Origin of the sequence: Streptomyces flavusporus (genome assembly GCF_046267975.1) — a bacterium.
In the GTDB taxonomy this organism is placed as follows: Bacteria; Actinomycetota; Actinomycetes; order Streptomycetales; family Streptomycetaceae; genus Streptomyces; species Streptomyces flavusporus.
This window is the reverse complement of record NZ_CP176503.1, coordinates 56,204-111,659: the sequence shown is the minus strand read 5'-3', so window position 1 is coordinate 111,659 and position 55,456 is coordinate 56,204. Positions and strand designations below refer to the sequence as shown.

56 protein-coding genes and 5 pseudogenes (2 of these 61 cut by a window edge) are annotated in these 55,456 nt (G+C 69.6%); 30 read left to right on the top strand and 31 right to left on the bottom strand.

The annotated features are described in order from the left end of the window. Positions 1–1,189: the 5' portion of an exonuclease domain-containing protein gene (locus ACKTSN_RS00615; RefSeq protein WP_409467260.1), read on the bottom strand. It extends 443 nt beyond the left edge of the window; only the first 1,189 of its 1,632 coding nucleotides appear in the window; its start codon is at positions 1,187–1,189; the stop codon falls past the left edge of the window. A 364-nt stretch (positions 1,190–1,553) separates the two neighbouring features. Between ACKTSN_RS00615 and ACKTSN_RS00610 the strand changes: the two are divergent. Further along, positions 1,554–2,563: pseudogene (locus ACKTSN_RS00610) on the top strand (PHP domain-containing protein); the annotation flags it as partial. 170 nt (positions 2,564–2,733) lie between these two features. Here ACKTSN_RS00610 and ACKTSN_RS00605 read toward each other — a convergent pair. From ACKTSN_RS00605 to ACKTSN_RS00590, 4 genes are all read right to left on the bottom strand, one after another. Next, entirely contained in the window at positions 2,734–3,354 is a 621-nt protein-coding gene (locus ACKTSN_RS00605) for an Rv1733c family protein (RefSeq protein ID WP_409467259.1), read from the bottom strand. Between the two features lie 67 nt (positions 3,355–3,421). Next, complete coding sequence (locus ACKTSN_RS00600; RefSeq protein WP_409467258.1) at positions 3,422–4,243, bottom strand: rod shape-determining protein; 822 nt, start codon at positions 4,241–4,243, stop codon at positions 3,422–3,424. Next, positions 4,240–4,614, bottom strand: coding sequence for a TraR/DksA family transcriptional regulator (locus ACKTSN_RS00595; RefSeq protein WP_409467257.1), 375 nt, complete (start codon positions 4,612–4,614; stop codon positions 4,240–4,242). Before ACKTSN_RS00595 ends, ACKTSN_RS00600 begins: the two co-directional genes overlap by 4 nt. A gap of 46 nt (positions 4,615–4,660) precedes the next feature. Beyond that, positions 4,661–4,972 (bottom strand): TraR/DksA C4-type zinc finger protein, encoded by a 312-nt coding sequence (locus ACKTSN_RS00590; protein ID WP_409467256.1) that lies wholly within the window; start codon positions 4,970–4,972, stop codon positions 4,661–4,663. Positions 4,973–5,324: 352 nt separating this feature from the next. Here ACKTSN_RS00590 and ACKTSN_RS00585 point away from each other — a divergent pair, with 352 nt between their 5' ends. The 5 genes from ACKTSN_RS00585 (at position 5,325) to ACKTSN_RS00565 (ending at position 10,892) form a co-directional block, all read left to right on the top strand. Next, positions 5,325–6,278, top strand: a complete 954-nt coding sequence (locus ACKTSN_RS00585) for a sensor histidine kinase (RefSeq protein WP_409474695.1) — start codon at positions 5,325–5,327, stop codon at positions 6,276–6,278. A gap of 2 nt (positions 6,279–6,280) precedes the next feature. Continuing rightward, positions 6,281–6,964 (top strand): response regulator, encoded by a 684-nt coding sequence (locus ACKTSN_RS00580; protein ID WP_409467255.1) that lies wholly within the window; start codon positions 6,281–6,283, stop codon positions 6,962–6,964. 71 nt (positions 6,965–7,035) lie between these two features. Next, positions 7,036–7,446 (top strand): hypothetical protein, encoded by a 411-nt coding sequence (locus ACKTSN_RS00575; protein WP_409467254.1) that lies wholly within the window; start codon positions 7,036–7,038, stop codon positions 7,444–7,446. Between the two features lie 76 nt (positions 7,447–7,522). Then, positions 7,523–9,778, top strand: coding sequence for a protein translocase subunit SecD (gene secD / locus ACKTSN_RS00570; protein WP_409467253.1), 2,256 nt, complete (start codon positions 7,523–7,525; stop codon positions 9,776–9,778). 439 nt (positions 9,779–10,217) lie between these two features. Next, positions 10,218–10,892 (top strand): rod shape-determining protein, encoded by a 675-nt coding sequence (locus ACKTSN_RS00565; protein WP_409467252.1) that lies wholly within the window; start codon positions 10,218–10,220, stop codon positions 10,890–10,892. A 91-nt stretch (positions 10,893–10,983) separates the two neighbouring features. On the opposite strand, the gene ACKTSN_RS00560 is transcribed toward ACKTSN_RS00565, so the two are convergent. Continuing rightward, a complete protein-coding gene (locus ACKTSN_RS00560) occupies positions 10,984–11,505 on the bottom strand; it encodes a DUF421 domain-containing protein (protein ID WP_409467251.1) in 522 nt (173 codons plus the stop codon). Positions 11,506–11,747: 242 nt separating this feature from the next. On the opposite strand from ACKTSN_RS00560, the gene ACKTSN_RS00555 reads away from it, so the two are divergent. Then, a complete protein-coding gene (locus ACKTSN_RS00555; RefSeq protein ID WP_409467250.1) occupies positions 11,748–12,596 on the top strand; it encodes an IS5 family transposase in 849 nt (282 codons plus the stop codon). Here ACKTSN_RS00555 and ACKTSN_RS00550 read toward each other — a convergent pair. Then, positions 12,544–13,089 (bottom strand): hypothetical protein, encoded by a 546-nt coding sequence (locus ACKTSN_RS00550; protein ID WP_409467249.1) that lies wholly within the window; start codon positions 13,087–13,089, stop codon positions 12,544–12,546. The two genes, ACKTSN_RS00555 and ACKTSN_RS00550, sit on opposite strands and share 53 nt — an antisense overlap. A 217-nt stretch (positions 13,090–13,306) precedes the next feature. Between ACKTSN_RS00550 and ACKTSN_RS00545 the strand changes: the two genes are divergently transcribed. Continuing rightward, positions 13,307–13,864, top strand: a complete 558-nt coding sequence (locus ACKTSN_RS00545) for a hypothetical protein (protein ID WP_409467248.1) — start codon at positions 13,307–13,309, stop codon at positions 13,862–13,864. Here ACKTSN_RS00545 and ACKTSN_RS00540 read toward each other — a convergent pair. Next, complete coding sequence (locus ACKTSN_RS00540) at positions 13,791–14,612, bottom strand: IS5 family transposase (protein ID WP_409467177.1); 822 nt, start codon at positions 14,610–14,612, stop codon at positions 13,791–13,793. The two genes, ACKTSN_RS00545 and ACKTSN_RS00540, sit on opposite strands and share 74 nt — an antisense overlap. 434 nt (positions 14,613–15,046) lie before the next feature. On the opposite strand from ACKTSN_RS00540, the gene ACKTSN_RS00535 reads away from it, so the two are divergent. Continuing rightward, positions 15,047–16,309, top strand: coding sequence for an IS701 family transposase (locus tag ACKTSN_RS00535; RefSeq protein WP_409467247.1), 1,263 nt, complete (start codon positions 15,047–15,049; stop codon positions 16,307–16,309). Between the two features lie 231 nt (positions 16,310–16,540). Here the strand turns inward: ACKTSN_RS00535 and ACKTSN_RS00530 are convergent, their stop codons facing one another. Beyond that, positions 16,541–16,984 (bottom strand): hypothetical protein, encoded by a 444-nt coding sequence (locus ACKTSN_RS00530; protein WP_409467246.1) that lies wholly within the window; start codon positions 16,982–16,984, stop codon positions 16,541–16,543. A gap of 214 nt (positions 16,985–17,198) precedes the next feature. Here ACKTSN_RS00530 and ACKTSN_RS00525 point away from each other — a divergent pair, with 214 nt between their 5' ends. From ACKTSN_RS00525 to ACKTSN_RS00515, 3 genes are read left to right on the top strand one after another with little or no spacing between them, the layout of a single operon-like run. Then, positions 17,199–17,669 (top strand): cation:proton antiporter regulatory subunit, encoded by a 471-nt coding sequence (locus ACKTSN_RS00525; protein ID WP_409467245.1) that lies wholly within the window; start codon positions 17,199–17,201, stop codon positions 17,667–17,669. A 6-nt stretch (positions 17,670–17,675) separates the two neighbouring features. Next, entirely contained in the window at positions 17,676–18,935 is a 1,260-nt protein-coding gene (locus tag ACKTSN_RS00520; protein WP_409467244.1) for a cation:proton antiporter, read from the top strand. Beyond that, on the top strand, positions 18,932–19,195 hold the full coding sequence (locus tag ACKTSN_RS00515) for a hypothetical protein (RefSeq protein WP_409467243.1): 264 nt from the start codon (positions 18,932–18,934) through the stop codon (positions 19,193–19,195). Before ACKTSN_RS00520 ends, ACKTSN_RS00515 begins: the two co-directional genes overlap by 4 nt. 83 nt (positions 19,196–19,278) lie before the next feature. Here the strand turns inward: ACKTSN_RS00515 and ACKTSN_RS00510 are convergent, their stop codons facing one another. The 4 genes from ACKTSN_RS00510 to ACKTSN_RS00495 all read right to left on the bottom strand — a co-directional run bounded on the left by ACKTSN_RS00510 (position 19,279) and on the right by ACKTSN_RS00495 (position 22,617). Beyond that, positions 19,279–20,508, bottom strand: coding sequence for a cation:proton antiporter (locus ACKTSN_RS00510; RefSeq protein ID WP_409467242.1), 1,230 nt, complete (start codon positions 20,506–20,508; stop codon positions 19,279–19,281). A gap of 135 nt (positions 20,509–20,643) precedes the next feature. Further along, positions 20,644–20,916, bottom strand: a complete 273-nt coding sequence (locus ACKTSN_RS00505; protein ID WP_409467241.1) for a DUF3325 family protein — start codon at positions 20,914–20,916, stop codon at positions 20,644–20,646. Positions 20,917–21,169: 253 nt separating this feature from the next. Then, the gene (locus ACKTSN_RS00500; protein ID WP_409467240.1) at positions 21,170–21,592 is read right to left on the bottom strand and encodes a hypothetical protein; all 423 of its coding nucleotides are present in this window, start codon (positions 21,590–21,592) and stop codon (positions 21,170–21,172) included. Continuing rightward, positions 21,589–22,617: a hypothetical protein gene (locus ACKTSN_RS00495; RefSeq protein WP_409467239.1), complete on the bottom strand. Its 1,029-nt coding sequence runs from the start codon at positions 22,615–22,617 to the stop codon at positions 21,589–21,591. The genes ACKTSN_RS00500 and ACKTSN_RS00495 overlap by 4 nt, the downstream gene beginning before the upstream one ends. A gap of 236 nt (positions 22,618–22,853) precedes the next feature. Here ACKTSN_RS00495 and ACKTSN_RS00490 point away from each other — a divergent pair, with 236 nt between their 5' ends. Continuing rightward, positions 22,854–24,935 (top strand): hypothetical protein, encoded by a 2,082-nt coding sequence (locus ACKTSN_RS00490; protein WP_409467238.1) that lies wholly within the window; start codon positions 22,854–22,856, stop codon positions 24,933–24,935. Between the two features lie 210 nt (positions 24,936–25,145). Here the strand turns inward: ACKTSN_RS00490 and ACKTSN_RS00485 are convergent, their stop codons facing one another. Both ACKTSN_RS00485 and ACKTSN_RS00480 read right to left on the bottom strand, forming a co-directional pair. Beyond that, positions 25,146–27,506: an XRE family transcriptional regulator gene (locus tag ACKTSN_RS00485; RefSeq protein WP_409467237.1), complete on the bottom strand. Its 2,361-nt coding sequence runs from the start codon at positions 27,504–27,506 to the stop codon at positions 25,146–25,148. Then, complete coding sequence (locus ACKTSN_RS00480) at positions 27,503–27,805, bottom strand: helix-turn-helix domain-containing protein (RefSeq protein ID WP_409474694.1); 303 nt, start codon at positions 27,803–27,805, stop codon at positions 27,503–27,505. The genes ACKTSN_RS00485 and ACKTSN_RS00480 overlap by 4 nt, the downstream gene beginning before the upstream one ends. A 227-nt stretch (positions 27,806–28,032) precedes the next feature. Here ACKTSN_RS00480 and ACKTSN_RS00475 point away from each other — a divergent pair, with 227 nt between their 5' ends. Further along, positions 28,033–28,854 (top strand): IS5 family transposase, encoded by an 822-nt coding sequence (locus tag ACKTSN_RS00475; RefSeq protein WP_409467177.1) that lies wholly within the window; start codon positions 28,033–28,035, stop codon positions 28,852–28,854. On the opposite strand, the gene ACKTSN_RS00470 is transcribed toward ACKTSN_RS00475, so the two are convergent. Next, the gene (locus ACKTSN_RS00470; protein WP_409467176.1) at positions 28,781–29,338 is read right to left on the bottom strand and encodes a hypothetical protein; all 558 of its coding nucleotides are present in this window, start codon (positions 29,336–29,338) and stop codon (positions 28,781–28,783) included. The two genes, ACKTSN_RS00475 and ACKTSN_RS00470, sit on opposite strands and share 74 nt — an antisense overlap. Positions 29,339–29,619: 281 nt before the next feature. On the opposite strand from ACKTSN_RS00470, the gene ACKTSN_RS00465 reads away from it, so the two are divergent. After that, a complete protein-coding gene (locus ACKTSN_RS00465) occupies positions 29,620–30,171 on the top strand; it encodes a hypothetical protein (RefSeq protein ID WP_409467218.1) in 552 nt (183 codons plus the stop codon). Here ACKTSN_RS00465 and ACKTSN_RS00460 read toward each other — a convergent pair. Then, on the bottom strand, positions 30,119–31,075 hold the full coding sequence (locus ACKTSN_RS00460) for an IS5 family transposase (protein WP_409467219.1): 957 nt from the start codon (positions 31,073–31,075) through the stop codon (positions 30,119–30,121). The two genes, ACKTSN_RS00465 and ACKTSN_RS00460, sit on opposite strands and share 53 nt — an antisense overlap. Before the next feature lie 100 nt (positions 31,076–31,175). Between ACKTSN_RS00460 and ACKTSN_RS00455 the strand changes: the two are divergent. Next, positions 31,176–31,865: pseudogene (locus ACKTSN_RS00455) on the top strand (IS701 family transposase); the annotation flags it as partial. Positions 31,866–31,897: 32 nt separating this feature from the next. Here the strand turns inward: ACKTSN_RS00455 and ACKTSN_RS47505 are convergent. Both ACKTSN_RS47505 and ACKTSN_RS00440 read right to left on the bottom strand, forming a co-directional pair. Further along, a protein-coding gene (locus ACKTSN_RS47505; protein ID WP_431197139.1) for an IS630 family transposase occupies positions 31,898–32,976 on the bottom strand; the annotation gives its coding sequence in 2 pieces (ribosomal slippage) (positions 31,898–32,475 and positions 32,475–32,976; 1,080 coding nt in all). 33 nt (positions 32,977–33,009) lie between these two features. Further along, positions 33,010–33,852, bottom strand: a complete 843-nt coding sequence (locus ACKTSN_RS00440) for an IS5 family transposase (protein ID WP_409467235.1) — start codon at positions 33,850–33,852, stop codon at positions 33,010–33,012. 449 nt (positions 33,853–34,301) lie between these two features. Here ACKTSN_RS00440 and ACKTSN_RS00435 point away from each other — a divergent pair, with 449 nt between their 5' ends. Next, positions 34,302–35,141: an IS5 family transposase gene (locus tag ACKTSN_RS00435; protein WP_409467188.1), complete on the top strand. Its 840-nt coding sequence runs from the start codon at positions 34,302–34,304 to the stop codon at positions 35,139–35,141. 263 nt (positions 35,142–35,404) lie between these two features. Next, the gene (locus tag ACKTSN_RS00430; protein WP_409467188.1) at positions 35,405–36,244 is read left to right on the top strand and encodes an IS5 family transposase; all 840 of its coding nucleotides are present in this window, start codon (positions 35,405–35,407) and stop codon (positions 36,242–36,244) included. A gap of 67 nt (positions 36,245–36,311) precedes the next feature. Here the strand turns inward: ACKTSN_RS00430 and ACKTSN_RS00425 are convergent, their stop codons facing one another. Beyond that, on the bottom strand, positions 36,312–37,961 hold the full coding sequence (locus ACKTSN_RS00425) for an ISAzo13 family transposase (RefSeq protein WP_409467234.1): 1,650 nt from the start codon (positions 37,959–37,961) through the stop codon (positions 36,312–36,314). A gap of 195 nt (positions 37,962–38,156) precedes the next feature. Here ACKTSN_RS00425 and ACKTSN_RS00420 point away from each other — a divergent pair. After that, positions 38,157–38,995: pseudogene (locus ACKTSN_RS00420) on the top strand (IS5 family transposase). Positions 38,996–39,046: 51 nt separating this feature from the next. On the opposite strand, the gene ACKTSN_RS00415 reads toward ACKTSN_RS00420, so the two are convergent. Continuing rightward, positions 39,047–39,852, bottom strand: a protein-coding gene (locus ACKTSN_RS00415; protein ID WP_409474691.1) for an IS5 family transposase whose coding sequence is annotated in 2 segments (ribosomal slippage) — positions 39,047–39,531 and positions 39,531–39,852 — 807 coding nt in all. Because the reading frame shifts where the segments join, the coding sequence is not laid out codon by codon here. A gap of 166 nt (positions 39,853–40,018) precedes the next feature. Here ACKTSN_RS00415 and ACKTSN_RS00410 point away from each other — a divergent pair. From ACKTSN_RS00410 to ACKTSN_RS00385, 6 genes are all read left to right on the top strand, one after another. Next, positions 40,019–41,119: a type III polyketide synthase gene (locus ACKTSN_RS00410; RefSeq protein WP_409467233.1), complete on the top strand. Its 1,101-nt coding sequence runs from the start codon at positions 40,019–40,021 to the stop codon at positions 41,117–41,119. A gap of 173 nt (positions 41,120–41,292) precedes the next feature. After that, entirely contained in the window at positions 41,293–41,820 is a 528-nt protein-coding gene (locus ACKTSN_RS00405) for an isoprenylcysteine carboxyl methyltransferase family protein (RefSeq protein WP_224740431.1), read from the top strand. Further along, positions 41,817–42,887 (top strand): NAD(P)/FAD-dependent oxidoreductase, encoded by a 1,071-nt coding sequence (locus ACKTSN_RS00400; protein ID WP_409467232.1) that lies wholly within the window; start codon positions 41,817–41,819, stop codon positions 42,885–42,887. The genes ACKTSN_RS00405 and ACKTSN_RS00400 overlap by 4 nt, the downstream gene beginning before the upstream one ends. 71 nt (positions 42,888–42,958) lie before the next feature. After that, on the top strand, positions 42,959–43,753 hold the full coding sequence (locus tag ACKTSN_RS00395; protein WP_409467231.1) for a class I SAM-dependent methyltransferase: 795 nt from the start codon (positions 42,959–42,961) through the stop codon (positions 43,751–43,753). Between the two features lie 179 nt (positions 43,754–43,932). Continuing rightward, the gene (locus ACKTSN_RS00390; protein ID WP_409467230.1) at positions 43,933–44,142 is read left to right on the top strand and encodes a DegT/DnrJ/EryC1/StrS family aminotransferase; all 210 of its coding nucleotides are present in this window, start codon (positions 43,933–43,935) and stop codon (positions 44,140–44,142) included. 210 nt (positions 44,143–44,352) lie between these two features. Beyond that, positions 44,353–45,366, top strand: coding sequence for a hypothetical protein (locus tag ACKTSN_RS00385; protein ID WP_409474690.1), 1,014 nt, complete (start codon positions 44,353–44,355; stop codon positions 45,364–45,366). Positions 45,367–45,672: 306 nt separating this feature from the next. Here ACKTSN_RS00385 and ACKTSN_RS00380 read toward each other — a convergent pair. Further along, positions 45,673–46,113 (bottom strand): annotated as a pseudogene (locus ACKTSN_RS00380) (IS3 family transposase); the annotation flags it as partial. 12 nt (positions 46,114–46,125) lie between these two features. After that, a complete protein-coding gene (locus tag ACKTSN_RS00375; protein ID WP_409467229.1) occupies positions 46,126–46,443 on the bottom strand; it encodes an IS3 family transposase in 318 nt (105 codons plus the stop codon). A 103-nt stretch (positions 46,444–46,546) separates the two neighbouring features. Between ACKTSN_RS00375 and ACKTSN_RS00370 the strand changes: the two genes are divergently transcribed. Further along, the gene (locus tag ACKTSN_RS00370; protein WP_409467228.1) at positions 46,547–47,866 is read left to right on the top strand and encodes an ISL3 family transposase; all 1,320 of its coding nucleotides are present in this window, start codon (positions 46,547–46,549) and stop codon (positions 47,864–47,866) included. Here ACKTSN_RS00370 and ACKTSN_RS00365 read toward each other — a convergent pair. Next, the gene (locus ACKTSN_RS00365) at positions 47,857–48,021 is read right to left on the bottom strand and encodes a hypothetical protein (RefSeq protein ID WP_409467227.1); all 165 of its coding nucleotides are present in this window, start codon (positions 48,019–48,021) and stop codon (positions 47,857–47,859) included. The genes ACKTSN_RS00370 and ACKTSN_RS00365 overlap by 10 nt on opposite strands. A 26-nt stretch (positions 48,022–48,047) precedes the next feature. Then, the gene (locus ACKTSN_RS00360) at positions 48,048–48,338 is read right to left on the bottom strand and encodes a transposase (protein WP_409467226.1); all 291 of its coding nucleotides are present in this window, start codon (positions 48,336–48,338) and stop codon (positions 48,048–48,050) included. Positions 48,339–48,483: 145 nt separating this feature from the next. On the opposite strand from ACKTSN_RS00360, the gene ACKTSN_RS00355 reads away from it, so the two are divergent. Further along, positions 48,484–48,789 (top strand): cupin domain-containing protein, encoded by a 306-nt coding sequence (locus ACKTSN_RS00355; protein WP_409467225.1) that lies wholly within the window; start codon positions 48,484–48,486, stop codon positions 48,787–48,789. Between the two features lie 500 nt (positions 48,790–49,289). Here ACKTSN_RS00355 and ACKTSN_RS00350 read toward each other — a convergent pair whose 3' ends face one another. From ACKTSN_RS00350 to ACKTSN_RS00330, 5 genes are all read right to left on the bottom strand, one after another. Continuing rightward, the gene (locus ACKTSN_RS00350) at positions 49,290–49,736 is read right to left on the bottom strand and encodes a MerR family transcriptional regulator (protein ID WP_409467224.1); all 447 of its coding nucleotides are present in this window, start codon (positions 49,734–49,736) and stop codon (positions 49,290–49,292) included. Next, on the bottom strand, positions 49,733–50,068 hold the full coding sequence (locus ACKTSN_RS00345) for a hypothetical protein (RefSeq protein ID WP_409467223.1): 336 nt from the start codon (positions 50,066–50,068) through the stop codon (positions 49,733–49,735). The genes ACKTSN_RS00350 and ACKTSN_RS00345 overlap by 4 nt, the downstream gene beginning before the upstream one ends. A gap of 128 nt (positions 50,069–50,196) precedes the next feature. After that, on the bottom strand, positions 50,197–50,793 hold the full coding sequence (locus ACKTSN_RS00340) for a cadmium resistance transporter (RefSeq protein ID WP_409467222.1): 597 nt from the start codon (positions 50,791–50,793) through the stop codon (positions 50,197–50,199). 269 nt (positions 50,794–51,062) lie between these two features. Beyond that, positions 51,063–51,779, bottom strand: a complete 717-nt coding sequence (locus tag ACKTSN_RS00335) for a cation transporter (RefSeq protein WP_409467221.1) — start codon at positions 51,777–51,779, stop codon at positions 51,063–51,065. Next, complete coding sequence (locus ACKTSN_RS00330; RefSeq protein WP_409467220.1) at positions 51,779–52,114, bottom strand: ArsR/SmtB family transcription factor; 336 nt, start codon at positions 52,112–52,114, stop codon at positions 51,779–51,781. Before ACKTSN_RS00330 ends, ACKTSN_RS00335 begins: the two co-directional genes overlap by 1 nt. A gap of 221 nt (positions 52,115–52,335) precedes the next feature. Between ACKTSN_RS00330 and ACKTSN_RS00325 the strand changes: the two genes are divergently transcribed. Continuing rightward, positions 52,336–53,292, top strand: a complete 957-nt coding sequence (locus ACKTSN_RS00325) for an IS5 family transposase (RefSeq protein WP_409467219.1) — start codon at positions 52,336–52,338, stop codon at positions 53,290–53,292. Here the strand turns inward: ACKTSN_RS00325 and ACKTSN_RS00320 are convergent. Next, on the bottom strand, positions 53,240–53,791 hold the full coding sequence (locus tag ACKTSN_RS00320) for a hypothetical protein (protein WP_409467218.1): 552 nt from the start codon (positions 53,789–53,791) through the stop codon (positions 53,240–53,242). The two genes, ACKTSN_RS00325 and ACKTSN_RS00320, sit on opposite strands and share 53 nt — an antisense overlap. A gap of 327 nt (positions 53,792–54,118) precedes the next feature. On the opposite strand from ACKTSN_RS00320, the pseudogene ACKTSN_RS00315 reads away from it, so the two are divergent. Further along, positions 54,119–55,117, top strand: a pseudogene (locus ACKTSN_RS00315) (IS110 family transposase); the annotation flags it as partial. A 118-nt stretch (positions 55,118–55,235) separates the two neighbouring features. Then, on the top strand, positions 55,236–55,456 hold the beginning of the coding sequence (locus ACKTSN_RS00310) for a hypothetical protein (RefSeq protein WP_409467176.1). The gene runs 337 nt beyond the window's last position; 221 of the gene's 558 nt are visible here — the first part of the coding sequence; the start codon lies at positions 55,236–55,238; the stop codon falls past the right edge of the window.

The following is a 55,456-nucleotide window of genomic DNA, read 5'->3' as shown; positions in this document are numbered from 1 at the left end:
CGATCTTCATGACCCGGCCCCACAAGGCGTGTGTCTCGGTGTCCAGCACGCAGGCCACGCCTGGTTGCAACATCCGCCGCGCCCAGTGGATGGTCCTGCCCTGTTTGCTCAGCAGCTGGATGCCGTCCGCGAAGCGGGAGACGACCGGGTTGCCGGCGAGCAGCGCGGCGACGTCGTCCCGCGACGGGGCGCCGTCCAGGCCCGGCTCCCAGTCGATCAGCCAACGGTTGTCGAGGCTCGCGAAGCGCGCCCAGACCGGCAGGTCGAAGGTCTCGCGCAGCTCGTCGACGAAGGCGCGGACGATGACGGCCGCTGCGGTGCCGGCTGGGCGAAGGCCCGCAGCGGAGAGGGCCGGCCGGGCTTGGTCGCCCGGACCGCCTTCCAATCCGCCCAGGGGATGTCCTTCAGCGCGTCCAGGTCGCCAACCCGGTACATCGGCATCTCGACGACCTTCCGGTGGCCGCGGTCGCCCGACCACACCGTGCGCCGTACGTGGCTGATCGGTGCCAGCCATCCGGCCTCGATGCAGTACTCCAGGTCCCGGCGCCGGATATCCAGGTGCTGCGCCGCCGGCTCCGGGCCGAGCATCCGCGCACAGGATGTCCGCCCCCAGGTCCTCGTTGCCGGCGAGCCGCTCGACGTCCTCAAGCGCCCACCGTCCGAAGCGGCCGGGCGCGATGCCTTGCTCCTCGGCGGCCTTCTCGAACTCGGCGACCTCCCAGCCGCACCGGCCAGCCGCCTCGTCCGTACGGGCCGAGGCCTGAAGCCACGCGACCCGCTCGGTCACGATCTGCTCCAGCGCCGCGCACATCTCCGAGGTGGGGGAGGTCAGCTGCCGCTCGTCGTACAGCGCATAGCCCTCGAACTTGCCGACACACTCCAGCAGGCCCCGCTCGGCGAGCTGCTCGATGTCGCACGCCCAGACCTCGAGCTTCTTGCCGGCGAGATGCGGCGCCTGCGCCAGCAGCTGCGCCCCGCGGCTCGCGCCGTAGCCGTGGTGCGTGCCGAGCACCTCGATGATCTGGTCGCGGCGTGCCTTGACGTCGTCGGCCTGCTCGTTCGACCACCGGCCCGAGTTCAGGGCCGGAGCCGGGATGAGCCCCTTGAGCTGTCCCCGTTCGACCTGCCGCCGGGCCAGGCCCGCGTGATTGGCCAGCTGGACCGGGCCGAATCCCTTGCGTCGCCCCATCGCTAGTCCCTTCTCCTGGTCACTCCGCCATCGCGGAACAGAAGGTGACAGAAAATCTGAAAACCTGTCAAGAGATTTTAAAAATAGGCAAGTTTGGGCAATGCACCTAGAACTGCGCACGCGTACGCGAGGGAAAATCACCCGGCCGGAGCCGCCTCCCAGCCCCGACGACGGCTCCCCTGTCGATAGGCGGGGCTCCGTAGTCGTGCGAGGGGGCGCGGCGGGTGTCCCGCATGCGGGTGACGCTCACCCGCCTCACTCGTGACCTGGGATCTCGCGCGCTACGATGCTCGAACTAGCATTTGAACGGAGGGGCGGGGCACCACGCAACGCGTCGAAGGGGGAGGGAGATGGGAGGCACGCCATGGGCGGGTTCACCCACCTCAACACCACCTCCGGGTTCTCCACCCGCTACGGCGCCGCCCACCCCGAGCAACTCGTCCAGCGCGCCGCCGAACGCGGCATGACCGCGCTCGCCCTGACCGACCGCGACGCCGTCACCGGCGCCGTACGGTTCGCGCAGGCCGCCCTCGGGCACGACGTCCGGCCGGCCTTCGGCATCAACGCCGTCGCCCCGCTCGCCCCCGCCCCCGCACAGCGCCGCCGCACCCCGGTCCGCGGCGGCGCCCACGTGATCGAGCCGCCCGTCCGCGTCGTCCTGCTCGCCCAGTGCCGCACCGGCTGGGGACGGCTGTGCCGGCTGACCGCCGCCACCTCGGCTCCGGCGAGCGCTGGCTGAAGGACCCGGCCGCCATACACGAGATCGCCCGGCGGATCGCCGCGGCCGCCGGCCACGGCGACGACCGCGCGGACCGGCTCCTGGCCGACACCGCCGCCACGGCCGACGCCTGCGTCATCGACCCCGTGCAGGACCTCGGCCTGGGCCGTCCCCATTTCCCGGAGCTCGCCGTCGTCGGCGTCCCTGGAGGACCCGAGCACGTAGCGAGGCTGCTGCGTGAGCGCGCCGAGGCCGGCCTCATCCGCCGCGGCCTCGACCGCGACCCCCGCGCTCGCCGGCGACTCGAAGAAGAGCTCGCCGTCATCCGCACGCTGCAGTACGACACCTACTTCCTCACCGTCGCCCAGGTCGTCGACGACGTCCGCGAGCTCGGCATCCGCGTCGCCGCCCGCGGCTCCGGCGCCGGCCGCATGGTCAACCACACGCTCGGCATCGCCACCGCCAACCCGCTGGACTTCAACCTGCTCTTCGAGCGGTTCCTGAGCGTCAGGCGCCGCTCGCTGCCAGACATCGACATCGATGTGGAGTCGGCCCGCCGCTTGGAGGTCTACGACCGCATCTTCGACCGGTTCGGCGCGGAGCGGGTCGCGGTGACTGGCATGCCGGAGACCTACCGCGCCCGACACGCACTCCGGTTCCCTGTCAAGTTCAGCGTGTTGAGCCGTCAGGCCAAAGCGGGCGGCAGCTCATCAGGGATTCCAGGAACTGGTTCCTGGCAGCACTTAGCGATCGGGTGCTCGTGGCATCCATGAAGCCAGGCGTATGGAGAACCAGCAGCGCAGCGAGGCCGCTTGGTGGGTCGGGGCTATGGCGATGTCGTCCAGCGGGGTGCTGTTTCGGCCCAGGCGGTGTCCCATGCGGCGAGATTGCGGCGGTGGATGATGCGGCTGGCGGTGCCGTAGGCGGCGGCTGCTGTGGCGTGGACGCCGAGGGCAGCGATGATGGCTGAGCCCATGGCGCGGCTGCGGATCTGGCTGGGGCTCAGGGGCGGGTCGGTGATCTTTCCGTCGGTGCCGGCCCAGACGCGGATGGTGCTGCCCTTGGGCAGTGCGGGCTGGACGTCGGTGGTGGCGCTGTGAGTGTGCCCGTTGGGGTCGGTGAAGCGGACCTTGGTCGGGTAGCGGGTTTTCTTGGCTTCGGCGGAGCCGGGTTCGGGGTGGCGCCGGGCGTCTTCGAGAAGGACTGCGGTGGTGCGGTGGCGGGTTTCGGCCTGGTGCTGGGCGGTGCGGGTGTAGTGGTGGTAGGCGGCGTCGCCGACCGGGAACATGGCGATGGGAGTGGCTGCCAGCGCGGCCAGCAGCAGGCCGAGGCCGATCCATGCCTGGAGCAGGTCGCTGCGGCGGCGCAGGGAGTTGCGCCGCAGGCGCCAGAGCATGACCCGGGGTAGCTCCTGCGGAGGTGGCGGTGGGGGCATGCGGCCGGGCATGTGTCCTCCTTTCGGCGGTGGACGCAGCGGATGCGGAGTGCCGAGGAAAACGGGACGAGGGCGCGGCCTAGTGGGGGCGGACAGCTGGCGGGAGGGGGCCTGAGGTGGAGGGGTGGGTGTGGGCGGCGTGCAGGAGTTTGGCGGCGCCGCGGACGGCTGCGGTGTGCGGGGCCGGGACCACGCGCAGCGGCGTATGCAGCCGGCCGGTGAGTTGGTAGGTGATCTCGGGACGCAGGGCGCCTCCCCCGGCCAGGAGGACGCCGCGGTGCAGGGCATCGATGGTGAGCGAGGTGCGGTCCTGGCGGAGCATCGCGGTCAGCATCGTGGCCACCGCCTCGGCGATCTGCTCGGGTGTGGTCGTTTCGTCCAGGTCGCTGGTGCCCAGGGCGGTGCGTCGCGCGTCGGTGATGGCGCCGTCGCACAACAGGACCACTTCGGTGAGGTGGGCGCCGATGTCCACCACCATCAGCGGACGGGACAGGTCCGCACCGGCCGCCACGGCGATGGCCCGGGCGCTGGGCACGGTCAGGACGCTGCGCGGCCGCAGCACGTCGACCGCGGTGCGGGCCCGGGTGCGGTAGGCGACGCCGTCCAGGACGGGAGCGGCGACGATGACCATGGGACGGGTGAAACGGGGCAGTCGGTTGGCAAGCAGGCGCTGCAGCATCCGGGCACAGCCTGGGGTGTCGATGATGGTGCCGCGCTGGATGGGGTACACCGCGCCGGTGCCGGGGAAGGTCACGGTGGGCACGTCGACGACCACGCCCCTGTCGGCGATCCAGGCGCGGGTGCGGGCGCTTCCCACGTCCAGGGCGATGCCGCAGCAGCGCCGGCACATCGGCCAGGGCCGGTGTGGGGCGGCGGCGTGTGGGTGGGACGTGCCGGTCATCGGATTGCCTCCTTGACCTGCTGGCAGCGGGCGCAGTAGCGGGCCTGCGGCACGATCATCAGCCGTTCCCGGTCGATGGGGCGCCGACACAGGTGGCAGGTGCCGTACGAGCCGTCGTCCATGCGTTTCAGGGCCGCTTCGACGTCGGCGAGGACCATGCGGGCGGAGGCGGCGAGCTTGATGTGAACCTCGATCTGGGAGGCGGCCTGCTGCTGGAGCCGGTCCTCGGTGCGGGAGGTGACCGGTCCGGCGAGCTGGCGCAGCTGCTCCTGACGGAAAAGGCGCTGCTCGTGCAGATTCTCGCGCAGGGCGGCGAGTTCCTCGGCCGACAGCTGTGCCGTGCTCTGGCTGATGGTCTGGTGGTTCACCACTTCACCCCTTTGAGGGCAGGGCGCGGGAGATCGAAACGGGCGGTGGTCAGGTGGCGCGGCGTTGGCAGGCGACGCAGAAGCGGGTGTAGGGGAGGATCTCCAGCCGTTCCGCGGGGATGGGCTTGGCGCAGCCCAGGCAGGTTCCGTAGGTGCCGTTCTCGATGCGGGCGAAGGCTTCCTCGATCTCTTTGAGGGTTCGCTCCATCGCGGTCTTCTGCTCGGACAGCAGGTAGTCGTCCGGGCTCTGTCCGGTCTCCTTGAGGGCCTGCAGCTGCGCCAGCCGAGAGCTGCGGGTGTGCTCCAGGCGCTGTCGCGCCTCATGCGGGTGGGGTTCGGCCCGGGTGATATCGAGTGACATGGGCAATCCCTTTCTCGAGGATTTACCGCACGTGTGGCATCGCGCGGTCGCGTGCCGGACGGCGATCTGCCCGACGGCGTTGCCGGGCCAACCGCCGGCTTGCCTGCTGCCTTCCACCCTGGCCGGGCCGGCGGTGGTTACCTATCGGGCGCGGGCCCCATTTACGCCGGGCCACGGGATCCACGCGGCGGCGTCGTTGGTGGTGCGCAGGTCCGGAAATGGGGTCCGCGCCCCATCGACGGGGCACGCGGGACGGGGCAGGCTGGCCACAGGCTCACTTCGATCACCCGGCACCGTGAACGTGGCGGGCTGCACAGTGGAGGTGAAGACAAGAAGGGGAGGCGTGAGGCCGGTGTCCTTGTTCTGGCGGATCTTCGCCCTCAACGCGGTGGTGCTGGGCACGGCCACGGCCCTGCTGCTGTGGGCTCCGGTAACCGTCTCCGTACCGGTTCTGCTCACCGAGGCGATCATCCTGGTCGCCGGTCTGGCCGTGATGCTGGTCGCCAACGCCGCACTCCTGCGGCTCGGCCTGGCCCCGCTGGACCGGCTCACCAAGCTGATGACCACGGTGGACCTGCTGCGCCCCGGCCAGCGCCTGCCCGCCTCCGGCGGCGGCGAGGTCGCCGAAGTGATCCGCGCGTTCAACGCCATGCTCGAGCGGCTGGAACACGAAAGGGCCACCAGCAGTGCCCAGGCCCTGCTGGCCCAGGAGGCCGAACGCCGCCGCATCGCACAAGAACTGCACGACGAGGTCGGCCAGAGCATGACCGCGATCCTGCTGGGACTCAAGCGCGCCGCGGACGACGCACCGGCGCCGCTGCGGCAGGAGCTCCACGAGGTGCAGGAGATCACCCGGGAGAGCCTGGACGAGGTCCGCCGCCTGGTGCGCCGACTACGGCCCGGCGTGCTCGACGACCTGGGTCTGGTCAGCGCCCTGACCTCGCTCACCGAGGACTTCGCCACCCACACCGGGCTGCAGGTCACCCGCCGCTTCGACACCGACCTGCCGGCCCTTGCGCCGGAGACGGAACTGGTTCTGTACCGCGTCGCTCAGGAGTCTTTGACCAACGTCGCCCGCCACGCGAACGCCCAGCGGGTCACCGTCGCCCTGCGTCACACCGACGACAGCGTGGTGCTGACAGTCACCGACGACGGCTCGGGCATCAAAGCTCCCCGCGAAGGCGCCGGCATCCGCGGCATGCGCGAGCGGGCCCTGCTCATCGGAGGCAGCCTTGAGATCACCCCGGCACCCCGTACCGGCACCCGGGTCCAGCTCACCGCTCCCGTTTCCAGGAAGCAGCCCTGACCATGCCTGAGATGACCACCACCTCCAGGACGGAAACGAGCACGATCCGCATCCTGCTCGCCGACGACCACGCGCTGGTCCGCCGCGGTGTGCGGCTCATCCTCGACCAGGAACCGGACCTCGAAGTGGTCGCCGAGGCCGGCGACGGCGCCGAGGCCATCGAGCTCGCCCGCACCCACGATGTCGACCTGGCCGTACTCGACATTGCCATGCCTCGCCTGACCGGACTGCAGGCCGCCCGCGAACTGGCCACCCTCAAACCGAGCCTGCGGATCCTGATGCTCACCATGCACGACAACGAGCAGTACTTCTTCCAGGCCCTGAAGGCAGGGGCCAGCGGGTATGTGCTGAAGTCCGTCGCCGACCGGGACCTCGTCGCGGCCTGCCGAGCAGCGATGCGCGACGAGCCCTTCCTGTATCCCGGAGCGGTCACCGCGTTGATCCGCAACTACCTCGACCGGGCCCGCCACGGTGAGGAAACCCCCGACCAGATCCTCACCCCCCGCGAGGAAGAGGTCCTGAAACTGGTGGCCGAGGGGCACTCGTCCAAGGAGATCGCCGACCTGCTGTTCATCAGCATCAAGACCGTCCAGCGGCACCGCGCCAACCTGCTGCAGAAACTCGGCCTGCGTGACCGCCTGGAACTCACCCGCTACGCCATTCGCGCCGGCCTGATCGAACCCTGACCCCCGGCCCGACGACGGGGACCCGAGGGATTCCGGCCCGCACCGCATACCACGATGAAGGGGGGCGGTGCATGCACCACACCGCGCGCACCGCCCCCGGCACCAGCAGCGTCCGGTCCCCCGCCGTCGCGGTGCTGGCGGCCGTCGTCCTGACGCTGCTGGCCACGCTCGGCCTCGCCGGGCCCGCAGCGACGGGCGGCCCAACGGCCGACGTGGCGGCAACAGCGGGCCACCACCGGGACACCGGGCCGCGCGCCGACGATGGATGTGACACCGCCTGCACCGTCCGAGCAGCAACGCGCCAGGAGCCGCACCGCGAGCATCCTGCTCCGCGCTGCCACCTCGCCACCTGGGCCCAGGGCACGGCCGTCACCCCGCCCGGCCTGGCGCGGCTTGCGACGCAGACTAGGCACGCCTCAGCCTCAGATCCTCACGCACCCCATGACCGTGGGCGGGCACCGCCTGACACCTCCGGCACCTGACACCACCCCCTTCCCTCTCCTCAAAGCACCCAGACCGCTCCCTCGGTGGTCGTGGTGCGCCTGCCGGAGGCTTCCTGTGACCCGTTCCGCCCGGGTGAGGGCGCTGTTCGCCCTCGCCGTGATCGCCGTCTCCCTGTCCATTGCCGTCACCGTGCCGGTCCGCCTCGGACTCGACCTGCGCGGTGGTACGCAGATCGTGCTTCAGACCCGCTTCACCCCCACCGCCGACGCCGACAGCGAGGCCACCGACCGCACCCTGGAGGTCCTGCGCGGCCGTATCGACGCGCTCGGCGTAGCCGAACCCACCCTCGTCCGCTCCGGCGACAACCGGATCATCGTCGAACTGCCTGGTGTGCAGAACCCGAAGAAGGCCGCCGACGTCCTGGGCCGTACCGCGCAGCTCACCTTCCACCCGGTGCTCGGCACCGCCGACAGCGCCGACGACACCTCCCGCCCGCTGCCGAAGCGGCCCCGGGAACGGGTCCTGCCCGACGAGTCCGGCACGCCGCTGCGCCTCGGGGCCTCGGCCCTGACCGGCGAGCACGTCAAGGAGGCCGCCGCCCGGTTCGACCAGCAGGGCGGCGCCGGATGGCACGTCACCGTCGGCTTCGGGGGCGTCGGCCGCGAGGGATGGGCCCGGCTGACCGGTGAGGCCGCCTGTCACCCGGCGGCTGACCCGGCGCGGCGGGTCGCCATCGTCCTCGACGAGAAGGTCATCTCCTCACCTCAGATCGCCCCCTCCGTCGCCTGCGGCACCGGCATCCGCGACGGCGCCACCCAAATCACGGGCTCCTTCAGCCCGGAAGAAGCCCGCGAACTCTCCCTGCTCATCAACGGCGGTGCCCTGCCCGTGCCCGTCGAAACCGTCGAACAGCGCACCGTCGGCGCGACCCTCGGGGCGCAGGCCATCACCGCGAGCGCCTGGGCCGCAGCCATCGGCACGGCGCTGACCGCCCTGTTCATCATCGTGATCTATCGGCTGATGGGCGTGCTGGCCGCCGTCGCCCTGGCCTGCTACGGCCTCGTCTCCTACGCCGCCCTAGCCGCACTCGGCGCCACCCTGACCCTGCCGGGCCTGGCCGGTTTCGTCCTGGCGATCGGCATGGCCGTGGACGCCAATGTGCTGGTCTTCGAACGGGCCCGCGAGGAGTACGCGGCCCGCCGTCGCCCCAGCCCTCGCTCGGCGCTGGCGGCCGGATTCCGCAACGCCTTCAGCGCGATCGCCGACTCCAACATCACCACACTGATCGCGGCCGCCCTGCTGTTCTTCCTCGCCTCCGGGCCCGTGCGGGGCTTCGGTGTCACCCTCGGCATCGGCGTGCTCGCCTCCATGTTCAGCGCCCTGGTGATCACCCGCGTGCTCGCCGAGTACGCCACGGGCCGCCCCCGGGTACGCCGCCGGCCCCGCCTCACCGGCATCGCGGCCACCGGTGCCGTCCGCGACCGCATCACCCGCCGCAGCCCCCAGTTGATGCGCCGCCCCCACTGCTGGCTGGCCACCTCCGCCGCCGTGCTCGTCCTGGCCGCCTCGGGCATCGCGGTGCGCGGCGTCGACCTGGGCGTGGAGTTCACCGGTGGCCGCCTCATCGAGTACGCCACGACCACCCCCGTCGACGCCGACCGGGCCCGCACCGCGCTCGCCGATGCCGGATTCCCCCGCGCCGTCGTGCAGTCCTCCGGCGACACCGGCCTGACCGTGCGCACCGATCCACTGACCAACGCCGAGGAGGCCGAGGTCACCGGCACCGTGCGCGACCTCGCCGGAGGGGCGGACAAGGTCCGCGACGAACTGATCGGCCCCAGCCTCGGCCAGGAACTGCGCCGGGGCGCCCTGATCGCGCTCGCCGTGGCCCTCGGCGCGCAACTCGTCTACCTCGCCGCGCGCTTCCGCTGGCTGTTCGGCACCGCCGCGGTCGCAGCGCTCACCCACGACGTGGTCGTCCTCGTCGGCGTCTTCGCCTGGCTCGGCAAGTCCATCGACGGCGTATTCCTCGCGGCCCTGCTCACCGTCATCGGCTACTCGGTCAACGACTCCGTGGTCCTCTTCGACCGCGTCAGGGAACTGGCCCGCAGGGCCCCCAGGACGCCGCTACGCGGCATCGCCAACCAGGCGATCCTGCAGACCCTGCCCCGCACCGTGAACACCGGCATGGGCGCCGCCTTCATCCTCACCGCCCTCGCCGTGTTCGGCGGGTCCTCGCTCACCGACTTCGCCCTGGCGCTCCTCATCGGCCTGGCCGTCGGTACGTACTCGTCCGTCTTCACAGCTGCTCCAGTGGCCGTGGTACTCCACCGGCGCGGCGACCAGACCCGCCCACCCCGCCGGCCCTGACCCGACCAGCAGATTCGCCTGTTGATACGGCCCGGGCCCGGTGGCGCGCAGGAAGCCACCGGGCCCTACTGCTGTCCACCGGGCGTGCCGGCGCGGCTTCCGGCCCTTCCGGATGGCGCGGCTCACACCGGCCCATGCTGCGGTGCACCCTTGAAGCCGTCGGAAATGGGTGTGCCGACCGATGGCCGCCAGCTGTCTGCTCCGGCCAAGGTGGATGAGCAAGAGGAGACCCGGGTCCTACGCGTATCCGTGGCTCCCAGCTTGCAGCGAAGGAGGCCGACGATGTTCCTGCGCGGCACCACGGCAAGCGCACCGCGCACCCAGCCCACCTCTCACGGCCGGCTCGGCGGCCTGCGCCTGCGCCGCTGCCCCGCCATCGCCCTCGATCTGGGTAGCGCCCGTACGTATCTGGACGCAAGGCCACGAGACCGTCCTCGACGTGCCCACCGCCACCCACCACGGCACGGCCACCGCCTGCCCCATTCACCGCGGCGCCATCGTCGACCCGGCGGCCTTGACCGTGCTCATCTCCCGGCTGCTCGCCGACCGCCTGCCGGCCAGCGCCCACCCCGTCGTCGTCTTCACCACCCCCGTTCTCAGCGACGCCCGCCACCACACCACCGCCGTCGGTGCCCTGCAGATCCTGCGACCCCACAGCGTGCTCGCCATCGACAGCGTCAAGGCCATCGCTTTGGACTCCGGCGCTGACCTCTCCGAGCCCCTGCTCGTCGTCGACATCGGCGCCCATCTCAGTGAAGTTGCCCTGCTCACCGACGGAACCGTCACCGCCGCCTGCCGCGGCACGATGGGCACCAGCGACCTTGCGACCAGCAGCCCCGCCGAACTGGTCACCGCCGTCACCACGATGATCACCAAAATGCTGCGCGACCACCCCCAGCCGCAGCTCGTCGACGCTCTCGACCGCGGCCCGCTGCTCGCCGGCGGCGGCGCCCTGCACCCCGAGCTCACCCACCAGCTGGCCGCACGCCTGCACAGTCCCGTCCAGCCAGTACCCCGACCACACACCGCCGCCGTACGCGGAGCAGCCCGCGCGGCGCGCTCCGCCCAGCACCATCCCGCACTGTCCATATCACCCTTCGCCCCACATGCCTGACACCGGCCCGTTCCCCGCACGAAAGCAGCCCCGCCACAGCCACGCGCACCACCGGGATGACCGAGGCCGGCACGCGGCTACCAGCGGCGCATCAGTGGGTTGGAGGGTGCTGGGGCGGTTCTGACTCGTCGTTCTTACTGGTCAGTACGCTAATCATTCCGTTGGGTTCGAGGTAGGCCAGATGTACGCGGGTGGGGTCCTGGATGCCGTGCAGGCGTAGCTGGCTGCGGACTTCCTCGGGAGTCATGAACTCGCGACGCATCACTTTGCGGTCGAACCGTCCGTCTTTGATCAGAGTCTTGGGTCTGGCTTTGATCACTGCTGAGAAGCGAGGGAATCGGCACGCGGCGGCATCCACGGCAACGCTGCAGACGAGGATCGTGGTCACGACGATGACGCCGTCGGTCACGGAGTGGGAGTCGCCGACGAGCCCTCCTGCGGTGGCTTCGGCGATCAGCACGACCAGGAGCACGTCGGTCAGTCCAAGGCCGCCGGATTCGCGCTGGCCGGTGATGCGCATAAGGAGCAGCAGCGACAGGAAGATGACCGCACCGCGGATGATGAGCTCAAGGGCTGGCGTCTCAAGTGTGAACATTGCGCTCAGATCAGGCATGCGCTCTGTCTATCCGGTCTGGTATCAGAAGCCGTATCTCAACCGATCATGGAACGTGCGGGTCGAACAGGTTTCCCGCCGGGGTGATCTTCCCGTTGTACGCGCATGAAGACAGGGCCTCTCGGTAGCTCGGGGATGCGAATCTAACCGAGCAATGCCGGGAGGCCCTGGTGTCGTTGTTGTACGCGTCCGAGCCCGTCCAGTTCAACTCGGCTGCACCATCGTGTGATTGCCTCGCGCACGTGTACGGCAACGCGGCCGATCATCCCGATCGGGTGCGCCGGTATCCGTCGGACATGACGGACGCGGAGTGGGCGGAGGTCCGGCCTTTGCTGCCGGTGCCGGCCTGGCTGCAGGGCAGAGGCGGGCAGCCCGAGGGCTATTGCCACCGCCAGATGCTGGACGCGATCCGCTATTTGGTCGCGGGCGGGATCTCGTGGCGGGCGATGCCCGCGGACTTCCCCGCATGGGGCCGGGTTTACGCCTTCTTCCGCCGCTGGCGCGAGCACGGGCTGATCGCCGAGTTCCATGACCGGCTGCGTGGGACGGTCCGTGAGCGCGAGGGCCGTGAGGCCGAGCCCACGGCGGGGATCATCGACGCGCAGTCGGTGCGGGCCGCCGCGACGGTGCCGGCCTCCTCACGCGGCTACGACGGCGGGAAGAAGGTGCCCGGGCGAAAGCGGCACATCGTGACCGACTGCCTCGGCCTGCTCCTGGTCGTCGCGGTCACCGCCGCGAACATCGGCGACCGGGACGCCGCGGCGGGCCTGCTGCAGCGGCTGCGCCGTCTGCACCGCGACATCACCCTCGTCTGGGCCGACGGCGGCTACACCGGCGGCCTCGTTGGCTGGTGCCGGGACAAACTCGCCCTGACCTTGGAGATCGTCAAGCGCACCGACGACATGACAGGGTTCGTGGTGCTCCCCAGACGCTGGGTGGCAGAGCGCACGTTCGCGTGGTTGATGAACTCCCGCCGTCTGGCCCGTGATTACGAGACTCTGCCCGCTTCCAGCGAGGCGATGATCCGGTGGTCGATGGTTACGCGGATGGGCCGGCGTCTGGCACGTCCACGGGCCGCCGGCCGGCGCTGAACATCCCCGACGTCTCCTGCAGGAGCCACCCCCGCTCTGCCAAGCGCCTGGCCTTCGAGCGCACCCCCTCGACCTTCGCCGGCGTCGTCCCCAGGCCCAGCCCCACCGCGATCTCCTTGGCCTTCGCCGGCCCCCTGCCCGCTGACCGCCGCTCCTCCAGCACGCCCAGAATCCGCTGGTAGTCCGGTGCCAGCACCGACACCGTCAGCCCGTCCCGCCAGGGCGGCACCGTCGAGCCCGGCACCGGCACCGGTGAGCACGCCGTTTCCTGCTCCGCCTCGGTCACGGCAGTCGCCTCGGCCGCGGACGCGGCCAGGGCCTCGACCAACTCCTCCCGCGCGATCACTCGCCGGTCCAGCTCGATCTCCGCGGCCTCCAACACCTCAGCCAACCGCGCGGCTTCCTCCCGCAGACCCTCCACCCGCACGCGGGCAGCCGCCTCCCGCTCCTCCAGCATTCCCAGCACCGACGCCACCGCGCACCCCTCGGTCATGAAGCGGACACAAGACGCCGCATGCCTCCCTCACCCCGAGCGAAACCATGCCTGACCAGCAGAAATCAAGGGATCGCGTTCGGTTGAGATACGGCTTCTCAGAAGCCGTTGTCTTACCGGATGTGATCACTGAGTTTCCGCTGCTCCGGCATGGTTCCGGCGTCGTTGTGGGAGCGTTCGGGCGATCAGTTCGTCCTCGACGATGCGGAGGTGGCCGGTGGCGTCGGTGATGGGTTTGCTGGAGGAGCGGGAGGCCGCTGCCCGGGTGCGGGTGGAGGAGCTTCAGGCGGAGGCGGACCGGATCCTGTCTGAACTCGCCGCGGCCGAGGCGGTGTTGGAACGTCGGGCGATCGCTCGTGTGGAGCTGGCCGAGGCCCTGGCCGCCCCCGGTGATGCGGTGGATGCGGCCGTGGAGGAGGCGCCGGAGCCGGTGCCGGTGGCCAAAGTGGTGAGGGTCCCGGTCGCGGGGTCGATCGTGTCGCACTTCGCGGACGGGATGACGGTGGAGGCGCTCGCGCCGGATTACCGGCGGATCGTGGAGCTGGTGGAGTCCGGTCCGGAAGGCGGTGAGGGGGTGTCGGCGAAGGAGATCGCGTCCGGGCTGGAGCTGGAGTTGGTGCCGGCGAAGATCGAGGGGGTGCGGTCCAAGGCGAGGCGCCTGGCCGAGCGGGGCTGGCTGGCCGTGTCGCCGTCCGGACGGTTCACGCCGCGGCGGCCCACCGCGACTGTTCGGGCCGCCGCCGGGAAGCCGGGCGGGCGAGGCGCCGGCTCATGAGCATGGCCTGCGAGAAGTAGATGAACGCCTCGCTGCTGGCGGGCAGTGTCTCGAAGTCCCGCACCAGGCGGCGCGAGCGCATCAGCCACCCCAGCGTGCGTTCTACTACCCAGCGTCTCGGGAGTACCACGAACCCCTTCATGTCATCGCTGCGTTTGACGATCTGCAGCGTGAGCTGGAGTTTCTCCTTCGCCCAGGCGACCAGGTGGCCGGTGTAGCCGCCGTCGGCCCACACCAGCGTGATCTTGTGGAACCGTGCCCGCAGGCGGGGCAGCATGACGCGGGCGGCCTGACGGTCGGTGACGTCGGCGGCACACACCAGCACCATCAGCAGCAGGCCCAGGCAGTCCGTGATGACGTGCCGGCGCCTTCCGTTGACCTTCTTGCCGCCGTCATAGCCGCGCGTGGCGGCGGGCACCGAAGCGGCGCCCTTGACCGACTGCGAGTCGATGACCGCCGCGGTCGGCTCCGCCTCGCGGCCCTCGGCCTCGCGGGCCCGGCCGCGCAGCCGGTCGTGGAACTCCTTGACCAGGCCGTGCTCCCGCCACCTGCGGAAGAAGGCATACACCCGGTCCCAGGCAGGGAAGTCGGCTGGCATAGAGCGCCACTTGATGCCGTTGTCGGTGACGTACCGGATCGCATCCAGCATCACGCGGTGGCAGTAGCCCTCCGGCTGCCCGCCGCGGCCCTCCAGCCAGGCCGGCACCGGCATCGCGTCCCGCACCACTGCCCACTCCGCGTCCGTCATGTCCGACGGATACACCGGCACCCTCTCCGGGCGGTCGGCCGCGTTTCCGAACCTGTGCGCGAGACAATCACACGCCGAAACCCGGGAGTTGGACGAGACGGGGACCGTCACGCAAGACTGGAACAACAGGGCCTCCTGGCACTCGAGTGGTCGCAAACCCGAGCTACCAAGGGGCCCTGTACTCATGCATCCACCCGGCCGAGATCACCCGACCAAGCACCGTGTTCGATCAGAACCGCCCTCACGATCGATAGAGATACGGCTTCTCAGCTGGCGCGCTGAGCGGGCGCCGTACGGCTGTGGTGAGGCTCGCTACGCCCGGTGAAGTGGACGCTGGCCGTGCTGGTGCTGGCTCCGGCGTCCCCTGGTCTAGTAGGGCTTTGTTAGGTACCCCGATTGATCATCGTCAGGTAGATTGTGATGTTCTGTCAGGTGTGACACCTGAGGAGATGGAGACGGTCCGCCCGCGCCTGGAGGCGTTCGCGGCGGAGATGCTCGGTTCGCTGGCGCGTCGGGACCAGCGGGCCAAGGGCGAGCTGTATCTGCGCGGGCTGATGCTGGACGGCAAGCGCAAGTCCATGCAGCCGATGGCCGAGCGCCTGGGCGTGGACCACCAGCAGCTGCAGCAGTTCGTCTCATCGTCCACCTGGGACTACTCCAAGGTCCGTGAGCGGCTGGCCCGTTGGGCTGCCGCGCACATTTCTCCCGAGGCGTACGCGATCGATGATGTCGGCTTCCCCAAGGACGGCTACGACTCACCGGGGGTGGCGCGGATGTACTGCGGCGCCCTGGGTAAGCGCGGCAACTGCCAGGTCGGCGTCAGTGTGAACCTGGTCAGTGACCGTGCGTCATCGGCTGTCGACTGGCGCCTGTTCCTGCCCGAGAGCTGGGACGACACCAAGTACGGCGAGGACGCGCTGATGGCCGAGGCGATCCGGCGCCGCCGCGCCAAGGCGGGAATCCCGGACACCGAGCGGCACCGGGAGAAGTGGCGCCTGGCGCTGGACATGCTCGACGAGGTGCGCGACAACTGGGAGTTGCCCGACCTTCCGGTCGCCGCCGACGCCGGATACGGCGACGCCACCGGCTTTCGCGAGGGCCTGACCGAGCGCGGCCTGACCTACGCGGTCGCGGTCAAAGCCACCACGACCGCGCACCCCGGCAATGCCACACCCCAACGCCCGCCGTACTCCGGGCAGGGCCGCCCTCCCGTGTCCGCCTACCCCCAACCGCACACCACCCTGCGCGCCCTGGCCCTGGCCGTCGGCCGAGCGGCCACCCGCACCGTCACCTGGCGCCAGGGCAGCAAGGCCACCAGACGCAACCCGAACGCCGAGATGCGCTCGCAGTTCCTGGCCCTGCGGGTCCGACCGGCCAACCGCACCATCCGCCGCGCCGCCGACGGCTCCCTGCCCGACTGCTGGCTGCTCGTCGAGTGGCCACCCGACTCCGCCGAGCCAACCGACTACTGGCTCTCGACGCTTCCCGCCGACACCCCACTGCGCGAACTGGTACGAATCGCCAAGATCCGATGGCGAGTTGAGCACGACTACCGCGAGCTCAAGGACGGTCTGGGCCTGGACCACTTCGAGGGCCGCAACTACCTCGGCTGGCACCGCCACGTCACCCTCGCGTCCCTCGCCCAGGCCTTCTGCACCATGCTCAGGCTCGACCCAAAAGCCCCTGCGCCGGCCTGACCCTCTACGCGGTCCTCCGCGAACTCCAGGCCCTCCTGGCCACCTGGACCGGCGCCTGCTCGATATGCGGCCAACCCGCACCAGCACCCGAACCCCACCACAGGACCTAACAAAGCCCTACTAGGGCCAGGGCGCGTTTGCACGCTGGTTCGGTTGTGAGTCGGCGGCCTCTCGCCTGGCGACAGCGCGACGGCACTTCCACTGCATTGTGTGCCCGGTGCCGTGTGCTGCTCAGGAGCTGTGCGGTCCTCTGCCCGCCTCCGTGGCCGTGGGGTCGGCTTCCGTGGTGAGGCGGCGGTAGGCGGCGCGGGCGTGGATCAGACGGGCCGATGTCGTGCCGATGAGGGCGGCGGTGAGGAGGCAGCCGAGCCAGAAGGTGTCGCGGTGCCCGGCCCAGGTCAGGACGCCCGCGGGCGGGATGGCGAAGCCGTTGAGAAACAGCCAGCACAGCATCGCCGTGCCCGGGGCGGCGGCAAAGCGCGCGCAGAACCCCAGCAGGGCGGCCAGCAGGGACAGGACAGTCAGGGCGATCCCGGGGCTGCCCGGGCCGGCGACGGTGTTGACCAGTGCCACCAGCGCCACTGCTCCGCCGAGGGCCGTGGCCCACACCAGCGGCGTGGCGACGGGCTGCGGGACTGGGCGTGCCCCGCTGCTGAGGGACACCCACTCGGTCATGCTGGCGCTTCCTTCCGGTCCTTCCGGTGCCGAAGACGGGGCGTGCCGGTCACGACGACTACGGCGTGTGGACCCTGGGATTGTCCCACCTGCCTTCCCCGTGTCGGTTCCGTCGGCTGGCTCCGGGGTGCTCGTTAGGGTGACATCAACGGTTTTCCAAAGAAACAGTCAAATCAGCCAGTCGGACAGGGAGGCAGCCGTGGGTGCTGCGCGGATGAGCAGTACGCCATTGCCAGGGATCGGCGTGCGCTACGACCTGACCACCCGGGAGCAGCGCCGCCTGTCCGTGGTGGCCCACCGGGACGGTTCACGGACGCTCAGCGCCTACCGGCAGGACGATCCGGACGCATGCGCACTGTCACTGCGGCTTACCTCAGGGGAGGCGGCGGCGCTCATCGACGCGCTCATGCCCAAGCACCACAGCCCGAGCCTGCTGTCGACGACCGAACTGGGGCTGGTGGCCGAGCGGATCGAGCTGGCGGTCACCTCGCACTGGAACGGGCGGCTGCTGGGCGACACCCGGATGCGCACGGAGACCGGCGTGTCGATCGTGGCCGTGCTCCGGCGCGCCGAGGCGATACCCTCGCCCGGCCCCGAATTCCGGCTGGCCGGAGGCGACACCCTGATCGTGATCGGGACCCGCGAAGGCGTCGAGGCCGCCGCCGCCATACTCGGACGGGAGTGATCCGCGATGCACTCGTCTGCGGTCTTCCTGATCGAGTTCGGCGCGATCATCCTCGGCCTGGGACTGCTGGGCCGGTTCGCCGGGCGCTTCCAGTTCTCGCCGATCCCGCTGTACCTGCTCGCTGGGCTCGCCTTCGGCGAGGGCGGTCTGCTGCCGCTGGGGGCGAGCGAGGAGTTCGTGGCGATCGGCGCCGAGATCGGCGTGATCCTGCTGCTGCTCATGCTGGGGTTGGAGTACACGGCCAGCGACCTGGTCTCCAACCTCAAGACGCAGTACCCGGCCGGGCTGGTCGACGCAGCACTGAACGCGCTGCCCGGTGCCGCCATGGCGCTGCTCCTGGGCTGGGGCCCGGTGGCAGCCGTCGTGCTGGCTGGCGTCACATGGATCTCCTCCTCCGGCGTCATCGCCAAGGTCCTCGGCGACCTCGGACGGCTCGGCAACCGGGAGACACCGGTGATTCTGAGCATCCTGGTCCTGGAGGACCTCTCCATGGCCGTCTACCTGCCGATCATCACCGCCCTCCTGGCCGGGACCAGCCTCGCGGCCGGCAGCATCACACTGGCCATCGCCCTCGGCGTCGCCGGGCTGGTGCTCTTGCTCGCGGTGCGCTACGGACGGCACATCTCCCGCTTCGTCTCCAGCGAGGACCCCGAGAAGCTGCTGCTGGTGATCCTCGGCCTCACCCTCCTCGTCGCGGGCATCGCTCAGGAGCTGCAAGTCTCCGCGGCCGTCGGCGCGTTTCTCGTCGGCATTGCCCTGTCCGGGGAAGTAGCCGAGGGCGCGCACAACCTGCTGGCGCCGCTGCGGGACCTGTTCGCCGCGGTCTTCTTCGTCTTCTTCGGCCTGCACACCGACCCGGCCAGCATCCCGCCCGTGCTGCTGCCCGCGCTCGGACTGGCCCTCATCACCGCACTGACGAAGATCGCCACCGGGTACTGGGCGGCGAAGCGCGCCGGTGTCTCCGCCAAAGGCCGGTGGCGGGCGGGCGGTACGCTGGTCGCGCGCGGCGAGTTCTCCATCGTGATTGCCGGCCTCGCGGTCACCGCCGGGATCGAGCCCTCGCTCGGCCCGCTGGCCACGGCCTATGTACTCGTCCTTGTGATCCTCGGCCCCCTCGCTGCCCGTTACACCGAGCCCGTCGCCCTGCGCTTGGCCGCTCGGCTGGGCAAGGCGGCGCCGAGGGGCCAGACCCGCGCCAAAGCGAAGGCGCCGCTCGCAGAGTCGCAGGACGTGGTGGATGGTCCGAATACGGTCGGCCGGTCATGAGCGAGGACGGCTGGGCGGCGCTGACCGCGCGTGACACGGTCGTGCTGGTCGCCGTCCTGGCCGTCTACCTCGGTGGGATCGTCGGCATCGCACGCAACCTGCCCCGGCTGCTGATGCGCGACCAAGCTTGGCGCCGGGACACCGAACGGTACCCTGCCTCCATTGCCCTCACCCTGGCCGTGCTGATCGTGTCGTGGCAGGTGAGCATCCCGTACCTGGCCTGGCGCATGGCCGTGCGGCGACGAGGGCGCTCCGACTGAGAGGCATGCGGTCTGCGGGGCCAGTCGCAGCGTGGTCGAAAGAGGATCACCGGCCTCCGGAGCGGGAGCTTTCGCGTGCCGCATCACGGGTCCGGTGCCGGATCTGCATGCGGGACGGCAGCCGGCGCGCGGCGGCTGGGCAGGCGGGTCGTTGTGGCCTCGAGGGCGCGGGCGAGCAGGTGGGAGCGTCCGGCGACGATGGGGCTGAGGACTGCGAGGACGAGGACGTAGCTGGCGATAAACGGGGCGAGGCGGCTGTCGAGGTTGGCACTGGCGGCCATGGCGGCCAGGATCAGTGCGAACTCGCCGCGCCCGAGGAGTGTGGTGGCGATGTTCGCGGCGGGCTGGGGGCCGTAGCTGTACAGCCGAGCGGTGAGCAGTCCGGCGGCCACGTTCATGGTGATGGTCAGTGCTGCGGCGATGGCGACCGGCGCGGCGACGGAGGTGATGTCGGCCGGGTTGATGGCCAGGCCGAAGGCGAAGAAGAAGATCGCGGCGAAGGCGTCGCGCAGCGGATGCACCAGTTCTCGGATCCGCGGCCCGGACGGGGTCCCGGCGAGGATCAGGCCGACCATGAAGGCACCGATGGCGTCGACGACTCCGAGGACCTCGGAGACGCCGGCGATGAGGATCGCGGCGCCGAGGAAGCTGATGACCAGCAGTTCGTTGTCGCGCACTGCGATCAGGCGCCCGATCAAGCGGGTGCCGTAGCGGGCTGCGACGGCCAGCACCATCAGGAATGCGAACGCCTTGGCCGCCTGAAGGATCGTTTCCGTGATGCCTTGGGCGCCGCTGATGACGGGCTGGAGTGCGGCCAGATACAGAGCGAGGAAGATGTCCTCCACGACCGTGACGCCGAGGATCAGACGGGTCTCGGGGCGGCCGATGCGGCCGAGATCGACGAGGATCTTGGTGACGATCGCGGAGGAGGAGATACCCAGGACACCGGAAAGGACCAAGGATTCCCGGGACCCCCAGCCCAGGGCGAATCCGAAGCCCAGACCCGCGCCGACGTTCAGCAGCAGGTAGATCCCGCCGGCGGCCAGCAGACGCCTGCCGCCGCGCTTGAGATCGTCGAGGTGGAACTCCAGACCCAGGTAGAACAGCAGCAGCACCAGGCCGAGCGCGGAGAGCATCTCGAAGTCATGCGCGTCCTCGACCAGGACCACGCCGGGTGTATGGGGGCCGAGCAGGATGCCGGCGAGCATGAACAGCGGGATGGTCGGCAGGCCGATCCGGCTGCCGAGGCGGGCGAAGACTGCCGCGGCCAGGAAGGCGCCGCCCATGGCGAGCAGAGTGTCAGCATGTCCCACGGGTCACCACCTTCCGCACACGTGAGGCACAGGGTGTCGCAACTGACGGGAGTGGATAGGGCCTCCTTCGTTCCCGGGCCTGTCAGACCCTGATGGCCGTTGCCGGGACGCGGTATACGAGCGGGTAAGGGAAGGTCAGTGGTCCGGGTCGTGCGGGGGCGCGAGCGCGTAGGTCGCCATCCCCGCCGTGACCAGGCCGGTTGCCAGGAGCAGGCCCTGCGGCAGCACCATGCCCGTGATCATCATCGCCACAGAGAGGGCCAGCAGCGCCCAGGCCAGGCCACGCCGTCGCCGGTATTCGCGCGGCTGACGCGGGTGACCTGTTTCCAGACCGCGGGCGAAATGAGGATCACTTCGCTGCGTCTGTGCCTCAAGATCGTGCAGTGGATTGGTGCCGGGCTGCGCCATGACTCCTCCTCCCGGAAGACCGGCAGGTCGAGGGGGCTATGCCACCGTCACACGCAGCCTTGCGGCATCACCATCGGGCCCAATACCCATTTCCGCAGGTGCCCCATACCCACGACCTGCCGACACCTGGGTGCCGTGCACGAGGCCCGGCACCCGGGGGCGCTGCTAGGTCAGCGGCATCGCGGCTGGGGTGATCGCATCCCGTCGCCGGGGGGCGCCTGGGTGAGGCGGCAGGTCGTCAGCCGTGCGGGTGTCAGCTGGGCTGGGGCAGGGTGTACTGGACGGGCAGGACACGGACGGCCGGGTCGGGAGCCGACAGCACTTCGCGCAACTGATGGTTTTCCAAGGTCAGTTGGTTGACCACCCGGACAAGCCCTTCAACGTCGGCCCGGAGTTGTCCGAGCTCGGCTTTGTCCTTCTCGCGGAGTTCCTTGAGCCGAACGACCTGTTTGCGGAGCCGGGTCTCGGCGTCCGTGGGCTGCCCGCGCTCTTTGACCTTGGCGTAGAACTCGTTCTTCAGGTCGAGGTGGCGCTGGGTGAGGGCGTTGCGGGGTACGCAGGCCTCGATGGCGAGGGCCACGATGGTCAGGGTCCCGTTGGAGCGCTCGGGTCGGCCGGTCAGGATGCGGTCCATGGCGGCGCGGATGCGGTCGCGCTCGTCTACTGCTCCGCTCACGGTGTGGTGTCCTTCAGGGTGATCCGGGTGCGGTCGTGGGCGTCGGCGATGCCGCGCAGGCGCTCGGCCTGGTCGCGTAGCCGTTCACTGATCGGCTGCGGCACGTGCGTGGCCTGTTTGTCCAGGGCGTCGGCGCGGTCGCGAAGTCGGGTGGCGTGGTGGTCGGTACGGACGATGTTGCCGCAGCCGGGCACGCAGTGATCGAGCCGCGGAGAATCGCGGACTCCAGTGCGGTGGCACAGGGTCTGTTCACGTTTGTAGTGGCACAACAGCAGCGCCTGGGGGTTGTCGTAGAGGAGGGCACCGTCGTTGGCGAGCAGGCGGCGGGCGGTGGTGGCGTTGATGACGGTGCCCTCGAAGCGCGGAGCGCGGGCGGCTGTCTTGATGGCACGCCGGGCCGCCGGGCCGGAGAGGCCGCCGCCGGCCTCCAGATCGTCATTGAGGTCGGCGACGGTGTCGGCCACGGCGCGGACGGTCTCTATGTCGATCAGCTCATGGATGCCGTCCCGGCTGCGCGCGGCATAGCCCTCGGAGACCAGCGCGGTGCGCAGGTGTCCGTACTGGATGGCCAGGGCGACGAGCCCGCCCGGGCGGCGGGCGATGTGCCAGGCCAGGGTTCTGGGAAAGCGTCGGGTGCCGACCGCACCATGCGGGTCGGGCGGGATCATCTCGCCGGGCAGGCCGTGGCGGGCGGCTTCGGCGTTGGCCCAGACGACGAAGTCCTCGATCCGCACCCGCAGGGCGGGTGAGCGCAGCGAGCCGGTGCCGGGGCCAGCCATGGCGCCGTGCACGGCGTGGCTGAACAACAGCTCGCCAGGCGCCACCATGCGCTCCAGCACGCGGATGGCGTTGACGACGGGGGCGATGGCCACCCACGGGACATCGCGCTCGCGCCCGGCAGAGTGGTGGTTACCGTGCTCGTCGGTGGCGTTCTTGAACTCATGCCCGTAGATCAGGTGCCGGCCGATGCGGCCGGAGGCGTCGGGATCGGGATCCGGGCAGCAGCCATGGCGCAGCCCGAGCACTACTGGCGGGAGGGAGATATTCCGACCGTGCGCTATGCCCGTGCTGAGCCGTTTTTCAGAACCTGATCGGTCGGAGGTCCACCTGCTGTCTCAGGGCGCCGGTCGCCAACCGTCCCCGGCCAGTGCGCAGGGCGGGCGGGGACGCACGTTCCCGAAGGGGACGAAGCAGGCGCGCTGACGCAGGTCGCCACAGGCCCCTGACCGTCCTGTCGGACCCGGCTGCGAAGATCAGACCCATGGATCTCGCTGACGCCCTCGCCGGCCTCGACGCCCACCCCTGGGCCTCCGTCTCGCACGCCTACGGCCCCGCCGAGGACCTGCCCGACCTGCTGCGCGCCCTCGCCGAGGGCGGCGGGGATGCCGAGGAGGCGATCTCCGAGCTGTACTCGTGCATCCTCCACCAGGGCACGGTGTATTCCGCCAGCGTGGACGCCGTCCCGTACCTCGCCCGGATCGCCGCTGCTGCCCGGCCCGGGACGACCGAAGTCCTCTGCCTGCTCGGCGGATTGGCCGAGAGCGATGACGAATGGGAGATCGCGCCGGGCGCCGTCCGGGCCGCCGTTGCCACCCAAATCCCGCTGCTGATACCGCTGCTGGCACATGAAGTCGTGAACGTCCGGCTGCTCACCGCCTGGACGCTCGGCCACACCGGGAATACCGAGGCCGCCCCGGTCGCCCTGCGAAGCCGGTGGACGGCCGAGGCCGATCCCGGTGTCCGGGCCGAACTGCTCATCGCCCTCGGCCGGGTCGACCTCTCCGGCGCCGCCGTCGAGACCCGCGCGCTGCTCGGTGCAGACACGCCCGCGCCGCTGCGTCTGGCCGCGCTCCTCGTCGCTCTGGCCGCCGGGGAGCCTTGGACCGACGCCCACCACGATGCCGCGCTCGGCCTGCTGCCCGCCCGCGAATTCACCGTCGACCGGTACAGCATGCACCACCGAGAGCCGCTGCACGCGATCGTCGACAGCCTGCTGCGCCGCGAGACCGAGGCAGACCGCGAGGCCGCCTTCGCCCTGCTGGACGCCGCCCTGCGCGACGGCCGCCCCGAGGTGCGGGCCGAGGCGCTCTCCGCGGCCGACCACGCCTGCTACCTCTCCCGCAGCGCTCCCCAGCGACTCGTCCCGGCCATCGCCCCACTCGCCGCCGAGTACCCGGCGTCAACCCTGCTCGGCAAGCTCGGCCCGGCCGCCGCCGAGGCCGCGCCAGCCCTCGCCGAACTCGCCGCCCAACCCGACGACGAGGCGGCTGACCAGGCATTGGCCGTGCTCGTCCGGGTCGCGCCCCGACAGGCCGCCCCGCTGCTGGCCCGGGACCTCGACCGGCGCCCCCGCGCGCTCGACGCCGCAGGAGACTTCCAGGCCCCCGCCTTCCCCTTCGACCCGGCCCTGCTCGCCGCCGTCCGCGCACGCCTGGCCGCAGACGGGCTCGGCAACAACGAGACCGCCGACCTGGTCCACCTGCTGCGTCAGTGGGGCCCGCAGGCCGCTGCCGCCTTGCCCGAGCTGTACGCCGTGCTGCCCCGCTTCCAGTACGCGGCCACCGCCATCACCGCCGTGGCAGCCGCCGGCCCGCAGGCCGAGCGCGAGCAGGCCGGCGCCGTGCTGCGTGCCGCCGCCGGGTCGCTGATGGTGGCGCGGGCCCACCACGACCTCACCGGCGAGACCGACGTCCTGCTCGACGCCGTCGCCAAGGCGCTCGCCGCCGGTCCGCGCGAGGTCGCCGAGGCCGCCCAGGCCGCCGCCACCCTGGGCGCGACGGCCGCCGGACTGCTCCCCGCCCTGCGGGCAGCCGTCAGTGAGGACGCCGAGCCGACCACCCCGCAACTGGACCGCGACATCGCGATCGCCACCGCCCTGTGGCAGATCGACGGCGACGCCGAGGAAGCCGTCACGATCCTGGCCTCCGTCCTCGACCGCACCACCGGCAACCAGCTCTGGTACCGGTGGACCGTCGTCCGCGCCATCCGCACAACCGCCCTCCTCGGCGCGGCCGCCCGGCCCCTGATCCCCCGACTGGAACAACTGCTCGCTGACCCCGAGAAGGCCCCTGCTGCCGCCCTCGCACTGCTCGCCATCACCGACCCCGACGTCGTCGACCTCGGCCAACTCGCCGAGGCAGCCCTCCACTCCGCCGAAACCGGAGCGGACATCTCCGGCGCCTGCGAGGCCCTCCAAGCCCTCGGTGCCACCGCCCTGAGCACCCACCAGCGCCTGCGCGTCGCCGAACTCGCCGAGCAGGACCGGCGCATCGTCGGCTCAGGCGTCGCGAACAGCATCATCCGCGAGGACGAGCGGCTGCGCGCCATCCTGACCGCCATCTGATCCCGAGGCCGGGGCGGACGAGTAATCGATCGCCGCCCCGGCCCGCCCCGGATAGCATGCTGCCGGATGGATCCTGCCGCTGACTGTGCCGCCATCGCCGGGTCGGGAGCCGAGCTGCGGTGACCCACATGCAATGAATCGACTGACCGCGGGGAACCGTAGTACGCGTGTTGCGGGCTCGTACGTTCGGCGTGATCCGCGCAAGGTGACCTAACGGCTCTTGCGGGCGTCGTCCTCAGCCCGTGCAGCGAGGTACTCAGCCCAGTCGCGTCTGGCGTACGCGACCCAGCGGATCGCGGTGTGGCGGTGCATGCCGGTCAGGTCGGCGAGGATCGGGCTGGGGAGATCAGCGGCGAGGGCGGCCAGCGCCCCGTTGCGCGCGGTGCGAACCGGGATGCCGTGCCGGTTGAGTTTCTGGGTCATGCCGTGCGTCGAGATCGGCTTGCCCGGGACCATGCCCGGGAAGAGCCACTGGGCACCTGGGTGGGCTCGCGAGAGCTGCGGCCGCAGTTGGGGCTGTTCGGCAAGTTGCCGAAGGAGTTCGGCGAGCCGTGGGGGCAGCAGGACGGGGTGGCGGCCCAGGACGAGGTGGGCGTGCTTGTCACCGAACTTGAGGTGTTCAGGCGTCAGGTGGCAAAGACGTTCGGTGGACAGGCCGAACAGGAGGGTGATCGCGCCGCCGGCGCGGACGTCCGTCGGCAGGGCATCGTCGGTCAGGCAGCGTTGGAGGAGCCGCCAGCGATCGTCGTCGTCGAGCAGGTCCTGGGGCTCCTGGCTCGGGATGGAGGGGACGGTCAGTTCGCGGGTGAGCCGGCGGCTCGTGGTCCATTTCAGGAAGTAGCGGATCAGGTAGCGCCGCTGGCTGGTGGCCCCGGCGATCCAGTCGTCGATGTGCTCCTGGGCGAGGTCGGCGAGGGCCAGGCCGCGTTGGTCCATCCAGGCCAGGAAGTCCAGGGCGACGCTGACGCGGCGCCGCAGGTCGCGGTCGGCGGAGGCGGGATGGCGGCGCATGGCGGCCCGTTGGCGTGCCCGTCGGAGCAGAAACCAGTGCAGGAAGGGATGGGCGAGGTTGGCGTGCGCGGCCGGCTTGTCCGCGAGTTCGTGCTCCAGCCAGCCCGGGATGCGTTCGAGGTCCTCATTGCGCTCCTCCAACACCTTTGTATGGACGAGGAGTTGGCGGATGTAGCGTTGGTTCCGGCTGGGCGGGAGCTCGTCCAGCAGCTCGTGGCTGAGCTCGTGCCCTTCGGACGCCAGCCGGGCGACGAGCTTGGTGTTCGGGCTCTCCTTGAGCCACTGGATGGCGGGGAAGGGCGAGGGAGCGTCCGCCAGCGCGGCCGCGAGTGGTTCCAGCTGTGGGGTGATCGTGCCGTCGGGCCCGGCCAGCAGGGCGTTGACCCGCTCGGCGAGGACACAGTGAGCGCATCGGCCGCGGCTATGGGGATTGCCCGTCCGGCCGCACTGCTTGCAGGTGTAGTCGGCGGCGAAGCCGACACATGGTCCGCAGACCTCGGCGCCGTCGTCATCCCGCGCGATCAGTGGCTGGACCATGCCGCAGAGAGGGCACTCGGCCGGTGAGCGGAGCACGGCGGTGTAGCAGGTCATGCAGACCGGCCCGATCGGCCAACGGGTGTTGACCGGCTTGGTTCGGCCGCAGCGGGCGCACGGCTCGCCGGTGCGATGACGCTGGTAGCAGGTGGCGCAGAGCGGCTGGCCCTGTTCGTCGAGGCTGGCGCAGGGGCGGACTCGGCTGCAGATCGAGCAGGTCGCGTCGGGGCCCTGGTAGCAGCCGTCGCAGAGGTCCGGCTGCCCGTCGCGCGCGTTGCGGGCGATGCGCTTGAGTTGTCCGTACCGACCGCAGAGCCGCCGTGGCCGGCGATGGCGGTTGTAGCAGAGGTGGCAGAGTGCGCCGTCGTCGTCAACGAGGGCGGCGGCTGCGGTCTTTCTGCAGCTCACGCAGGTGTGCATGGGGCGTTTCCAGCACTTGATGCATAGCCCTCGGCCGTCGTCCCGTCGTACCACCGGGTGTCGGAACTGCCCGCATTCGGCGCACTCCTCGAACGTGGTGGGGTCGGCGCGGTAACAGCGGTTGCAGATCGGTCCCTCGGGGTGCCGGGCGACGACGCGCTGGCCGTCACGGTGGCACCGTGCGCAGGTTTCGCGTTGGCGGCTTCGGGCGTCGCACGAACCGCAGAGCCGCCCCTCAGGGCGGAGTTGCCGCAGGTCAGACCGGATCTTTCCGCAGTGTGCGCATCCGGGACGGACCACAGGGTGCCCGGCATCATGCAGGACTTCAGCGAGCCGAAGCAGGACCGGTGGACAGAGCGAGCTGCCTGACGTCAGCGCGTCGGGGTGGGCCGCGAGGTGTCCGGCCAGTTCTTCCAGGCAGCGAGCCGCCCCGCGGGTGGGGATCGGCATCGCGGTCACCAGCGCGGCCTCGGCGTCCTGGCGGCCGAGCGACGGCAGAGCCGCGGTGAGGTGGCCGACGACGGCGGCCGTCGCGGCCTCCAAGCGGGCTGCCTGCGCGGCGAGCCGGGCGACGGTTGACGGAGCAGTCGGAGAGGATGCGCTCACAAGCCCTCCGGCCGTCGGATCGAGGTGCGGCGCACGGCCGGAAGCGGGCCGGGCCCCTCCCCGCCGGCGGTCTTGCGTACCTCTTCGTTGACGACCTGGACCTCGATGAGGTCGTTGGGCTGGCATCCGAGGATGTCACACAGAGCCGCGAGGGTGTCCATCGACAGCCGCTGCGGCGGCTGCGTGACCAGGCGGAAGACCTGCTCGCGCGAGAGGTTGACGCCCCGTTCGGCCAGCAGCGGCACCAGGTCAGTAGTCTGAGAAGCCGTATCTCTATCGATCGTGAGGGCGGTTCTGATCGAACACGGTGCTTGGTCGGGTGATCTCGGCCGGGTGGATGCATGAGTACAGGGCCCCTTGGTAGCTCGGGTTTGCGACCACTCGAGTGCCAGGAGGCCCTGTTGTTCCAGTCTTGCGTGACGGTCCCCGTCTCGTCCAACTCCCGGGTTCGGCGTGTGATTGTCTCGCGCACAGGTTCGGAAACGCGGCCGACCGCCCGGAGAGGGTGCCGGTGTATCCGTCGGACATGACGGACGCGGAGTGGGCAGTGGTGCGGGACGCGATGCCGGTGCCGGCCTGGCTGGAGGGCCGCGGCGGGCAGCCGGAGGGCTACTGCCACCGCGTGATGCTGGATGCGATCCGGTACGTCACCGACAACGGCATCAAGTGGCGCTCTATGCCAGCCGACTTCCCTGCCTGGGACCGGGTGTATGCCTTCTTCCGCAGGTGGCGGGAGCACGGCCTGGTCAAGGAGTTCCACGACCGGCTGCGCGGCCGGGCCCGCGAGGCCGAGGGCCGCGAGGCGGAGCCGACCGCGGCGGTCATCGACTCGCAGTCGGTCAAGGGCGCCGCTTCGGTGCCCGCCGCCACGCGCGGCTATGACGGCGGCAAGAAGGTCAACGGAAGGCGCCGGCACGTCATCACGGACTGCCTGGGCCTGCTGCTGATGGTGCTGGTGTGTGCCGCCGACGTCACCGACCGTCAGGCCGCCCGCGTCATGCTGCCCCGCCTGCGGGCACGGTTCCACAAGATCACGCTGGTGTGGGCCGACGGCGGCTACACCGGCCACCTGGTCGCCTGGGCGAAGGAGAAACTCCAGCTCACGCTGCAGATCGTCAAACGCAGCGATGACATGAAGGGGTTCGTGGTACTCCCGAGACGCTGGGTAGTAGAACGCACGCTGGGGTGGCTGATGCGCTCGCGCCGCCTGGTGCGGGACTTCGAGACACTGCCCGCCAGCAGCGAGGCGTTCATCTACTTCTCGCAGGCCATGCTCATGAGCCGGCGCCTCGCCCGCCCGGCTTCCCGGCGGCGGCCCGAACAGTCGCGGTGGGCCGCCGCGGCGTGAACCGTCCGGACGGCGACACGGCCAGCCAGCCCCGCTCGGCCAGGCGCCTCGCCTTGGACCGCACCCCCTCGATCTTCGCCGGCACCAACTCCAGCTCCAGCCCGGACGCGATCTCCTTCGCCGACACCCCCTCACCGCCTTCCGGACCGGACTCCACCAGCTCCACGATCCGCCGGTAATCCGGCGCGAGCGCCTCCACCGTCATCCCGTCCGCGAAGTGCGACACGATCGACCCCGCGACCGGGACCCTCACCACTTTGGCCACCGGCACCGGCTCCGGCGCCTCCTCCACGGCCGCATCCACCGCATCACCGGGGGCGGCCAGGGCCTCGGCCAGCTCCACACGAGCGATCGCCCGACGTTCCAACACCGCCTCGGCCACGGCGAGTTCAGACAGGATCCGGTCCGCCTCCGCCTGAAGCTCCTCCACCCGCACCCGGGCAGCGGCCTCCCGCTCCTCCAGCAAACCCATCACCGACGCCACCGGCCACCTCCGCATCGTCGAGGACGAACTGATCGCCCGAACGCTCCCACAACGACGCCGGAACCATGCCGGAGCAGCGGAAACTCAGTGATCACATCCGGTAAGACAACGGCTTCTACGTGGTGGCGCTCAAGCCGCGCAACGGTGTCTGGGCCTCGGTCGCCAGCCGCACCCCCCCATTGAGAAGCCGTCTCTCAACCGAACGTGATCGGTTGATCCTTGCTGGTCAGGAATGGTTTCGCTCGGGGTGAGGGAGGGATGCGGCGTCTTGTGTCCGCTTCATGACCGAGGGGTGCGCGGTGGCGTCGGTGCTGGGAATGCTGGAGGAGCGGGAGGCGGCTGCCCGTGTGCGGGTGGAGGGTCTGCGGGAGGAAGCCGCTCGGCTGGCTGAGGTGTTGGAGGCCGCGGAGATCGAGCTGGACCGGCGGGTGATCGCGCGGGAGGAGCTGCTCGAGGCCCTGGCTGTGTCTGCGGCCGAGTCCACTGCGGTGACGGAGAGCGGGGCGGAGCAGGAAAGGGCGCCATCGACCGTGCCGGTGCCGGGCTCGACGGTGCCGCCGTGGCGGGACGGGCTGCCGGTGACGGTGCTGGCGCCGGACTATCAGCGGATTCTGGGCGTGCTGGAGGAGCGGCGCTCAGCGGGCGAGGGACCGGCGAAGGCCAAGGAGGTCGCGGTTCAGCTGGGCCTGGGGACGACACCGGCGAAGGTCGAGGGGGTGCGCTCGAAGGCCAGGCGCCTGGCGGAGCGCGGGTGGCTGCTGCAGGAGACGTCGGGAGCGTTCAGCGCCGGCCGGCGGCCCGTGGCCGCGCCAGGCGCCGGCTCATCCGCGTGACCATCGACCACCGGATCATCGCCTCGCTGGAAGCGGGCAGCGTCTCGTAATCTCTCGCCAGACGGCGGGAGTTCATCAGCCAGGCGAACGTGCGCTCCGCCACCCAGCGTCTGGGGAGCACCACGAACCCTGTCATGTCGTCGGTGCGCTTGACGATCTCCAAGGTCAGGGCGAGTTTGTCCCGGCACCAGTCGACGAGGCCGCCGGTGTAGCCTCCGTCGGCCCAGACCAGGGTGATGTCGCGGTGCAGGCGGCGCAGCCGTCTCAGCAGGCCGGCCGCGGCGTCGCGGTCGCCGATGTTCGCGGCGGTGACCGCGACGACCAGGAGCAGGCCGAGGCAGTCGGTCACGATGTGCCGTTTGCGGCCCGGCACCTTCTTCCCGCCGTCGTAGCCGCGTGAGGAGGCCGGCACCGTCGCGGCGGCCCGCACCGACTGCGCGTCGATGATCCCCGCCGTGGGCTCGGCCTGGCGGCCCTCGCGTTCACGGACCCTCCCGCGCAGCCGGTCATGGAACTCGGCGATCAGCCCGTGCTCGCGCCAACGGCGGAAGAAGGCGTAAACCCGGCCCCATGCGGGGAAGTCCGCGGGCATCGCCCGCCACGAGATCCCGCCCGCGACCAAATAGCGGATCGCGTCCAGCATCTGGCGGTGGCAATACCCCTCGGGCTGCCCGCCTCTGCCTTGGAGCCAGGCCGGCACCGGCAGCAACGGCCGGATGGCCGCCCACTCCGCGTCCGTCATGTCCGACGGATACCGGCGCACCCGATCGGGATGATCGGCCGCGTTGCCGTACACGTGCGCGAGGCAATCGCACGACACGGCGGGCGAGTTGAAGTGGGCGGGCTCGGGCGCGTACAACAACGACAACAGGGCCTCCGGGAACCGCTCGGATTGGGGTCGCACCCCCGAGCTACCAGGAGGCCCTGCCTTCATGCGCGTACGGCCGGAAGATCACCCGACCAGGAACTCCGTTCGATCTGCACGTTCCAAGATCGGTTGAGAGACGGCTTCTAAGGCCGCCCACGACCTGGCCTGGCAGGATGCCAGGCATCCCGGCGACTGGACGGCCGTGGAGCGTCACTTCCGCGACGGGCACACCGAGACCTGGTGGGCCGCCGACGCCCGCCTGGGCGGCTACGGCCCCAAACTCACCCTGCCGGCTGGTCGTGGCCACCACCGACCCGGCCGGCCTGCCCGAGAAGGCCACCTGGTACCTGGCCACCAACCTGCCCCACCCTGACGCACCCCATGCCGCCACCAGCCCACACCCGCCGGCCGACCTCGCCGAGATCATCCGCCTCTACGGCCTGCGGCCCCGGATCGAGCAGAGCTACAAGCAGATCAAGGACAAACTCGGCTGGGCCGACTTCCAAGTCCGCTCCGGCCGCGCCATCCGCCGCCACCAGACCCTGGTCAACTGCGCCTTCTCCTTCTACTGGGACCAGTGGTTCGCCCCACCCGGACCGCTGGATGCCACCGCGCCGGACCCGTGCCCCAACGACGGGCCAGAGAGGGGGACCAGCCGAACCCCACCAGCCCCAACTGCCTTGCTGGCCCAGGGCCTTACGCGCCATCCGTTCCTGGCTCACCCCCGCCGTCACCCTCAACCGGTGGTGGCGAGCCTGGACGGACAAGGACCCACCCTCCGAGCTCAAGGCCCTGACGACGCGGTCACCACCGGACACGGCCTTGATCTCTACTGCCGGATTTACTGACTTCGGCTCGTCAAGGTGAGGCTGGGTCGTCGAGGGTCAGGCCGGTGCCCGCTATGAAGCCGTCGAGGGTTTCGGGGCGGTACTGGAGGCGTTTGAGCCGGTTGCGTACGAGAGCTTCGAGCCGGTCGAGAGCGACCACGGCGAGGTTGGCCAGACTGCGCTTGACGTGCGCCCATACCCACTCGACGGGGTTCAGGTCCGGCGAGTAAGCGGGCAGCAGGAAAACCGTCAGCCAGTCACGCTCGGCAATCAACTCACGCATGGCGTGGGAGACGTGGGTGTTGAGCCGGTCCCAGACCAGCACGATCGGCGCCTTGACGAGCTGGTGGACGCCGTCGACCAGTGCGATGAAGTCGCGCTCGCCCATGCTGCGGCGCTTGCCCTTGCCCGAGGGGTGGGTGCGCAGGCGGTGGCACAGCCGGGTGCGGGAGCCGGGCCGCATGGCGATCAGCCCGGCCACCGACAGGCGACCTGAGCGTCGACCGCTCACCGTCACCTGCGGGGTGTGGCCGCGTCGGCCCCAGGTGCGTCCTTTGGGCGGCTGTCGCGTGAAGCCTGCCTCGTCCTCGAAGCAGATGTAGCCCCCGCAGGCCGCCCGGGCTCTTTTACCTCGGCCCAGGTCGCCTCCTTCCACAGGGTCACGGCCTGCTCGTCGCGTTCGGTGACCCGCCGCGCGGGGACCTGCGGGCTGAAGCCGAGCCGGTGCATCAGCCTCGTGGCTCCCGAAACGCTGTAGGAGACGTGGAACTTCCTGCCGATCAGCGTGGCTACCCGGGCGGCGGTCCACACCTGGTCCTCCACCCATCCGTGCGCGGCGGGTCCTTCATCGAGGTATGCGGCCAGTTTCTCCAGACAGCGCGGGGACAGCCGGCATCGCGATCCACTCGGGCCGCGGGATGCCAGCGCCTGCACGCCGCCGTCCCGCCACAACTGATGCCACTGGTAGGCCGACTTCGGGCTCACCCGCAGGCGCCGTGCCACCTCGGGCGGCTTGATGTCCTGGTCGAACAGCTCGGCCGCCTGCATCCGTACCGTCTCCCGGCGCAGCCGTCCCGCAGCAGTCAGCCCGCCCCCATCCGCATACCTCACACACCACGGAATACAGCCACTACCCCAGGCCCATCAGGGACTTCGGGAAAGTTCACCCTGACGAGCCGAAGTCAGTATGCGCTTGGCGAGGTTGTCGATCGAGGCGACGTGGATCATGGCCTCGGAGCTGGCGGGCAGCGTCTCGTAGTCACGGGCGAGACGCCGGTGCAGCATGATCCACCCAATACTTCGTTCGACAACCCAGCGCCTTTTGACAACGTGGAAGCCACGAACTCCTGGGTTTCTGTTGACGACTTCGACGTCGATTCCGAGGTTGGCTCCGTGCTCGATAACGGCGTTCTTGAAGCCGGTGTCGACCCAGCTCTTGGAGATGGTCGGGTAGGTCTTCTTGGCTTGGTCGAGGAGCTGAATTCCGACGGCGTTCTCGGACAGGCTCGCGGCGGTGACGGTCACGGCGAGGATGAGCCCGATCGTGTCGGTGAGGATGCCCCGCTTGCGGCCGACGATCTTCTTCGCGGCATCCGTTCCCTGGCTGGTCAGGGGCACGTTGGTGGAGGTCTTCACGCTCTGGGTGTCGATCACGGACGCGGTCGGTTCGGGCTTGCGCCCTTCCTTCACGCGGGCCAGTCCAGTCAGGTCGTAGTTGAGCTGGGCGAGGATTCCCTCGTCGCGCCAGGCGGCGTAGTAGGCGTAGACGGTTCCGTGGTTCGGGAAGTCGTGCGGGAGGTATTTCCAGGGGATTCCCGTGCGGTTGATGTAGAGGAGTGCGTTGAAGACGTCGCGCAGGTCGACCTTGGCCGGCTGCCCGGTGGGCCTGCGGTCGAGCCGGGCCTTTCTCCAGGCCGTCAATGTCGGCTCGGTCAGGGCCCATCGGGCGTCGGACAGGTCGCTGGGGTACGGCTTCCGCTCGCTCACGCCGTAGCGTTGGCATGGATGCGGCGGACGGTGCCGTTCCGCTGGCTGCTGGGCGTTTCTGCCTCATTTTCAAACCAGACGGACCTTGTTCATGAGAAGCGGACTAAACGGGTGACCAAGTCGACAGCTCGGCGGATGCGAAGGTGCGCGCATGGGGCAAACACCATAAAAGTGGCGGCCGCGAAGCTCACCTAACGGTACAGACCACCAGTAAACGCCCTCTGAGTGGGCATTTAGGTATGGCTTGCGGTGTTGCGTCGTTCTTGCGGCGTGATCTCTTTGGAGTGATTCACGCCCTACGTGCAGTTTCACGGCCTTCCAGGCTCCAGCCTCGGCGCCTATTTACTCCGCATCTCGCACCCAGATTCCGTCTGGTCTATGGACGTCATGGAAACGCCCAGCCGGTCAAGTACCGCTGTCAGCGGTGCTGTTCGTGTAAGAGCCCTTTCGTGAGCCAGCGCAAGCCGTACCCCAGCGACCTGTCCGACGCCCGATGGGCGTTGATCGAACCGACCTTATCCGCCTGGAGGAAAGCCCGACTCGACCGCAGACCCACCGGCCAGCCGGCCCAGGTCGAACTGCGCGATGTCTTCAACGCAATCCTGTACGTCAACCGCACGGGAATACCCTGGAAATACCTCCCGCATGACTTCCCGAACCACGGCACCGTCTACGCCTACTACGCCGCCTGGCGCGACGAAGGAATCCTCGCCCAGCTCAACTACGACCTCACCGGCCTGGCCCGCGTCAAGGAAGGCCGCAAACCCGAACCGACCGCCTCCGTGATCGACACCCAGAGCGTCAAGACCTCCACCAACGTACCCCTGACCAGCCAGGGAACCGATGCCGCAAAGAAGATCGTCGGTAGGAAGCGGGGCATCATCACCGACACACTCGGCCTACTCCTCGCCGTAACCGTCACCGCCGCAAGCCTGTCGGAAAACGCCGTAGGAATACAACTCCTCGACCAGGCCAAGAAGACCTACCCCACCATCTCAAAGGCGTGGGTCGACACCGGCTTCAAAAACGCCGTCATCGAGCACGGAGCCAACCTCGGAATCGACGTCGAAGTCGTCAACAGAAACCCCGAAATCCGCGGCTTTCATGTCGTCAAAAGACGCTGGGTCGTGGAGCGGAGTATCGGATGGATCATGATGCACCGCCGCCTCACCCGCGACTACGAGACCCTGCCCGCCAGCTCCGAAGCCATGATCCACATCGCCTCGATCGACAACCTCACCAAGCGCATAACGGACGAGACCACACCAACCTGGCGAGGAACTTACTAGGAAATAAACGGCAATTCGTCTACATCAAACGCCCTCTGAGTGGGCATTTAGGTATGGCTTGCGGTGTTGCGTCGTTCTTGCGGCGTGATCTCTTTGGAGTGATTCACGCCCTACGTGCAGTTTCACGGCCTTCCAGGCTCCAGCCTCGGCGCCTATTTACTCCGCATCTCGCACCCAGATTCCGTCTGGTCTATGGACGTCATGGAAACGCCCAGCCGGTCAAGTACCGCTGTCAGCGGTGCTGTTCGTGTAAGAGCCCTTTCGTGAGCCAGCGCAAGCCGTACCCCAGCGACCTGTCCGACGCCCGATGGGCGTTGATCGAACCGACCTTATCCGCCTGGAGGAAAGCCCGACTCGACCGCAGACCCACCGGCCAGCCGGCCCAGGTCGAACTGCGCGATGTCTTCAACGCAATCCTGTACGTCAACCGCACGGGAATACCCTGGAAATACCTCCCGCATGACTTCCCGAACCACGGCACCGTCTACGCCTACTACGCCGCCTGGCGCGACGAAGGAATCCTCGCCCAGCTCAACTACGACCTCACCGGCCTGGCCCGCGTCAAGGAAGGCCGCAAACCCGAACCGACCGCCTCCGTGATCGACACCCAGAGCGTCAAGACCTCCACCAACGTACCCCTGACCAGCCAGGGAACCGATGCCGCAAAGAAGATCGTCGGTAGGAAGCGGGGCATCATCACCGACACACTCGGCCTACTCCTCGCCGTAACCGTCACCGCCGCAAGCCTGTCGGAAAACGCCGTAGGAATACAACTCCTCGACCAGGCCAAGAAGACCTACCCCACCATCTCAAAGGCGTGGGTCGACACCGGCTTCAAAAACGCCGTCATCGAGCACGGAGCCAACCTCGGAATCGACGTCGAAGTCGTCAACAGAAACCCCGAAATCCGCGGCTTTCATGTCGTCAAAAGACGCTGGGTCGTGGAGCGGAGTATCGGATGGATCATGATGCACCGCCGCCTCACCCGCGACTACGAGACCCTGCCCGCCAGCTCCGAAGCCATGATCCACATCGCCTCGATCGACAACCTCACCAAGCGCATAACGGACGAGACCACACCAACCTGGCGAGGAACTTACTAGGAAATAAACGGCAATTCGTCTACATCAAACGCCCTCTGAGGCGCATGCGGCGGGGCCTGTCGATGAATTAGTGGGGTGTGTTGCGCTCGCCGGGCATGGATGTCGCGTGCATGACGTAGCTGGCGAGGTCGCTGGGGTCGATCAGGCGGGCGGGGATCGGTTCGGGGCGGTAGCCGTAGTCCTCCAGGAAGGGGCGGACCTGTTTGATCAGGGCTCTCATCTGGTTCTCTCCGATGCGGAAGAGGTAGGCGGTCAGCGAGCGGGACAGGCCGCGCTGGTCGAGGACGGCGGCCCAGATGATGTTCTCCGTGGTGAGTTTGCGGTGCCGGGGCCGCTGCTTGGGCGGCAGGGCGTCGAGGCGTTCGCGGACGCTGATGGTGAGACGGTCCAGGTCGGTGCGCTCGAGACCCGTCAGGAGGGGATGGGTGGCCAGGGTCGCGCCGAAGGTGTGTGCGTGGCGGGGGTGGGACCGGCGGCCGGGCGGATGGAGCGGGACGTCGGGGAGTCCGGGTTGGGGTGGGATGGTGTAGTTCCACTCCCCGTGGAAGGTATCGGGGCGGATGGTCAGGGCGGCTGCGTGCTGCTCGCTGATCTCGATCCCCGTGGGGTAGCTGCCGGTGTCCAGGCGCGCGGTGACGGACAGCCCGGTGCGGGTGGTGGTCGCCGAGATCAGGTTCAGGGCGGTCTCGTAGCTGGTCAGCGGGTGGGCGCGCCAGTTGAGGGAGATGAAGGAGAACAGGCGGTGCTCGACCCGGTTCCATTTTGATGTTCCCGGCGGTAGGTGGCGCACGCTGATCTCGAGGCCGGTCTCGGTGGCGAGGACGGCGAGGTTGGCCTTCCATGCCTTGGCGCGGGAGCTGTTGGACCCACCGCCGTCCGCGGTGATCAGCAGACGCTTCGCGTGCGGGTATGCGGCCCGTCCTTCTTCCCGCCACCAGCGACGCAGGCAGGAGGCGGCGAACGCGGCGGTGTCGTGGTCGGTGCCCACCACGACGAAGCCGGTGTTGCGGCCCAGGTCGTAGATGCCGTAGGGGATCGCGGTGCCGGTCGCGTGTGAGGGGAAGTCGTGGTCGAGGACCTTGACCGGGGCGCCCGGCGGGGCCCACTCGCGCCCAGGCCGGGCGAAGGGGCCGATCAGTTCCTTCTTCTTGGTGTCCACGCTGATCACCGGGTCCCCGGCGTGGAGGAACTCGGCCACCGTGTCGTTGAGGTGCCGGAACTGTGCGTCCCTGTCCGGGTGGTGGCTGCCGGCCAGCACCCGCGCGTTGCCGCGCAGGCTGAACCCGGCCGCCTTCAGCAGGGCCGCGACGGTGTCGCGGCCCGCCTTCCGGCCCTGGGCGGCGAGCTCGTCCGCGAGGCGGCGCAACGATTTCGTCGTCCACGTCAGCGGCTTCATCGGATCGCCCTGCGTGCTGTCTTCGACCAGCTCCAGCAGGGCCGGCATCAGACCCGGGTCCTTTGTCGCCAGGGCGGGGCGGCCCGCCCCCGGCCGTCGCACCCGCCCGTCCGGTTCCTCGCCCGCAGCGAGATCGGCCAGGCCGCGGCTGACGCAGCCCTTCGAGACGCCCGCGGCCCGTGCCACCGCAGCGATCCCGCCGTGCCCGAGTTGCCGGGCCTCCGCGGCGTACAGGATCCGGCGCTGCCGCTCGTTCAGATGCGGCGTCACCGCCTCCAGCTTCTCCTGCAACGACCCGATCGACCCATCGAAGCGCCCCATACCGCATCAACGAGCCCAACTACCGCAAGAGACGCACTAATTCATCGACAGGCCCCGTTGGATGCGCGGCATGTGACAGTTGGCATCGCACGCCGGCCCGTTTCGGTCGATTCGCTCCTGCCTGATCCCAAGGCGCCCCTGGTGGGAGCCGTTTGCGCCCAGTGGACGCACTACGCCCGACGGTAGTACCAAAACATGACGCGACACCGCCCGTATCCCGGCGATCTGTCCGATGCCTGCTGGGAACTGCTGGAACCCGTTCTGTCAGCCTGGCGTGCCGAGCGAAGGGGCAAGGGCCTGGACATTGGCGGCCTCCCGAGCACGACCTGCGCCGGATCCCGGACGCCATCCTGTACGTCGACCGCACCGGGATCCCCCGGCGCTGCCTGCCGCACGACTTCGCATCCTGGGAGACGGTCTACGGATACTTCGCCGCCAGGCAGAAGGAGGGCATCTTCCATCAACTCAACGGCCTGTTGCGTCGTTTGGTGCGTGAAGCCGAAGGTCGCAACGCCGAGCCGAGCGCCTGCGTGCCGGACGCCCAGAGCGTCAAGACCTCCGCCAACGTGCCCGCGGCCGGCCAAGGCATTGACGCCGGCAAGAAAACCGCAGGCCGCAAGCGCCATATCGGCGTCGACGCCCTCGGGCTTCTCCTGGCCGTCTGGGTTACCGCAGCGAGCGCCTCCGACGACACCGGCGGCATCCACCTGCTCTGCCGCATCGCCGCCGCACGCCCTCGCGTGACCAAGGCCCGGGCGGACACCGGATAGCGCACCAAGGTCATCGACCACGGCGCCCGCCTCGGCGTCGGCGTTGAAGTCGTCCAACGCGACCCCGGCGCCAAAGGATCCAAGGTGATCTTCTGGCGTCGGGTCGCCGAGCGGACGTTCGGCCGGCTCATGCACCACCGCCGCCTCGCCCGCGACTACGAGACCCACCCCCACCGCTCCGAGGCCATAATCCACCTCGCGATGATCGACCTCATAAGCCACCGGCCCACCCGAGAGTCCCCCCCGAACTGGCGCTACACCTGAACGTCGAACCAAACACCTCTGCCGGGACAAAACGCTCTTTTAGAGCTTGTCTCACGTGGCGAGCTTGGCCAGTTTCTTGTAGCAGGTCAGTGCCGCTGCGAGGCCGAGGAAGGCCAAGAAGTGTGTGCCCTTCCTCTCGTACCGGACGGTGAGGCGGCGGTAGCCGAAGAGCCAGGAGATCGACCGTTCGATCTTCCAGCGGTGTCGGCCCAGGCGCTCACTGGATTCGATGCCGGGCCGAGCGATACGCGGGACGATGCCGCGCCCGCGCAGCCACTTCACGTGCTCGGCGGAGTAGTAGGCCTTGTCCGCACGGAGCCTGCCGGGACGGCGCCGGCGCGGACCGCGCCGCGAGCGGATCGCGGGTATGCCCAGGACCAGGGGCAGCAGAGCCTGGCTGTCGTGGACGTTCGCCCCGGACACGCCGAGCGCCAGGGGTAAGCCCTGAGCGTCGGACAACACATGCAGCTTGCTGCCCTTCTTGCCCCGGTCGACCGGATTGCGCCCGGTCAGCGATCCCCCTTTTTCGCGCGGACCGAGGCTGCATCGACGATCGTGGAGGACCAGTCCAGCTCTCCGCGGGCACCGAGCTCGTCCAAGACGGCCCGGTGTAGACGTCTCCACAGCCCGGCTTCTGTCCACGCGGAGAACCGGCGGTGCGTGGTGGCGGGAGAGACGCCGAACGTCTCGGGAAGATGCCGCCACGCGCATCCGCTGGTCAGCACGTACACAACCGCGGTGAACACGGCCCGCTCATCGCATGGGGCCGTCCCTCCTCCCTGCGGGCGCGGCGCGAACGAGGGAAGCAACGGAGCCGCCAGCAACCAGAGTTCGTCAGGAACCAACCGCTGCGACAGATCGACACCCATAAGAAGGAATCATGCCGCATCGATCAGACACCACGTGAGACAAGCTCTTAGTCCTTTAGTGGAGATATCATCCCCATGTTCTCCCATTTGTCCGTTCGTGGTGATCTTGTCCGTAGTCTGTGGGCGTCGGGTGGCATCGAGGTGAGGGCGGGCAGTGGACCGGGCGACGAGCGAACCGCAGTGGGGAGGGGACGGTGACGGGCCGCGGGTGGTTGCGGTCGAAGTGGCTGTGCCGCCGCACCAGTACCGGCAGGAGGACATCACAACGGCGTTCGCGGATCTGCTCCCCGGACCTGCGGGTGCGCATCGTGCTCTGGGCAGGGTGTCGGCGAACGCCGGGGTTGTCACGCGGAACCTGTCGCTGCCGCTTCATCAGTACGCGGCGCTGGACGGGTTCACCGGCGCCAACCGTGCCTGGCTGCACACGGCCCTAGAGCTGGGCGAGCAGGCGGTGAACGAGGCATTGAGCGCGGCCGGGGTGGAGCCGGACGAGGTGGATGTGATGATCAGCACGACGGTGACCGGCCTGGCTGTGCCGTCGCTGGAGGCCCGCCTGGCGCAGCGGATCGGGTTGCGCCAGGACGTCAAGCGCATCCCGCTGTTCGGTCTGGGCTGCGCCGCGGGGGCTGCGGGCATCGCGCGGTTGCACGACTACCTGCGGGCGTTTCCTGACCAGGTCGGGGTGCTGCTGGGGGTCGAACTGTGCTCGCTGACGGTGCAGCGCGGCGATTGGTCCCTGGCCAATCTGGTGGCCACGAGCCTGTTCGGGGACGGTGCCGCGGCGGTCGTTGCCGTGGGGGAGCAGCGGGCCCGGGGCTGCCGCGGGCCGGAGGTCGTGGCCACCCGCAGCCGGCTCTACCCGGACAGCACCGACGTCATGGGCTGGCGGATCGGCGCGAACGGGTTCGGCATCGTGCTGTCCCCGAACGTGCCCACGGTGGCGGAGCGGGAACTGCCCAAGGACGTGAGCGCTTTCCTGGCCGATCACGGCCTGACGGTCGGCGATGTCGCCGCCTGGATCTGCCATCCCGGCGGGCCCAAGGTCATCGACGCGGTGGAGCGTGCCCTCGGCCTGCCCGAGCAGGCTCTGGCCCACACCCGTCATTCCTTGGCGACGCGGGGCAACCTGTCGTCGGTGTCCGTTCTGGACGTGCTGCGGGCGACGCTGGAAGCACCGCCCGCCCCCGGCTGCGTCGGGCTGCTCACCGCGATGGGGCCGGGCTTCGCCAGCGAGCTGGTCCTGCTGCGCTGGTGACCCGGAACGTCCCCTGACCGCGGCGGCTTGCCGTCTGCCCGCCTTTGAACCGCTTCAAGGAGTCGGCGTATGCCCTTGTCCGAGCTTGTCAGGCAATCATGCGCGCCGCCTGGCAGGACTGATTGGTGCCCGCAGGCCGTGGCCGGCCCGGCAGACAGCGGTGCAGCGTGGTGATGCGCATGGGGATGCTGCCAGCGTGGCTGGTCGTGCTGGTGGCGGCGGTCGCCGCAGAGCGGCTGGCGGAGCTGGTGGTCTCCAGGCGGCATGCCCGATGGGCTCAGGTGCGCGGTGGTGTGGAACACGGACGAGGCCATTACCCGGTCATGGTGGCCGTCCACACGGCGCTGCTGGTCGGCATCCTCGCGGAAGTCGCCGTCGCGCGGCGGGCGTTCATCCCCGTGCTGGGCTGGAGTGCGCTGTGTGCCGTGGTGCTGCTGCAGGGGCTGCGGTGGTGGTGCGTGTGGTCGCTGGGCCCGCGCTGGAACACCCGGGTCATCGTCGTTCCGGGACTGCCGCTGGTGCGGCGTGGCCCGTACCGGTGGCTGCGGCATCCGAACTACGTGGTCGTCGCAGCCGAGGGTGTTGCGCTGCCGCTGGTGCACAGTGCGTGGCTGACCGCGCTGCTGTTCACCGCTGCCAATGCCGCGGTCCTTACCGTGCGCCTGCGGGTGGAGAACGCGGCGCTGGGACTTTCAGCGTGAGCCGCGACGTGTACGACACCGATCTGCTCATCGTCGGCGCGGGTCCGGCCGGGCTGGCCGCCGCGCTGTACGCTGCGCGGGCGGGTATGTCCGTGACGGTCTGTGAGAAGCGGCCCGACCCCGTGGACAAGGCATGTGGCGAAGGGCTGATGCCCGGCGGGGTGCGACGGCTCCATGCCCTGGGGGTGTGCCCGGCAGGGGCGCCGCTGACCGGGATCGACTACCTGGATCTGTCCGGCCGCCGGGCGCACGCGCCGTTCCGAGCCGGGCCCGGGATGGGCGTACGCCGCACCGAACTACAGGCCGCGCTGTCTGCCGCCGCGCACGCCGTCGGCGCTCACCGGCTCGATGCCCGCGTGACGGCAGCGGCGCAGGATGCCACCGGGGTGAACGCCGCAGGATTGCGCGCACGCTGGCTCATCGCCGCCGACGGTCTGCACTCCCCGCTGCGCCGTCACCTCGGTGTCCCCGTCCGGCGCGGGTTCCCGCGCCGCTTCGGACTGCGCCGTCACTGGCACACCGAGCCTTGGAGCCAGAGCGTGCAGGTGGTCTGGGGCCCGCATGCCGAGGCGTACATCACCCCCGTGGCTGCGGACCAGGTGGGCGTCGCCGTCCTGTACCGCCCCGACGCCACGCCGTCGGGCGCGGCGGCACACCATGCCTACGCCGGGCTGCTGGAGGCCTTCCCTCACCTGCACCATCGGCTCGCTCACGCCGCCCCGGCGTCCAGCGTGCGCGGCGCCGGCCCGATGCGGCAGCAGCCGGCGCGCCGCGTCGTGGGCCGGATCCTGCTCGTCGGCGACGCAGCCGGGTACGAGGACGCGCTCACCGGCGAGGGCATCAGCCTGGCACTGGCCCAGGCCGAAGCCGCAGTCGACGCCCTGGTCGCCGACGCCCCCGCTCGCTACGGGCACGCCTGGCGGCGCCTGACGCGCCGCTACCGGTGGCTGACCCACACCTTGGTCCTCGCCACCACCCACCCTGGCGCCCGCTCGCTGCTGGTGCCCGCATGCCTGGCCGCGCCGACGGTCTTCCGTGCCGCGGTCAACCAGCTCGCCGACCCGTGAACACCCCACGCTGCACATCACACCACTACAGCATCCGCACACGCACACACCACCGAGGGAGGTGGAGCACCATGCACGACGAACAGTTCCCCCGGGGCGGCCCCGGCGCCCCATGGTGGGACCGTCTGTACGAAACCGACCGAGCCGAGTGGATCGACTTCATCGACCACCCCGATCCCCGGCTGGCGGAAAGGGCCCGCAGGGGACTGCGCGCGCTGGACCGCTTCCAGCGCGCGTCACTGGCCTACCGCACGTTCAGCCGACTGGCCCTGGCAGAGGCCGGCCAGCAGCGTGAGCCCCGCATCCTCGAACTCGGAGCAGGCCGGGGCCACCTCGCTGAACAGCTCCTGCGCGACCACCCCACCGCACACGTCACCGTCAGCGACATCAGCACCGACTCCGTCCAGGCATTCCGTACCGGCCCTCTGGGCGACCACCCACGGGTCACCACACGCGTCATCGACGCCACTGCCATCGACGCCCCCGACCACACCTGGGACGTGGCCGTCTTCACCATGTCCCTGCACCACCTGCAACCAGCTCAGGTACGCATGGTGCTCCGCGAAGGCACCCGAGCCGCACACCGCCTGCTCATCATCGACGCCTGGCGGCACCCGGCATACCTGGCCATCGTCCCGCTGCTGCTCCTCCTCGGCGGGGCCACAGCCGCACACGACGGCACGATCAGCCTGCGCAAGGCCTACAGCCCGTCCGCACTGCACGCCCTCGCAGACGACTGCGGCGCACCAGTGCATCTGCACTGCAGGTTCCACCTCCCCGGCTACCTGGTGGCCTCCGCCAGCCGCAGTGCACAACAGTTGCCCGGCGGCACCGCAGCCACCACAGCACAAAACCGAGACGATTGAGCTGGTACGCCGATGCGCAGTCGGCTTCTTACTCCCCTCCTTGCACCGCAGAGCCTCGTGACGCTTCAGAGCTTCCGCCCGGAGCCGCTGCTTCAGTTCGACACGGCCTGCGCCATGACCCGCCGAACGGCGCGGTACCGCAACCTCGTTGCAGGCCACTGCATTGTTCGGCGGGCGCCGTGACGTTCTGCGCGACCGTCCAGGCGATCGTGGCCGTCGGCGCCACCGCGCGGTTCGTCGACATCGACCCCGCCACGCTGTGCGTGACCGACCGGCTCGTCATGGACGCGGTCGGCCGCAATACGGCCGCGGTCATCCCGGTCCTGTTCGGCGGCCGGGCGGTCGACCTCAGCCGCGTCCGGGGCGAGCTGACCGAGCGGGGCGCGTGATCCGGCGGGTGGCGCACCGGGCCGTCGGCAAGCCGTGGTCCGACGCGGAGTGAGACGGCGGGGCAACCATTTGGCGGCGTCATGGGTCTTGCCACCGATCACGTTCGTGATCGCACTGACGAGGAGACCATCATCACCGCCATACGTAAGCCCCTGATCGCCACCGCAGTCGTCGGCGCCGTCCTGGCGGGTTCGGCCGCCTGCGGCACCGTGGAGCAGCTCTCCGCCGGGAAGAAGCTCGACCAGGCCTTCGGGAAGCTCGGCAAGGAGAAGACGATCTCCTTCGAGCTCGGCCTCGACACCGACGCCCAGAGCCTGAAGGCGCTGGACGCCTCGTCGGACCCGGAGCCCGGCGAGGAGATGCCCGACGAGGCCGCCGACTTGCTCAGTGGCGCGAAGATCAGTGTCACCGTGCAGTCGAAGAAGCCGATCGACGAGTCCGGCGAGAAGGACTACGTCGGCATGGCCATGAAGGTCAGCACCAAGGACGGCGACCTCGTCGAGTACCGGGTCGTCGGCGACTACACCTACATCCGCTCCGACACGGACTCCCTCGGCAAGGCGATGGATGCCCCCCTGCCGTCCGCGAAGGACCTGCCCCCGGAGGCGAGCGGACTCAAGAAGGTGCTTGAGGGCGAGTGGGTGAAGTTCAACACCAAGGAGATGGAGAAGACCACCGCCGAGATGGGGGCGGAGCCCGGCGCGAAGCCCGCGCCGGAACAACCCACCCTCGACGCCAAGACGCAGAAGCAGCTGCTGGAGGCGCTCCGCGAGACCATCGCCCGCGAGGTCGACTTCAAGACCGCCGGTGACAAGGACGGCTCCGAGCACATCACCGCCACCGCTCCGTTCCGTACGCTGATCACGGAGTTTTTCGGCGAGATCCGCCCGCTCGCGAAGAACTTGCCGCCGGGCATGGAACTGCCCACGGACAAGGACCTCAAGGACGCCCCGAACACCAAGGTCACGGCCGACTTCACACTCAAGAACGACGAGCTGACCGAGGTGTACGTCGACCTCGCCAAGCTGGCCGAGAACGCGAAGGTGAAGAAGCTGGGCCTGGTGGTGCGGATGAGCGAGGGCCAGACGCCCACGGCCCCGGCCGGCGCCACCGAGCTGAACATCGACGAGATCCTGGGCGGGTTCGGCGCCGCGATGATGGAAGAGGAGGACTTCGGCGAGGAGGGCCTCCTGGAGGAGGACTTCCCCGAGGACGCGGCGTAGGCACACGTCGAGACGGGGCGCGCAAGGGGCGCGGCGATGCGAGGGCGGCCGCGACGAGGGCAGCACCCAGCGCGGCGCCAGTGAAAGCCGCAACAGTGACGGTGGGGGTGACCACGCCCGGCGAACGACCCGCGGGCCGAACGCGTCCACGCGGGCCCGGTCACGTCACCCGGATCCCTCGTATGCGCCGGTGGGCGGCCGCACGTTTCGGTCCGTTGCCATCCAGGTCGGACAAAAGGTGAACTTTCCGACATTGGGCGGGGTGAGGGGCCTCGCGTTTTTCGGACAGGGATCTGACCGTTCATTTCACGCGGCTGTTCGCAACCTCGCATACTCGGCGTGGACTTCTTGTGGAGGGCGGTAACCGACTGCCGAGTGAAGGCGTTTGCGATTGTACCAGAATTCGATGTACCGAGTGATGTCCTGCCGGGCGGCTTCTCGGGTCAGGTACGTCACGCGGGAGACGCGCTCGTTCTTAAGTACTCCGAAGAACGATTCAGCCATAGCGTTGTCGAAACAAATCCCGGTGCGCCCGGCGGACCTGCGGAGTTCGAGCTGGTTCAGCGTCTTGCCGAACTCGGCTGACATGTAGTTGCTGCCGCGATCGGAGTGAAATATCGCACCCTTGGCGAGTTTCCTGTTGCGAGCCGCGTTGCGTACGGCCCGCGATATCAGAGGGGTCTGGTAGTGGTCGTCCATCGCATACCCGATGACTTCCTTCGTGCAGCAGTCGATGACGGTCGCGAGATACCGCCAGCCCTAACCGGTCTGAATGTAAGTGATGTCACCAACGAGCTTTTCACCCGGGGCGTCGGCAGTGAAGTTCCGGCCGACGAGATCGGGCACCACGCCCGCCGCGGCCTGGGTCAGGCTGAGCCGCTTCGGGCGGGGCTGGCAGGGCATCAGGCCCAGTTCACGCATGAGCTGGCGCACCAGCTCCAGGCCGGCGGCGTGGCCCCAGCGCGCCAGCTGGGCGTGGATGCGTCGGTATCCGTAGGTGCTGTCGGACATCTCGAAGGCTTTCTGGGTCTTCGAAGTTGAGCGGTGCGCTGGTTCGGTTTGCTGACACGGCGTCACGCTCCGTGTGGGGTCGGGCTGCTTGGCCCTGGACGCAAGGTGCCCGTGGCCTGCGTGATCATCTCTGTTCTCTACGCAGAACGATCATGCAGGAGCCACGGGCTTGCTCAACGATACGACGTTGCTGCTCGACCTTGACGGGGTGTCCGTCGTCCGGGTCGAGCGGCTGGCGGACGGGACACGCCGGGTCCACCTGGCCACGGCCGATGACAGGGCCCGGGCGTGCCCGGCCTGCGGGGTGTTCGCCACCAGGGTGAAGGGCTCGGCGGTGACGCGGCCCCGCGATCTGCCGTACGGCGAGAGCGGACTGGAGTTCCGCTGGCACAAGCGCCGCTGGTGGTGCCGGGAGGCCGGCTGCCCGCGCCGGTCCTTCACCGAGCAGATCCCGCAGCTACCGGCCGGCGCACGGATCACCATGCGACTGCGCGGTGCCGCCGGGCGGCGAATACGCGACGCCGCCTCCACCGTCATCCAGGCCGCCCGGGATCTGCGTCTGTCCTGGCCGACCGTGATGGACGCCTTCCGCGCCGTCGCACGCGAGGTCACCGAGGCCCCGCTGCCCGAGGTGAAGGTGCTGGGCATCGACGAGACCCGGCGCGGACGGCCGCGCTGGGAACAGGACCCCGCCACGGGCAAGTGGATGCTGACGCGCGATCGGTGGCACACGGGGTTCACCGACGCGCTCGGCACCGGCGGCCTGCTCGGCCAGGTCGAGGGCCGCACCGTCGCCGATGTGCTCGCCTGGCTCGCCGCCACCCCGCTGACCTGGAGAAAGAGCATCGAGTACGTGACCATCGACATGTCGGCCACCTACCGCGCCGCCGTCCGCACCGGTCTCCCGCAGGCCACCGTCGTGGTCGACCACTTCCACGTCGTCCAGCTCGCCAACAAGATGCTGTCCATGGTCCGGCGCCGCACCACCGCCGAGATGCGCGGCCGACGCGGACGCGCCAGTGACCCGGAATGGAAAGCCAGGCGGCGCCTGCTGCGCAACCGCGAGGACCTCACCGACGAGCAGTTCGCCACGATGTGGAACACGCTGCTGGGCGAGGGGACGATCGGCCAGACCCTGTTGACGGCATGGATCGCCAAGGAGAACCTGCGCAACCTCCTCGCCTTGGCGAGAACCGGCGCCGACCGCCACCAAGTCGGCCACGCCCGCTGGAAATTCCTCACGTGGTGCGCGGACTCCGACATCCCCGAGGTGCGGCAGCTCGCCGTCACCGTCGACCGCTGGTGGGCCGAGATCGCCGCATTCATCGACACCGGACACAGCAACGCCAAGAGCGAGGGCATCAACCGCGTGATCAAGCTCGTCGCCCGCAACGCGTTCGGCCTTCGCGATGCCGACAACCAACGGCTACGGACCCGCTGCGTCACCACCCGCCGGGCCCGCGGACACCTCCGCACCGCTCAACTTTGAAGACCCGGCTTGACCAGCAGCTTCAATTCCTCGCGGCGCTGGGCCGTCGCAGAATTGGGGCGGCTTCTCCAGTCGTAGTAGCCGGACTTGGATACGTCGAGCCGTTCACACATGAACTCGACCGGGAATACGTACTCCGCGGTGTCGAGCCGCATCGTTTCGATGAACTCGTACTTGCTTGCTACCGGGGATCCTTCGCGAAGTACGCCGCGCATTTTTTCAGGAAGGCGTTCTCCATCTCGACTTCGCGAATGCGGCGTTCGAGTTCCTTCAGCCGGGCGCGTTCGCTGACCGTCAGCTCGGCGTCGGCAGGCGGCTCATGCTGTTTCTGGTGCTTCTTCACCCAGCCCCGGAGTGTCTCCGGGTTCAATTCAAGCTCGCGGGCCGTCGCGGAGATGGTCTTGCTGGATCGGAGTGCGATCTGGACGGCTTCCGCGCGGAACTCCGGGGTGTACTTGCTGGGTGGTGCCACTTCGTGCTTCCTCGTTTCCTTGACAGGACAACCCTATTGGGTCCCTGTCCGGGAACCTCGGGGCACCTCATAGCTTCCCGGCATCCATTGAATGTGGTTGGCGGGCTGCTTGCGCCATGCCGGGCAGCCCGCTGGGAGGCATGTGATGAGTCTGATCAACGTCGTCGAGACAGCGGCCGCGCTGCCGGATGCCTGGAGCTCCCGCTCCCTGGGGCATGTGGGCGCGGCCTGCGTGAAAGTCCTGCGTATGGACAGCAGCCCGGTCCAGGAAGAAGCTCACGGGGCTGATGAGGTACTGCTTGTGTTCGACGGGCGGCTGGAACTGTTGGTGGAGGGCACCGAGATCGCCGTGGAGGCAGGCGAGATGTACCGGGTGCCGGCAGGCGCTCGACACGCTGTCCGCCCCGGTAGCCGCGGCACGTTGGTGATCGTGGAAGAACCCGGTGCATGAAGGCGCTCTGGCGGACCGGGCCGGGTAATCGCTCCAGGTGCGGATCGATCGGAGGCACCGTCTCCGGCGACGTCGGCCGGGAAGGTCGTGGACCTGATGGCCGCCGTGCAGGAGAGCGTCCGCAAGGCGCAGGAGTCGCGAGGCAGGGACGCCCCAGGGCAGTCAGCGCCAGGGCAGTCAGCGCCAGGCGCGCAAACCAGGGGGGGCCGGCGAAGAAGACGGCCGCCAGGAAGGTCCCCCTGCGCAAGCCGCACAGCCGCACCTGAGACCCGCACTGCGCTCTTCTTCGCGTAGGAGCAGGAATGGCGCCGCTGACCGAGCCACCAGGTCCCGCCGGCGAGCACGGCCAGGACGATGGCAAGGGCGGGAAGCCAGCCCATCACTGCCCCGGCGCCAGCTCCGACGACGCCCGCCGTGATCAGGACGGGGAGCGCGCAGCACGCCACACAGGCCAGGGCGGCCAGGCCCGCGAGCGCCTTCGACGTCTTGTGGGGCGCGGTTCAGCAGCAGGGTCCGGCATGGCGGTTCTCCTCGGCGAGGTCGGTGAAGGGGATGGGGCAGCAGTCCTTCGAGGCGCAGACAGTCAGGTCGTCGCAGCCCGCCTCCACGGCCGCGGCCAGTGTGGTGCGGATGGTGGTCAGGTCGGCGATCTTCGCGTCGACCTCGGCCAGCTTGGCCGCAGCGCGCTCCTGCAATCCCGCCACGGGACGGCCGTGCCGGTGGCGGCCGGCCTCCAGCAGCTCGGTGACCTCCTCCAGTGTGAACCCGAGCCGCTGGGCGGCCTTGATGACCCGCAGCACGGTCACCGCTTCCTCGCTGTACAGGCGGTGGCCGCCGTTGCTGCGCTCCGGCTCGGCCAGCAGGCCGCGCCGCTCGTAGTAGCGCAGTGTCTGGACATTCACCCCGGCCGCCTCGGCGACCTGTCCGCTGCGCAGGCCCGCGCTCACCGCGCCTCCCCGTCCGTGCTCATCCGCTCGGCAATGGCCTCCAGGACCGTCTCGTGCGCCGGGTCCACTGCGATGTCGAGATGGACCCGGCCCTTCCCCGGGGTGACCTCGAAGGTGAAGAACGAGCAGCAACCGTTCTCACGCTCCATCAGGTCACGGGTCTCCTCCTCGACACCCGGAGCGTCGGCCAGGTCAAGGCGCAGGCGGAGCGGCGCGGGCCGGGACAAGGAGATCAGCCGCTCGGAAAACAGCGCATCCCACTCCGCAACCCGCAGGGGCCGCTCCTCGGTGGGCAGGGTGCAGGACTGCGGCACCCACGCCAGATCCGTCATCACGCACACTCCCGTCATCATGTCCCCGCACTCGGGGACATCTCCGACGGTAAACCTGTACCTAGGTACCGGTTGCAAGCCCGAATCCGCTGAGCGTCACATCCCAGTCGGCCGCGCCTCGCGCGGTGCTACAGGCCGAAGGCGCCGCCCTCAATGAGGATGATGAGGCCGAGGGCCATCAGCACCAGCGGCAGCAGGACATGGCCCCACCGGCTGAGCGCCTTGGCGATGACGGGGCGGGTGGCGAAGAACCGGCCCGCGAAGCACCACACGGCCACCAGAACCAGGAAGACGACCGCGTACACGCTCATCCCGCCGACGCCGGCAGCGGCGAACACCGGAACGTACACGCCGATGTTGTCGCCGCCGTTGGCGAAGGTGACCGCGGCGACCTCCAGCGCCCTGGGGCCGCCCGCGCTCACCGCTTCCTCGGCCTCCTCCTCGCCGCGCTGCCGCCATGCCTGCCAGGCCGCCTTCAGGCCGAGGGCGAGGGGCAGCAGGCCGAGGTAGGGGATGGCCGACTCGGGCAGGAAGGTCGCGCCGAACCCGGCGGCCACGGCAACGGCCAGGATGGCGGCGAAACCGAGGTACTGACCGAGCACGATCCGGCGGGCGGCACCCCGGTGCCCGGCGCCCTGGGCGAAGAACAGGGACAGGATCAGGATGTCGTCGATGTTCGTCACCGCGAACAGTCCGGCCGCCTGTCCGACGATGCCCAGATTCACAGGCAGAGCCCCTAACGCTCGGTTGCCCGGCGACGATATCCGGCACACGTCGCACGGCCGCCGCCCGGGCCCAGGCCGCGCTCAATTGGCCGACTGAAGTGGCCATGTAGCGCACTCAGTCACAGCACTGTGACCTCCAGAGACGGATGGCCAGTCCGCTCGACGGCGCCGCACGTCATAGGCTCGCGCTCAATCTCACTTGGCCACCTTGCTCAGTGATAGGTGGCCAGCTGCGTTGCGGACTGGCCCTGGTCGGCGTCCTTGGACGGTCAATTGCAGCAGTCGCAGCCAGGGCGGCAGGCGCAAGCACCGTGCGCCTCACCCTCGGCTGCCGGGACCACGCCAGCGGCAGGGGGAGCGCAGCAGCCCTTGCCCTGCCACGCGTCGCGGCCTTCCTTCACGGCGACGGCGGCGATAACGAGCGCGGCGATCGGGTCGGCCCAAGACCAGCCGAGAGTGGCGTTGAGGACCAGGCCCACCAGGAGGGCAGCCGAGAGATACGTGCACAGCAGGGTCTGCTTGGAGTCGGCGACCGCCGCGGCGGAGCCGAGTTCGCGGCCCGCGCGGCGTTGGGCGGCGGACAGGAACGGCATCACCGACAGGGACAGGGCGGCAAGCACGATGCCGGGGAGGGACTGTTCGGCCTCGCCGATGCCGGCCAGGGCGCGGGCGGCGTCAACCATGACGTAGGCGGCGAGCGCGAAGAACGACAGCGCGATGATGCGCAGGGTGGTCTTCTCGCGGGCCTCGCGTATGGCGTGCTCGCGTGCGGAGAACTGCCAGGCGACCGCGGCGGCCGAGGAGACCTCGACGACGGAGTCCAGGCCGAAGCCGATCAGTGCAGTGGAGGAGGCGAGGGTACCGGCGGTGAGGGCGACGCCCGCCTCGATGACGTTGTAGGTGATGGTCGCGGCGACCAGCAGGCGTATCCGGCGGGAGAGGGCGTCGCGGCGGGCTGGGGACGGCCCGATGGATATCGCGGTCATCAGCAGCAGCCCTTGTCGTCGGCGTCGACGCACGTGCGGTCGGCCTCGACGGCCACCACGGCGGTCCGCAGGTCGTCGAGTGCATGCCCGAGGCGTTCGTCGGCCAGCTCGTAGCGGGTACGGCGGCCGTCGGGCACCGCGACGACAAGACCGCAGTCGCGCAAACAGGCAAGGTGGTTCGACAGCCGGGTGCGAGAGACGCCGAGCGCGTCGGCAAGATCGGCGGGGTAGGTCGGGGCTTCGCGCAGGGCGAGCAGGATGCGGCAGCGGATCGGATCGGCGAGCGCGCGGCCGAACCGGACCAGCACGTCGATGTCCGTGGCAACAGTCAGCACACTATGACGATACACGTAATCCTGAATTCAGGAAGTCGTGGATGGTAACTCTCACTGCGCATGGCCATCTATCCATCTATCCCTGATGTGACTGAGCGGTTCAGTTGGCCTTAGAAGCCGTCTCTCAACCGATCTTGGAACGTGCAGATCGAACGGAGTTCCTGGTCGGGTGATCTTCCGGCCGTACGCGCATGAAGGCAGGGCCTCCTGGTAGCTCGGGGGTGCGACCCCAATCCGAGCGGTTCCCGGAGGCCCTGTTGTCGTTGTTGTACGCGCCCGAGCCCGCCCACTTCAACTCGCCCGCCGTGTCGTGCGATTGCCTCGCGCACGTGTACGGCAACGCGGCCGATCATCCCGATCGGGTGCGCCGGTATCCGTCGGACATGACGGACGCGGAGTGGGCGGCCATCCGGCCGTTGCTGCCGGTGCCGGCCTGGCTCCAAGGCAGAGGCGGGCAGCCCGAGGGGTATTGCCACCGCCAGATGCTGGACGCGATCCGCTATTTGGTCGCGGGCGGGATCTCGTGGCGGGCGATGCCCGCGGACTTCCCCGCATGGGGCCGGGTTTACGCCTTCTTCCGCCGTTGGCGCGAGCACGGGCTGATCGCCGAGTTCCATGACCGGCTGCGCGGGAGGGTCCGTGAACGCGAGGGCCGCCAGGCCGAGCCCACGGCGGGGATCATCGACGCGCAGTCGGTGCGGGCCGCCGCGACGGTGCCGGCCTCCTCACGCGGCTACGACGGCGGGAAGAAGGTGCCGGGCCGCAAACGGCACATCGTGACCGACTGCCTCGGCCTGCTCCTGGTCGTCGCGGTCACCGCCGCGAACATCGGCGACCGCGACGCCGCGGCCGGCCTGCTGAGACGGCTGCGCCGCCTGCACCGCGACATCACCCTGGTCTGGGCCGACGGAGGCTACACCGGCGGCCTCGTCGACTGGTGCCGGGACAAACTCGCCCTGACCTTGGAGATCGTCAAGCGCACCGACGACATGACAGGGTTCGTGGTGCTCCCCAGACGCTGGGTGGCGGAGCGCACGTTCGCCTGGCTGATGAACTCCCGCCGTCTGGCGAGAGATTACGAGACGCTGCCCGCTTCCAGCGAGGCGATGATCCGGTGGTCGATGGTCACGCGGATGAGCCGGCGCCTGGCGCGGCCACGGGCCGCCGGCCGGCGCTGAACGCTCCCGACGTCTCCTGCAGCAGCCACCCGCGCTCCGCCAGGCGCCTGGCCTTCGAGCGCACCCCCTCGACCTTCGCCGGTGTCGTCCCCAGGCCCAGCTGAACCGCGACCTCCTTGGCCTTCGCCGGTCCCTCGCCCGCTGAGCGCCGCTCCTCCAGCACGCCCAGAATCCGCTGATAGTCCGGCGCCAGCACCGTCACCGGCAGCCCGTCCCGCCACGGCGGCACCGTCGAGCCCGGCACCGGCACGGTCGATGGCGCCCTTTCCTGCTCCGCCCCGCTCTCCGTCACCGCAGTGGACTCGGCCGCAGACACAGCCAGGGCCTCGAGCAGCTCCTCCCGCGCGATCACCCGCCGGTCCAGCTCGATCTCCGCGGCCTCCAACACCTCAGCCAGCCGAGCGGCTTCCTCCCGCAGACCCTCCACCCGCACACGGGCAGCCGCCTCCCGCTCCTCCAGCATTCCCAGCACCGACGCCACCGCGCACCCCTCGGTCATGAAGCGGACACAAGACGCCGCATCCCTCCCTCACCCCGAGCGAAACCATTCCTGACCAGCAAGGATCAACCGATCACGTTCGGTTGAGAGACGGCTTCTTACGTTCCAGGGACGGGATGGCCGAGCCGTTCGTAGGGTTGGGCCGCCCAGAGGTGCCGGGTGTGGCTTTTAGTTGGCTGCCGTCCGTGGCTGCAGTGGCTTGGCCGCCCTGCGCCCCACGACGACCCGGCCGCCAGATTGGGAAGTGCGAGCAAGATCGCTGTGCAAGGCCATGCCGACGAGGTCGTCTGTGGCTTGGACCCTGCAGAGACGATCGTCTGGAGCACGATGAACCGGATCTGGGCCGGTATCGACAGCGGCAAGACCCACCACCACTGCGTAGTACTCAACGAGAGCGGCGAAAGGCTACTGTCTCGCCGCGTCGCCAACGACGAATCGGAACTCCTCCAGCTCCTTGCCGCCGTACTTGCCCTCGGCGACCAGGTGACCTGGGCCGTGGACATGGCCGGCGGTGAACCCGCCCTCTTACTCGCCCTACTCGTCAACCACGGGCAAGAGGTCCTCTACATTCCCGGCCGCGTGGTCAACCGGGCCAGCGACGGCTACCGGGGCGAGGGCAAGACCGACGCACGCGACGCGTTCGTCATCGCCGACCAGGCTCGGATCCGCCGGGACCTCCAGGAACTGAGGCCCAGTGACGAGGCCATCATCGAGCTCCGGCTCCTGACGAACCGCCGCGCCGACCTCGTCCGCGACCGCACCCGGTCCATCAACCGGCTGCGCTCCGCCCTGACTGGCATGTTCCCTGCGCTGGAACGCGCGCTCGCCCTGACCAGTGCCGGACCGCTCGTCCTGCTGGCCGGCTACCAGACGCCAGCCGCCATCCGGCGCCTCGGGATCGGGCGGCTCACCCGATGGCTGCGCACGCGTGGCGTCCGCAGTCCACACGAGCTTGCGAAGAAGGCTGTGGTGGCCGCAGAGCGGCAGCACACCGCCGTTCCCGGCGAAACTGTGATCGCCCAGCTCGTTCGGACGCTCGCCGAGGAGGTCCAGACCCTCAACGAGAAGGTCACCGAGGTCGACCGGCTCATCGAGGCCAGGTTCCGGACGCACGAGCTCGCCGAGATCGTGGCCAGCATGCCCGGCATCGGTCCGCTGCTGGGTGCCGAGTTCCTCGCCGCGATCGGCAACGACCTCTCGGACTTCGCCAGTCCGGACGGGCTCGCGGCATTCGCTGGCCTGGCTCCGGCACCGCACGATTCCGGGAAGCGGAACGGCAACCTGCACCGGCCGCGCCACTACCACCGGGGTATCCAGCGCGTCTTTTAGAAGCCGTTGTCTTACCGGATGTGATCACTGAGTTTCCGCTGCTCCGGCATGGTTCCGGCGTCGTTGTGGGAGCGTTCGGGCGATCAGTTCGTCCTCGACGATGCGGAGGTGGCCGGTGGCGTCGGTGATGGGTTTGCTGGAGGAGCGGGAGGCCGCTGCCCGGGTGCGGGTGGAGGAGCTTCAGGCGGAGGCGGACCGGATCCTGTCTGAACTCGCCGTGGCCGAGGCGGTGTTGGAACGTCGGGCGATCGCTCGTGTGGAGCTGGCCGAGGCCCTGGCCGCCCCCGGTGATGCGGTGGATGCGGCCGTGGAGGAGGCGCCGGAGCCGGTGCCGGT

Excerpts from the sequence above, each read along its gene's own strand:
- ACKTSN_RS00320 (WP_409467218.1), bottom strand. The coding sequence starts at position 53,791 with ATGACCGAGGGGTGCGCGGTGGCGTCGGTGCTGGGAATGCTGGAGGAG.
- ACKTSN_RS00520 (WP_409467244.1), top strand. The coding sequence starts at position 17,676 with ATGCACTCGTCTGCGGTCTTCCTGATCGAGTTCGGCGCGATCATCCTC.
- ACKTSN_RS00475 (WP_409467177.1), top strand. The coding sequence starts at position 28,033 with ATGACGGACGCGGAGTGGGCAGTGGTGCGGGACGCGATGCCGGTGCCG.
- ACKTSN_RS00505 (WP_409467241.1), bottom strand. The coding sequence starts at position 20,916 with ATGGCGCAGCCCGGCACCAATCCACTGCACGATCTTGAGGCACAGACG.
- ACKTSN_RS00525 (WP_409467245.1), top strand. The coding sequence starts at position 17,199 with ATGAGCAGTACGCCATTGCCAGGGATCGGCGTGCGCTACGACCTGACC.
- ACKTSN_RS00540 (WP_409467177.1), bottom strand. The coding sequence starts at position 14,612 with ATGACGGACGCGGAGTGGGCAGTGGTGCGGGACGCGATGCCGGTGCCG.
- ACKTSN_RS00395 (WP_409467231.1), top strand. The coding sequence starts at position 42,959 with ATGCACGACGAACAGTTCCCCCGGGGCGGCCCCGGCGCCCCATGGTGG.
- ACKTSN_RS00550 (WP_409467249.1), bottom strand. The coding sequence starts at position 13,089 with ATGACCGAGGGGTGCGCGGTGGCGTCGGTGCTGGGAATGCTGGAGGAG.
- ACKTSN_RS00560 (WP_409467251.1), bottom strand. The coding sequence starts at position 11,505 with ATGCCTGATCTGAGCGCAATGTTCACACTTGAGACGCCAGCCCTTGAG.
- ACKTSN_RS00405 (WP_224740431.1), top strand. The coding sequence starts at position 41,293 with ATGCGCATGGGGATGCTGCCAGCGTGGCTGGTCGTGCTGGTGGCGGCG.
- ACKTSN_RS00335 (WP_409467221.1), bottom strand. The coding sequence starts at position 51,779 with ATGACCGCGATATCCATCGGGCCGTCCCCAGCCCGCCGCGACGCCCTC.
- ACKTSN_RS00575 (WP_409467254.1), top strand. The coding sequence starts at position 7,036 with ATGCACCACACCGCGCGCACCGCCCCCGGCACCAGCAGCGTCCGGTCC.
- ACKTSN_RS00580 (WP_409467255.1), top strand. The coding sequence starts at position 6,281 with ATGCCTGAGATGACCACCACCTCCAGGACGGAAACGAGCACGATCCGC.
- ACKTSN_RS00365 (WP_409467227.1), bottom strand. The coding sequence starts at position 48,021 with ATGCGGCTCGACACCGCGGAGTACGTATTCCCGGTCGAGTTCATGTGT.
- ACKTSN_RS00530 (WP_409467246.1), bottom strand. The coding sequence starts at position 16,984 with ATGACCGAGTGGGTGTCCCTCAGCAGCGGGGCACGCCCAGTCCCGCAG.
- ACKTSN_RS00490 (WP_409467238.1), top strand. The coding sequence starts at position 22,854 with ATGGATCTCGCTGACGCCCTCGCCGGCCTCGACGCCCACCCCTGGGCC.
- ACKTSN_RS00605 (WP_409467259.1), bottom strand. The coding sequence starts at position 3,354 with ATGCCCGGCCGCATGCCCCCACCGCCACCTCCGCAGGAGCTACCCCGG.
- ACKTSN_RS00345 (WP_409467223.1), bottom strand. The coding sequence starts at position 50,068 with ATGACGGATCTGGCGTGGGTGCCGCAGTCCTGCACCCTGCCCACCGAG.
- ACKTSN_RS00600 (WP_409467258.1), bottom strand. The coding sequence starts at position 4,243 with ATGACCGGCACGTCCCACCCACACGCCGCCGCCCCACACCGGCCCTGG.
- ACKTSN_RS00515 (WP_409467243.1), top strand. The coding sequence starts at position 18,932 with ATGAGCGAGGACGGCTGGGCGGCGCTGACCGCGCGTGACACGGTCGTG.
- ACKTSN_RS00590 (WP_409467256.1), bottom strand. The coding sequence starts at position 4,972 with ATGTCACTCGATATCACCCGGGCCGAACCCCACCCGCATGAGGCGCGA.
- ACKTSN_RS00465 (WP_409467218.1), top strand. The coding sequence starts at position 29,620 with ATGACCGAGGGGTGCGCGGTGGCGTCGGTGCTGGGAATGCTGGAGGAG.
- ACKTSN_RS00425 (WP_409467234.1), bottom strand. The coding sequence starts at position 37,961 with ATGGGGCGCTTCGATGGGTCGATCGGGTCGTTGCAGGAGAAGCTGGAG.
- ACKTSN_RS00355 (WP_409467225.1), top strand. The coding sequence starts at position 48,484 with ATGAGTCTGATCAACGTCGTCGAGACAGCGGCCGCGCTGCCGGATGCC.